The organism is Cupriavidus sp. FW305-3-2-15-C-LB2 (assembly GCF_058787575.1).
In genome coordinates this window covers 1-53,528 of sequence record NZ_JBYSZW010000055.1, presented here as the reverse complement: position 1 = coordinate 53,528, position 53,528 = coordinate 1, and the positions used below count along the sequence as shown (strand labels likewise).

The following is a 53,528-nucleotide window of genomic DNA, read 5'->3' as shown; positions in this document are numbered from 1 at the left end:
CGGCCCGTTGCCAGGCGGGTGCAGGCACGTACCCGCCTGGCGCATCTCGCCCCGAGTCCCCCTGGCAGTACCCACCCCGCAGCGCTGGGCAGCGCCCTCACGCTCGCCATTTCCCGCCACGGCCCGCCGCCCGACTGCATCTCCCGATTATTCGCAAATCGCGAACACTGTCCTCGGACTTTGCTACGTAGTCAGTGCACGGCGCCTTGCCTACTATGCACACACCCCAGGCGAACACCACTGGTGAACGAATACAGCGGTAGCAATAACTAACTTCACAGCCTATCCAGGCGCCCCCTGACCGGAGATCATCATGACGAACCCCAAGCTCGAAGTCCTGACCCCGCAAAACAGCCAGCTGATCTTTATCGACCACCAGCCGCAGATGGCCTTCGGGGTGCAGTCGATGGACCGCCAGGCCCTGAAGAACAACACCGTTGGCCTGGCCAAGGCGGCGAAGATCTTCAATATCCCGACCACCATCACCACGGTGGAAACGGAGTCGTTCTCGGGCTTCACCTACCCGGAACTGCTGGATGTGTTCCCGGACCACAAGCTGCTGGAGCGCACCTCGATGAACTCCTGGGACGACCAGAAGGTGCGTGACGCCCTCAAGGCCAACGGTCGCAAGAAGGTGGTGGTGTCCGGCCTGTGGACCGAGGTCTGCAACAACAGCTTTGCCCTTTGCGCCATGGCCGAAGGCGACTATGAGATCTACATGGTGGCCGATGCCTCCGGCGGCACCTCGAAGGAAGCCCACGACTACGCCATGCAGCGCATGGTCCAGGCCGGCGTGGTGCCGGTCACGTGGCAGCAGGTGCTGCTGGAATGGCAGCGCGACTGGGCCCACCGCGACACGTATGACGCGGTGATGAAACTGGTCAAGGAGCACTCGGGCGCCTACGGTATGGGGGTGGACTACGCCTACACCATGGTCCACAAGGCCGCGCAGCGCACCGCCACGCCGCATGAGGCACTGGCCGCCGTGCCTGCCCGCTGAGCCGGCACTGAACCAGCCGCAAGCTCACCCGATCCCTTGATTGCATCCAGGAGTCCCATCATGACCACCATTACGACGCAGGATGGCACGCAGATCTTCTACAAGGACTGGGGCAGTGGCAAGCCCGTGGTCTTCTCCCACGGCTGGCCCCTCAATGCCGATGCGTGGGACGCGCAGATGCTGTTCCTGGTGCAGCAGGGGTTCCGGGTGATCGCCCATGACCGCCGCGGCCACGGGCGATCGGACCAGCCGGCGCAGGGCAACGACATGGACACCTACGCCGACGACCTGGCCGCGCTGCTGGACGCGCTGGACCTGCGCGATGCCACGCTGGTGGGGCATTCCACCGGTGGCGGCGAGGTGGCGCACTACATCGGCCGCCATGGCACCGGCCGTGTCGCCAAGGCGGTGCTGATCGGCGCGGTGCCGCCGATCATGCTCAAGACCGCGGCCAACCCCGGCGGGCTGCCGATCGATGTGTTCGACGGCATCCGCAAGGGCGTTGCCGACAACCGCTCGCAGTTCTACCAGGACCTGGCGACGCCGTTCTTCGGCTTCAACCGGCCGGGCGCCAAGGTCTCGCAAGGCACCATCGATGCCTTCTGGGCGCAGGGCATGGCCGGCGGCATCGTGGGCCAGTACGCCTGCATCAGGGAATTCTCGGAAGTGGACTACACCGAGGACCTGAAGAAGTTCGACGTGCCCACGCTGATCCTGCATGGTGATGACGACCAGATCGTGCCCATCGACGCTGCGGCGAAGCGGTCGGTGGAACTGGTCAAGGGCGCGACCCTCAAGGTGTATCCGGGCGCTTCGCACGGTATGTGCGTGGTCAATGCCGACCAGGTCAACGCCGACCTGCTGGCCTTCCTGAAGGCCTGAGCCCGATGTCAGTCACCCGCCGGCAATTTATCGCCTCGGCCGCCGCGCTCGGCGCGGCGCCGCTCTCGGAGACCTTCGCCATGCCGCCTGGCAGCCAGCCCAGCCTCATTCTCGTCAACGGCAAGTTCGCCACGCTCGACAAGTCCAGGCCGCAGGCGGACGCCGTTGCGATCCGCGACGGGCGTTTCGTCGCCGTCGGCACGCGCCAGGACATCATGAAGCTGGCCGGCGCGCAGACGAAGGTGGTCGACCTGAATGGCCGGCGCGCCATTCCCGGGCTGATCGACAGCCATATGCATATCATCCGCGGCGGCCTGAACTACAACATGGAGCTGCGCTGGGACGGCGTGCGCTCGCTCGCCGACGCCATGCGCATGCTGAAGGAACAGGTCGCGCGCACGCCAGCGCCGCAATGGGTGCGGGTGGTGGGCGGCTTCACCGAGCACCAGTTCGCCGAGAAGCGGCTGCCCACCATCGAGGAACTGAATGCCGTGGCGCCCGACACCCCGGTCTTCATCCTGCACCTGTACGACCGCGCCATCCTGAACGGCGCCGCGCTGCGCGCGGTGGGCTACAACAAGGACACCCCGAACCCGCCCGGCGGCGAGATCGCGCGCGATGCGCGCGGCAATCCCACCGGCCTGCTGCTGGCCAGGCCCAACGCCACCATCCTCTACGCCACGCTGGCCAAGGGCCCGAAGCTGCCGCCTGAATACCAGAAGAACTCCACGCGGCATTTCATGCGCGAGGTCAACCGGCTGGGTGTCACCGGCGTGATCGACGCCGGCGGTGGCTACCAGAACTACCCGGAGGACTACAGCATCATCGAGGAACTGCACCAGGCCGGGCAGCTCACGGTGCGCCTGGCCTACAACCTGTTCACGCAGAAGCCCAAGGAAGAGCTCAGCGATTTCAAGACCTGGGCCTCCAGGGTGAAGCCTGGCCAGGGCGACGACCTCTACCGCCACAATGGCGCCGGCGAGATGCTGGTCTACACCGCTGCCGACTTCGAGGACTTCCGCGTCGAGCGCCCCGAGATGGCGCCGTCGATGGAGGCCGACCTGGAGCCGGTGATCCGCCTGCTCGCGGAGAAGCGCTGGCCGTGGAGGCTGCATGCCACCTACGACCAGACCATCTCCCGTGCGCTCGATGTCTATGAAAAGGTGGCCAAGGACGTCCCGTTCAACGGCCTGAACTGGTTCTTCGACCACGCCGAGACCATCTCCGACCGCAATATCGACCGCATCGCCGCACTCGGCGGCGGCATCGCGGTGCAACACCGGATGGCCTACCAGGGCGAGTACTTTGTCGAGCGCTACGGCGCACGCGCGGCCGAGGCGACGCCGCCGGTGAAGAAAATGCTGGAGAAGGGCGTCAAGGTCGGCGCCGGCACCGACGCCACGCGCGTGGCCTCTTACAACCCGTGGGTGTCGCTGTACTGGCTGACCACTGGCAAGACCGTGGGCGGCATGTCGATGTACCCGCAGGCCAACCTGCTCGATCGCGAGACCGCGCTGCGGCTGTGGACCGAGGCCAATACCTGGTTCTCGTCCGAAACCGGCAAGAAGGGCCAGATCAAGGCGGGCCAGCTGGCCGACCTGGCGGTGCTGTCCGCGGATTACTTCAGCGTGCCGGGCGACGAGATCCAGGACATCACCTCGGTGCTGACCATCCTCGGCGGCGAAGTGGTCTATGGCGACGGCGACTTCGGCAAGCTGTCGCCCGCCATCCCGCCGGCCATGCCGGACTGGTCGCCGGTGCGCCACGCGGGCGGCTACCAGCCGCGCCCGCAAGCCCAAAAGCTGGCCTTGAACACAGCCTGCGGCTGTGCCAGTTCATGCGGCGTGCACGGCCATGCGCATGCCAGGGCCTGGACGGCCGGCGTGCCCACCTCGGACGAGAGTACGTTCTGGGGCGCGCTGGGTTGCTCATGCTGGGCGTTCTGATGCCGCTGCGTTGCCGATACCAGGAGACCCGACCATGACTGCCCATCCCATCCGCCCCACGGCGCGCGCGGCGACCACGCCCGGCGCGCCCTCGGCCTGGCTGCGCTGGCTGGCGCTGCTGGCACTGTCCGCGCCCTACCTGCAGGGTGGACTGGTCAAGGCGGCTGACTTCGGTGCCGCCATCGCCGAGATGCAGCACTTCGGCCTGGCGCCGGCCGCGCCGCTGGCAGCGGCCGTGATCGTGCTGGAACTGGGCGCGGCCGCGCTGATGCTGAGCGGGCGGCTGCGGTGGCTGGGCGCGCTGGCGCTGGCCGTCTTCACCTTGTTGGCAACCTTTGTCGCCAACCGCTTCTGGCAGGCGCCGCCGGATGCACGCTTCGGGCAGGCCAACGCCTTCTTCGAGCATATCGCGCTGGCCGGCGGCCTTTGCCTGGTCGCCTGGGAAGACCTGCGGCAATGCCGCGCGGGCAGGGGCCAGGCATGAGCCCGGCCGCCAAGCCCGCGCCGATCCCCGGTGCCGCCGCGCCGGCCGGCGGCAGCTTCGCGCCGCTGGCGCATGGCACCTTCGCCGTGCTGTGGGCGGCGACGGTGCTGGGCAATATCGGCAGCTTCATGCGCGATGTGGCCAGCGCCTGGCTGGCGACTGACCTGTCGGGCTCGCCCGCCGCGGTCGCCATGATCCAGGCGGCCGGCACGCTGCCGGTGTTCCTGCTGGCGATTCCCGCCGGCGTGCTGTCTGACATCCTCGACCGCCGCCGCTTCCTGATCGTGATCCAGGTGGGGCTGGCAATGGTCAGCGGTTCGCTGATGCTGCTGGCATGGCAGGACGGGCTGACCATCGAGCTGCTGATCGGCCTGGCTTTCCTGGGCGGCATCGGCACCGCGATGATGGGGCCGACCTGGCAGTCGATCGTGCCGGAACTGGTGCCGGCCGGTGAGCTGAAGCCGGCGGTGGCGCTGAACTCGCTGGGCGTCAATATCGCGCGCGCCATCGGGCCGGCCGCGGGCGGCCTGTTGCTGGCCGCGTTCGGCGCGGCGGCGACCTATGGCGCGGACGTGGCCAGCTATCTGTTCGTGATTGCCGCGCTGCTGTGGTGGAAGCGCCCGGCACGCGCCGAAGACCCGCTGCGCGAGCATTTCTTCGGTGCTTTCCGCGCCGGCGTGCGTTTTGCCAGGGCGCACAGCAAGCTCCATGTGGTGCTGCTGCGCGCGGCCTGCTACTTCGCGCTGGGCAGCAGCATCTGGGCCTTGTTGCCGCTGGTGGCGCGCCAGATGCTGCACGGCGGCGCATCGCTGTACGGCATGCTGCTTGGCGCGGTCGGCGTGGGTGCGATCCTGGGCGCGCTGGTGATGCCGCGCCTGCAGAAACGGCTGGACCTGGACCAGCTGATGCTGGCCGCGGCACTGGCTACCGCCGCGGTGATGGCGGTGCTGTCGGTGGCGCCGCCGGCATGGGTCGCCATGCTGGCGCTGCTGCTGCTTGGCGCCGCGTGGATCCTGGCGCTGACCACGCTGGCCGGCACGGCCCAGGCGATCCTGCCCAACTGGGTGCGCGGCCGCGCGCTGGCGGTCTACCAGATGGTGTTCAACGGCGCCATGGCGCTGGGCAGCCTGGTGTGGGGCTTTGTCGCGCAGGGGCTGGGCACTCCGGCGGCGCTGATGATCGCCGCGGCCGCGCTGTGCGTGGCCGCCTTCGTCATGCACCGCGTCAAGCTGCCGCGTGGCGAGGAAGACCTGGGCCCGGCACGGCACTGGCCAGCGCCCGAAGCCGCCGAGGAGGTGGCGCACGACCGCGGCCCGGTGATGATCCTGATCGAATACCGCGTGCGCGTGGCCGACCGCCAAGGCTTCCTGCAAGCCATCCACAAGCTGTCCGAGGAACGGCTGCGCGATGGCGCGTTCAACTGGGGCGTGATGGAGGACCCGGCCGATGCCGAGGCCTACACCGAGTGGTTCCTGGTCGAATCCTGGGCCGAACACCTGCGCCAGCACGAGCGCGTGCCGCACGCGGACGCAGACCTGCAGCGCGAGGTCGCGCGCTTCCACACCGGCGAAGGGCCGCCGCGGGTGCGGCACCTGCTGGCAGCGGGGCGGCCTCTGGAATAAGCAAGCCATAGCGACGGCCTTCCGATCTGCCGCTGCGGAACTCCCCTCTCCCGCTTGCGGGAGCGGAGCAGGGGTGAGGGCAGGCGTGGCGACCGACACCGCCCTTCAGGCAATGCCGCCACCCTGCCACCTACGCGTCCCTCGTCCCCCAAGGACCCCCCATGCACAACCAGCTGTTTATCGACGGCCGCTTCGTCGACGCCCTTGACGGGGACACCCTCGACGTCGTCAATCCGCACGACGGCAGCCTGATCACGCGCGTGACCGCGGGCGCGCAGCTCGATATCGACCGCGCCGTGGCCGCGGCACGCCGCGCCTTTCCCGCATGGTCGCGCCTCGCCGCCGGCGAACGCGGCAGGCTGCTGGCACGGCTGGCCGACGCCATCGAGGCCGACACGGGTCTGGCCGAACTCGAAAGCGCCGACACCGGCCACCCCATCCGCGATGCGCGCGGCCTCGACGTACCGCGCACCGCCGCGTGCTTCCGTTACTTCGCGGGCATGGCCGACAAGATCGAAGGCACCGTGGTGCCGGTCGAACCCGGTTTTCTCAACTATGTGCAACGGGCCCCGGTCGGCGTGGTGGGGCAGATCGTGCCGTGGAACTTCCCGCTGATGTTCACCGGCTGGAAGCTGGGGCCGGCACTGGCGGCGGGCAATACGGTGGTGCTCAAGCCGTCGGAGCTGACGCCGCTGTCCGCGCTGCGCGTGGCGGCGCTGGCGGCTGACGTCGGTTTCCCGCCGGGCGTGATCAACGTCGTGCCCGGCTTCGGCAACGTGGCCGGGCAGCGGCTGGCCAATCATCCCGACGTGGACAAGATCGCCTTCACGGGGTCCACTGCCACCGGCCGGCGCATCGTCGAGGCCTCGCGCGGCAACCTCAAGCGCATCCAGCTAGAGTTGGGCGGCAAGGGCGCCAATATCGTCTTTGCCGATGCCGACCTGGATACCGCCGTGGCGGGCGCGGCCTGGGCCAGCTTCCACAACCAGGGCCAGGCCTGCATCGCCGGCTCGCGCCTGCTGCTGCATGAGGACATCGCCGATGCCTTCCTCGAGCGCTTCGTGGCGCTGGCGCAATCGATCCGCGTGGGCGATCCGGCCGACCCTGCCACCGAGATGGGGCCGCTGACCTCGGCCGCCCACCGCGACCGCGTGCTGGAGTCTGTGGAGATGGCACAGGCCCAGGGCGGCACCGTGCTGGCCGGAGGCAAGGCCCCTGCCGACCCCGGCCTGCGCCAGGGCTTCTATGTCGAGCCCACTGTGGTCGCTGCGCGCCCGCAGGACCGCATCGCCCAGGAAGAGGTCTTCGGCCCGGTCGTCACGGTGCTGCGCTTTGCCAGCGACGAGCAGGCGCTGGCCATCGCCAACGCCACGCAATACGGGCTGGGCAACGGGCTATGGACGCGCGACCTGGCCCGCGCGCACCGCCTCGCGCGCGATATCCGCGGCGGCATGTGCTGGGTCAACTGCTACAAGCGCGTCCATCCGGGCAGCCCCTTCGGCGGCGTGGGTGAATCCGGCTACGGGCGCGACATGGGGTTCGAGGCGATGCACGGCTACACCGAGTCGCGCTCGGTATGGATCAACGTGGATGCCGGCATTGCGCCGCACTTTGCGCGCTGAAGCCCGCGCGGCACCACCAATCATTTCAGGGAGAACGCAATGAAGCTCTATCTGGTATCACTGGCCGCCGGCATCCTGGTCGGCATCATCTATGCACTGCTGCAGGTGCGCTCGCCGGCGCCGCCGGTGGTGGCGCTGATCGGCTTGCTGGGCATGCTGATCGGCGAGCAAGTGGTGCCGCCCGTCAAGCGCCTGCTGGCGGGCGAGGCGGTCACGGTGGCCTGGTTCCGTGGCGAGTGCGTGCCGAAGATCACCGGCGCACCGTCGGCGCCGACGGCGGCACGCCCGGCTGCGGAAGCAGCACGGGACGAGCCGCAGGCGCACTAGGCATCGCGCTAGCTCAGCGCCAGCGTGCGTTGCCGCGCCAGTTCCGCCCAGCGCGCCGCTTCGGAAGCGACCAGTGCATTCATCGCCTCGCGTCCGCTGGCCACGACTTCAAAGCCATTGTCGTACAGGTACTGCGTGACGGCCGCTTCGCGCAGCGTCTGGCTGACTGCGGCGGCCAGGCGGTCGAGCTGCGCGGCCGGCGTGCCGGCCGGCGCGATCATGCCGACCCAGGAATAGGTGACCAGGCCCGGCCAGGTGTCGGCCAGCGTGGGCACCGTCGGCAGATGCGGATTGCGCGCAGAAGAGCTGACCGCGAGCGCCCGCAGCTTGCCGGCCTGCAGTTGCGCCAGCACCAGCGGCAGGCTGGCGAACATCGAATCGACATGGCCGCCCAGCAGGTCTTTCAGTGCCGGGGCGCCGCCGCGGAACGGCACGTGCAGGCCATGGGTGCCGGCGGCCTGGTGGAACCATTCGGCGGTCAGGTGGTTGGAACTGCCGACACCCACGGAGGCATAAGACACCTCGCGCCATTGTCGGCACGCCCGCACATAGTCCTGCAGCGTGCGCCACGGCGACGCGGCCGGCACCACCAGCGCCATTGGCGCGCGCACCATATACGACACGCCAGTGAGATCACGCCCGGCGCGGTAAGGCAGGTTCGGGTAGGCCAGCGGCTCGGTCGCATACGAGTCATAGACCAGGCCGATGGTGTGGCCGTTGGCCTTGCTGCGCGCCACGATGCCCGTGCCGATGGTGCCGCCGGCGCCGTCGTGGTTCTCGATCACCACGGTCTGGCCGAGCCGGCGTCCGAGGCCAACATGGACTGCGCGCGCGGTCTTGTCGACCACGCCGCCTGGCGCAAACGGCACGACCAGCACCAGCGGGCCGTTGCTGCGCGCTTGTGCGCCGGTGCGGCCGGCCAGCAGCATGGCCGCGGCGCCGCCCAGCACCACGCGACGGCGATGCAATGCACGGATCTGCATGACGGATCTGCCCCTCGTTCGCTATGATTGCCGTCGAACTGCCTTCTGATCGCGGCCGGGATGTCGCCGCGCCCCACCGTTGTGCAAGCAACCGCGGTACGTTGTCGGCCTTGCTGGCCCGGCGAGGGCCAGATGGTAGCACTGCGGTGGGTCATGATCCTCTTCGCACGGGTTTGCCATGGACCGTTTTCTCAGTATCGAAGCCTTTGTCAGGGTCGCGGACACGTTAAGCTTTGCCGAGGCCGCGCGCCAGCTCGGTGTGACCAATTCCGTCGTCAGCCACCGCGTGCAGCAGCTCGAGAAGTACATCAACGCGCCGCTGTTCCATCGCAGCACGCGGCACGTGCGCCTGTCGGAAGTGGGCGAGACCTACTACCGTCAATGCGCCGACGTGGTCGCCAACCTGGCCGACCTGACCGACCAGATGCGCGACCTGCGCGCCACCCCGGCGGGGCGCCTGCGCATCCAGGTGCTGCCCGGCTTCGCCATTGGCCACTTCGCCGATATCCTGGCCGGCTTCAGCCAGCAGTATCCGGATATCGAACTGGACGTCGTCGTCAACGACCGCGTCATCGACCCGATCGAGGAAGGCTTCGACGTGGCCTTCCAGATCTTCGCGCCCCAGAACGATTCGCTGATCGCGCGGCGCCTGTTCACGCTGCGCCGGATCTTCTGCGTGGCCCCGGAGTTCATTGAACGCTGGGGCAAGCCGGAGCGGCCGGCGGACCTGATCTGCAGCAAGGTGGCGCTGTACTCCGCCTACCCGACCCGCAACAAGTGGACCTTCTCGCGCGATGCCGAATCGGTCGAGATCGACCTGGCCCCGCGCATGCGCACCAACTCCGTCCACCTGCTGCGCGACTATGCGGTCAGCGGTGCCGCCGTGGTTTGCCTGCCCACGCTGGTCGCCAGCGAAGACCTGCTGGCCGGCCGGCTGGTCCCGGTGCTGCACGACTATGCGCTGTCATCGTTCGAGTTCGCCGCCGTGTATCCGGCCACGCAGCGGCAGGCGCTGAAGGTGCGGGTGCTGGTGGACTACCTGGCGGAAAGGCTGGAGGGCGAGCCGCCGTGGGATGTGCCGTTGATGGAGAGGGGGTGGGTGCGGTAAGGGGGAGCGATAAGCCAGTGCGACGAGGCTTCACTATCGCAGGCCGATGTAGGGGAGCATCGAGCCTTGGGACGTCCGGCGATGCCCAGAGACACGGTCGCGGCATTCATTTCCGTTGCCGAAAGATGGTTGATATAACGCCCGGAAACGACCGGGCTGCGAGCATTGCAACAAGCCCCTGCCACCCGCATCGACCGAAGCCCGCATCTGCTCGTACGAATGCACCTTCTGCGCAGACTGCGTGGATACGCTCCGCAATGTCTGCCCGAACTGCGGGGGCGGCTTCGTGCCGCGTCCGGTGCGCCCGGCACGCGACTGGAAGAACGGCAACTACCTCGGCAACGACCCGGCCAGCACCAGGGTCAAGCACCGGCCGGTGGACCTCGAGGTGCATGCCCGCTTTGCCGGGGTGATCGCCCCGGTCCCGCCCGAGCAGCGCTAGCGGTGGCCTGGGCTAGCCCTTGGATTTCGGCTTGAGCAACTCGCCAGCCTCCTTCACATTCTGCTCGGCGCGCTTGCTGATCACGGCCAGCGCTTCGGCCTGCGCCTTCTGCGCGGTTTCGGCCAGCGCGCGCATGTTCTCCAGTGCCTGGTGCAGCTGCTGCTGCACGAATTCGCTGTGCTTGGCCATGGCCTCGGCAGGATTGCCAGCGGTGCTGTACTGCTGAGCGGCCGCCTGCAGCTGCTGCATGGTCTGGGCGAAGATCTCCTGCTGCTTCTGCACCAGGGCCTGGATGCCCTCATAGGCCAGCTTGTTGGCCTCGGTCAGGGCCTCGATGTCCTTGCGGCGCGCTTCCATTACCGCGCTCATGTCCACGCCCGGCAGGCGGAACTGTTCCATCATCTTGGTGAAGTCTGCAAAGGGATTGGGAGGCGTGGCCATGCTGGGTCTCCTTCTGGAAGGACTGGCAGGGTGGCCGGCGGCGGGGATGGAGCGTGCCCTTCGGCCGGGTTCCTGTCCACTATAGCCGGTATCCGCACACTTCTGGCCGTCAATCGAGGAAGACCCTAAAGTTCCCGGACCCCATGCCGTTGGCATCCATAGCCCGCAAGTGCGTTGGCCCGACCGGGCCCGTCCGCGGACGATGAGAGCGAAGAACGCCGCGCCGGTCCCAGGCGCGGACCGGCACTTCGCCGTAACCAGTGCTAATCAGGTAGAAGACATGAAGAATCTAGGCATCGGGGTACGCCTCGGCATCGGCTTTGGGGTGGTATTGCTGCTTTCTGCGCTCATGACGGTATTCGGCATGATGCGCCTGCAACAGGTGGCTGAGCGCACGCACGCGATGATGCAGCAGCCGCTGACCAAGGAGCGGCTGGTCAGCGACTGGTACCGCCTCATGCACACCAGCGTGCGCCGCACCACGGCGGTGGCGCGCAGTGCCGACCCGTCGCTCGGCGCGTTCTTCGCGGCCGAGACCAAGGCGTCGATCGAAGGCATCGCCGCCTTGCGCGACAAGCTCCAGCCCATGCTCAGCTCGGCCGAGGAAAAGGCCGCATTCCAGAAGATCCTGAGCGTGCGCGACCCGTACAACAACGGCCGCGACAAGATCACCAAACTCAAGCAAGAGGGGCTGACCGAAGAGGCCAACCAGGTGCTGGAGAAAGAGTTCGTCCCGGCCGGCGACGCCTACCTGGGCGAGATCCAGAAGCTGCTCGACATCCAGCGCGCCAGCATCGACGCCACCGCGCGCGAGATCAACAGCATCTACGTCAACGCCCGCAACAGCCTGATCGGGCTCGGCGTGGTGGTGCTGGCGATCGGCATCGCGTTCTCGGTATGGCTGACGGCAGGCATCACGCGGCCGCTGCATCGCGCCGTGGCGGTGGCGCGCACCGTGGCGTCGGGCGACCTGACCAGCCGCATCGACGTCGACAGCCGCGATGAAACCGGACAGCTGCTGCAGGCACTGGCGGACATGAACGCCAATATCCTGCGCATCGTACGCCAGGTGCGCGCGGGCACCGAGTCGATCGTGTCCGGCACCAGCCAGATCGCGGCCGGCAACACCGACCTGTCGCAGCGCACGGAAGAACAGGCCTCGTCGCTGCAGCAGACCGCGGCCAGCATGGAAGAGCTGACCAGCATCGTGCGCCAGAACGCCGACAACGCGCGCCAGGCCAGCACGCTGGCGGTCAATGCCTCGGACATCGCCGAGAAGGGCGGCGACGCGGCGGGCAAGGTCGCCGAGACCATGGAGGAGATCAACGGCGCGTCGAGGAAGGTGGTCGACATCATCGCCGTGATTGAAGGCATCGCTTTCCAGACCAATATCCTGGCGCTCAATGCCGCGGTGGAAGCCGCGCGCGCCGGCGAACAGGGCCGCGGCTTCGCCGTGGTCGCGGGCGAGGTGCGCACGCTGGCGCAGCGCAGCGCTTCCGCAGCCAAGGAGATCAAGGCGCTGATCGGCGATTCGGTCGATCGCGTCGAGAAGGGTTCCATGCAGGTGACGCAGGCCGGCCAGACCATGGTGGAGATCGTTGCCGCTGTCAAGCGCGTGACCGACATCATGGGCGAGATCAGCGCGGCCTCGGCCGAGCAGAGCGCCGGGATCGAGCAGGTCAACCAGGCGGTGACGCAGATGGATACCGTGACGCAGCAGAACGCGGCGCTGGTGGAAGAGGCCGCTGCTGCAGCAGGCTCGCTGGAGGAGCAGGCGCAGCGGCTGAAGGAGGCGGTGTCGACGTTCAGGCTGGCGGCGTAAGCGTAGCCTGTTTGTTTTCTCCCCTCTCCCGCAAGCGGGAGAGGGGAGCACCCCCCATCACAGCAGACGCTCACCGCGCCTTCAGGAACTCCCCCACCTCCAGCAACACCAGTTCGTTGTCGTCCGCCTTGTTCGGCTCGCGGCTGCTGCTGAAGGGCAGGTTGTTGTCGTTGCCCACCACGATATGCGTGGCGTCGACCACGTCGACGTTCTCGATGGTGAAGAACGGGAACGCCAGCACGCCATCGGTCAACGGCTTGCGCGCAAGCTTGGCCGGGTCGGCAATGCGCAGCAGGTCGATATAGCCGATCTTGCGCAGCGGCCCGCCGGCGTTGGCATCGCTCAGCTCGACCTTGTACACGCGCTTGAACTTCGCCACATCGTCAAAGCAGTCCGGGCGCTTCTGCCCGGCCGGACAGGCCTTGTCCGGCGTGCCTTCGCCGTTGTCGCGCTCGATGATAAGGCCGGTGGTGGCATTGAACATGTTGAAGTCGCCGATGGCGTGGCTGGCGCCTTCCAGTACGTACTTCCAGTGGCGGCCGGTCCAGGCCTGCTGCCTGACATCAAACTCCAGCACGCGCAGGTAGGGCTTGCCGCCTTCGTTCTCGTAGCCCTTGGCGGCCTCGTCCCACAGCGCGCCTTCCAGCAGCGCGTACAGCTTGCTGCCATCGGGCGAGGACGCCATGCCCTCGAAGCCCTTGGAGCGCCGCACCTGGAACTTCACGCTGCCGTCTGGCGCACCGGGCGCGGTGACGGCGGGATGGTCGGGCGAGCGCACCACCTTGCCGTCGACCTTGGTGTCGAACACGGCCAGCACCTTGCCGTCCAGGTCCGCCTTGATCAGGAACGGGCCGAACTCGTCGCCGATCCAGATCGCGCCATCGGCGAACTGGAAGCTCTCCGTATCGAAATCCGACCCCGTCAGGTAGCGCTGCCTGGTGCCCTCGTGGACGATGCGGAACGGCACCTTCTGGTCCGGGTCGTGCAGGAAGATGGTCTTCAGGCGCTGCAGGCGGCCGCTGCCGAAGTCCACCTTGTAGTGGTTCAGGTACAGCATGAAGTCCGGCGAGTTGGCCTTGGCGCCGGCGCCGTTGTCGGTCAGCACCCAGAAGCTGCCGTCGGCCATGCGCTTGATGCCGGAATGCCCCTGTGCCGGCTGGCCGCGGAACGGCAGCGACACGCCGGTGGGGCGGCCATTGGACTTGCCTTCGACCGTGCCCGGCGTGTCCACGCGCTTCGCGGTGGTGAACTTGCCGCTGACCTGCAGGTCAGCAGGCGCGTCCTTCGGCACGGCAAGCAGGGTCTGGGCCGGCAGCATAGCGTGGCCTGCCAGCGTGGCGGGGTAGGCGGCAGGGGCCTGCGCCCACGCCTGCGCCGCGCCCAGGCAGCCCAGTGCGATGGCCGCCGGGGCCAGCAGCAAATGACGAGACATTGTGGTTTTCCTTGGCGTTGAAGAGGACAAAACCCTGCATTGTCGGCGCCGAGTTTGACAGAACTGTGATCCGTGGGGCGCACGGCCCCGGCATGTTGCGTCGCAGCGTAGATGCGATATGGGCACCGTGCCGGTGCAATCTGCGAACGATCATGCTGTGCGGGCGGGCCCAACGCGGCACCGGCATCCGGATTTCTGCCGATAGCCGCGCAAAAAGCAGTGGGTTTTCAGGCCCCTGAAAGCAAACTGAGGCAAAATTCTATTTTTCGCCTAGTATGCCGCCGCGCTGTGACCCAGCAGGCGGATGTCCTACCACCCGTTCGAGGATCTGAGAGAAGCAATGAGTACCCAGCAACCCACCATCATCTACACGCTGACCGACGAAGCTCCGCTGCTGGCGACCAGTGCGTTCCTCCCGATCATCCAGACCTTCACCAAGCCCGCCGGCATCAACGTCACCACCAGCGACATCTCGGTGGCGGGCCGTATCCTGGGCGAGTTCCCCGAATTCCTGACCGAAGCGCAGCGCGTGCCGGACAACCTGGCCGAGCTGGGCAAGCTGACCCAGCTGCCGGACACCAACATCATCAAGCTGCCGAACATCAGCGCCTCGGTGCACCAGCTGGTCAGCGCCATCCGCGAACTGCAGGGCAAGGGCTACAAGGTGCCGGACTATCCGGAAGATCCGAAGAACGACGAAGAAAAGGCAATCCAGAAGCGCTATTCCAAGTGCCTGGGCTCGGCCGTGAACCCGGTCCTGCGCGAAGGCAACTCCGACCGCCGCGCACCGGCAGCGGTCAAGAACTTCGCGCGCAAGCACCCGCACAGCATGGGCGAGTGGAGCATGGCCTCGCGCACGCACGTGGCGCACATGAAGCATGGCGACTTCTACCACGGCGAAAAGTCCATGACCCTGGACCGCGCGCGTGACGTCAAGATGGAGCTGGTCACCAAGAGCGGCAAGACCATCGTGCTCAAGCCCAAGGTCTCGCTGCTGGATGGCGAGATCATCGACAGCATGTTCATGAGCAAGAAGGCGCTGTGCGACTTCTATGAAGAGCAGTTCGAAGACGCGCGCAAGACCGGCGTGATGCTGTCGCTGCACGTCAAGGCGACCATGATGAAGGTGTCGCACCCGATCGTGTTCGGCCACGCCGTCAAGATCTTCTACAAGGAAGCCTTCGCCAAGCACGGCGCGCTGTTCGACGAACTGGGCGTGAACGTCAACAACGGCCTGGTCAACCTGTACGAGAAGATCGAGGCGCTGCCCAGCTCCAAGCGCGAAGAGATCATCCGCGACCTGCACGCCTGCCACGAGCATCGCCCGGAACTGGCGATGGTGGATTCGGCCAAGGGCATTTCCAACCTGCACGCGCCCAACGACGTGATCGTGGATGCCTCGATGCCGGCCATGATCCGCATCGGCGGCAAGATGTGGGGTGCCGACGGCCGTCCGAAGGACACCAAGGCCGTGATCCCGGAAAGCACTTTTGCCCGCATCTACCAGGAGATCATCAACTTCTGCAAGACCAACGGCAACTTCGACCCGACCACCATGGGCACCGTGCCCAACGTGGGCCTGATGGCGCAGAAGGCCGAAGAATACGGCTCGCACGACAAGACCTTTGAGATCGCCGAAGACGGCGTCGCCAACATCGTCGACCTGGCCACCGGTGAAGTGCTGCTGACGCAGGACGTCGAGCAGGGCGACATCTGGCGCATGTGCCAGGTCAAGGACGCGCCGATCCGCGACTGGGTCAAGCTGGCCGTGACGCGCGCGCGCAACTCGGGCATGCCGGCGGTGTTCTGGCTGGACCCGTACCGTCCGCACGAAGCCGAGCTGATCAAGAAGGTCGAGACCTACCTGAAGGACTACGACACCAATGGCCTGGACATCCAGATCATGTCGCAGGTGCGCGCCATGCGCTACACGCTGGAGCGCGTGATCCGCGGCCTGGACACCATCTCGGTGACCGGCAACATCCTGCGCGACTACCTGACCGACCTGTTCCCGATCATGGAACTGGGCACCAGCGCCAAGATGCTGTCGATCGTTCCGCTGATGGCCGGTGGCGGCATGTATGAGACCGGCGCCGGCGGTTCGGCTCCGAAGCATGTCAAGCAACTGGTGGAAGAAAACCACCTGCGCTGGGATTCGCTGGGCGAGTTCCTGGCGCTGGCGGTGTCGCTGGAAGACGTTGGCATCAAGACCGGCAATGCCAAGGCCAAGATCCTGGCCAGGACGCTGGATGCTGCCACCGGCAAGCTGCTGGACAACAACAAGAGCCCGTCGCCCAAGACCGGCCAGCTGGACAACCGCGGCAGCCAGTTCTACCTGGCGATGTACTGGGCGCAGGAACTGGCCGCCCAGTCGGAGGACGCCGAACTGGCCGCGAAGTTCGCGCCGCTGGCCAAGACGCTGACCGACAACGAGCAGAAGATCGTTGGCGAACTCGGCGCCGTGCAGGGCCAGCCGGTGGATATCGGCGGCTACTACATGCCGGAAGCCGACAAGCTCAGCGCCGCAATGCGCCCGAGCCAGACGCTGAACGCCGCGCTGTCGACCGTGACGGCCTGACCGGACTGGCCCGCTCGGCGGGCCGGCAGGTGTCGCAACCCCGGGTCCTGGCCCGGGGTTTTTCTTTTGCGCCGCGGAAGGCGTTATGGCTGCTGCGCTTCCATATGGATGTCCCACCCCTGTTCCGGGCCGCTCTTCTGGTCCCGGTAGGTCCAGAGCGCGCCGCAGTCCTGGCAGACGAAGCTGCTGATGGTGACGGCGGCGGAGCCGGCGGGCTTGATGCGTCGGGTGTCGGTGATGCGCAGTGCCGCGTGCCCGGGGGCGCCGCGCACGTGGCGTTCAATGGCCTGGCAGGCAGTGCAGAGTGTCATCCGTGTCTGTTCCGTTCGATCGGCCACTGTAGCATGCCGGCGCCTTCAGGGCCGGAAGTGGGAGGGGTACATGCCGCATACACAGGATTTCGCCCGGCGAGACCCTCAACCCGCACTTTCCCCGTGATTTGGGCCCGATCCGGTGAAGTTCGTTGACACGCCTGGGTGGGGCCTGTATAAGGATGAGTGCAGGATCTTTCAAGCAGCAACCTAGAAGTCCAGGTGCTTGCCCACACGGCGCCACTTTTTCTCCTTGTGTCTTCCTTGATCGTCATGCCTTGCCGGCGCTTTTGCCGGTGAGAAAAAACTTATTGAGGAATCCAACATGGAAACCGGTACCGTCAAGTGGTTCAACGATTCGAAGGGTTTTGGCTTCATTACGCCTGATGCAGGCGGCAACGACCTGTTCGCGCACTTCTCCGAAATCCAGGGCAACGGCTTCAAGTCGCTGCAAGAAGGCCAGAAGGTGCGTTACGTCGCTGGCGTCGGCCAAAAGGGCCCGGCCGCGACCAAGATCGAGCCGATCTGAATCGCACCGACCTGAGTTGAGCTGAGCGCCGAGGCGCCAGTCCAATGAAAAAAGCTCCGCCAACGCGGAGCTTTTTTATTTCCGTTGCCGCAATTCCCCGCAACCGTGAAATAAAGCCACTGCTGGCGCGGCAACAAGCGTAGAGTGGGGGCAGGATCACCAAACGGCGGAGGCTGCCATGGATATCTATCCGGCTGCAACTTACAAGGGCTACGACCTCTATCCCCTTGTGTACAAGCACGCCGCCGAGCGCGTGTGGCCCGAGCCGCGGCCGGACCGTTCCTTCGATGCTGCCGTGGTGATCTGCCTGGAAGGCGAGTCGCCCGAAGGCATGCAGGCGCGCACGTTCCGCCTGGACGCCGCACCGTGGGATAACGTCGGTGGCGCGCGACGCGGTGCGTTGCGCTATGCCGAGGCCATCATCAATGGCGCGGTGCCGGGGGTGTCGGTAATAGCGGCCGGCGCGCCGATGGCATCCTGAAGCTCCGACGACGGGCCCTGGCGCCGTGGTGCATTTGCGCCGCTGACGCCCGCGCCGGGCCATGGCTCATGCCGTGCGCGTGATCCAATGAGTTCAGCAATCCTTCCCATCAGCGCGGCACGATGCCGCATGGAGATGTCGTGAGCGACAGCAGTCCCAGCCGCAGTCCCGGCAACACTGTTCCCGGCAGTACGCCCTTTGCCAGCTACAAGGGTTTCGATCTGTATCCCCTGGTTTATCGCCATCGGCCTGAGCAGGCCTGGCCGCGCACCAAGCCCGACAACAGCTTCCTCGCGTCGATCGTGATTTGCCGCGAGGGCTATCGCCCTGGCAGCGACCATGCGCGCGTGTACCCCATGAGCGAGTCGCGCTGGGAGAACATCGGCTCGGCGCGCCGCGGCGCGCTGCAGTTCGGCGAAGACATCATCAATGGCCTGGTCGCCGGCGAATCCGTGACGTCGATCTAGGTATCCGGTTCCGTAGCGCGGCCTGGTCACAGGCCAAGTTGCGGAGCGGGGAAACAGGCGCGGCGCTATCCGTCAGACTGCAAGGAGTCCGTTCATGGACATGCGTTCGGGGTCATCAGGTTTTCTGTGCACGTTGCCCGGTGAGGGCAAAGGCATCACCTATCACGTTGCGGTCTGCTTTATCGATGCGGAGCGCCCCACCGGGGTGTTGTTTACCAGCTTCGTGGGTATGGGGCGGCGGTCGTTCGGCGTGCTGGCCGAGCCAGGGGCCCTGCAGGGCCAGCTTGCCGCCAGCGGCGAGGCGCTGTGCCGCCTGGCCATCGGCCAGGTGGTGCGCGACCAGCTGCACGACAAGGCGCGCGAGGGCGATGCGGTGCTGGACCTCGCCGCCGCGCCATGGGACGGCGAACTGAGGCCGGTCGGCGCGGGGCTCAGGACGGCCCGGCCGCATGTGCGCGTGCTTGGCTGAGGCCGCACGCAGTCGTCAAGCCAGGTCAGTCAGATCTGGAATACCGGGTCGCCGTGGCGCTCCAGCAGCGCTTCGATCAGCGCCATGTCGGTAATCTCGGGAGTACGGTCTTCAACCGCGCGCGACGGCCCGCAATAGGTGGCCGTTACGTGGCGCCTGACGGTCAGCACGCCGGAAGCGGGCGGTGCGACTTCAACCGCCTGCCACGGTGCATGCCGGTAACTGCCTGCCTGCCAGCCTTCGGGCGTCAGGTGCACGGCTTCCCATTCTTCGATGACGGACATGATCGGTTCTCCTTGATTGAGGGATGAATCGTTAGCGGGACGGCACGCGCCGGCGCGGCGCATGCCATGACGACGGCCTACGACTTGTGCCGGTAGTTGATGCGCCCCTTGGTGAGGTCATAGGGCGACATCTCCAGCGTGACGCGGTCGCCCGCCAGCACGCGGATGCGGTTCTTCTTCAGCCGCCCGGACGAATACGCCCAGACTTCGAAGCCGTTTTCCAGGATCACGCGGAAACGGTTGTCGGGCAGGACTTCCGACACCTTGCCGCCGAATTCGACCAGTTCTTCTTTTGCCAAGGAGGCTCCTTGCTGTAGCCGCGCCGCTTGTGCGCGAGCTGTTGTGACGGCCAACTGGACACCAACTGGCCGATGGGATGGGGCTTACGGTGCCTGGCTTACTGCTGGCGCAGGCGTGCTGCGGCGCGTTCGCCGGCACGGCGGGCGGACTGCCTGGCGCGGGCTTCAGAGCGGTGCGTGTCGTGGCGCATTGCCACGTTGGCGACGATGCGTTCGGCGCCATTGCGGTATTCCGCAATCATGTAGGTCGCGAACCAGAGGCCGGGTTCCTGCTGGATGGGATAGACGGAAACGGTGTAAGGGGTAGGGTTGACTCGATTCAATGTGATGCCTGTTCTGAGGCACGGCCGCAGGGGCGCGGAGCATCGTTCCGATGCAGGCGTCGCGCGGTGGCGGCCGTTCGCCGTTGCTGTAGGCCAGCGTCGGGCCCGCGCGGCTGCGCAGGCGTTGCATCTGGCGTGAAGTGGACCATGCCTGCGCAGGCCGATGCGCCAGGTACAGGAGCGATCGTTGCGGAGCGGACGTGCCGCTGGTCGGATAGGGTGGTGGGCCGTTCTGCATCGGCTGGCCCAAAGACGCATCGGGTGTACGCCCGATAAGCCGCCGCTAATGCTTTTGTGGGATTGTTTGCGGCTGGCGCACAGAGGTCGGGCGTTGCCGATCCGTGCATAGGATCCTGGATGATACCACTTCCGGGCCAATCCTGCCCGCGTGACGGGCAGTACCCCTGGCGCGGCCGCCTTGCGATGCCTAGAGTTCGCTGATCTGCGCGAAGCGCTGCGACAGGAAGTCGATCAGTTCACGCACCGAAGGCAGCAGCCCGCGCCGTGACGGGAACACGGCGTGGATCACGCCGCCCCTGACCGACCAGTCCGGCAGGACTTTTACCAGCCGGCCATCGTGCAGCTGGTCGGTCATCATCATGACCGGCAGCTGCACGATGCCGGCACCGGCCACGGCCGCGGTGCGCAGCATGATCATGTCGTCGGTGACCAGGCGGGGCTTGTGGTGCAGCTCGGCGCTGGCGCCATCGGGGCCGTATAGCGACCAGGTGTGCGAGGGGCGCGGCGGCCCCAGGTCCAGCGTTGGCAGCGCGTTGAGGTCCGCGGGTGCCAGCAGCGGCCCATGGCCGGCCAGCAGCGTCGGGCTGGCCACGAAGCACCAGGCGCGCTCGGCCAGCACGCGCATCACCAGGTCGCTGTCTTCCAGTGGCGGCACGCGCACGCGGATGGCCAGGTCGATCCCCTCCGCCACCACATCCACGCGCCGGTTGGTGGCTTCCAGGTGCACGATGACCTTGGGGTTGGCCGCCATGAAATCCGCAATCATGTCGCCCACCCGTGCGTGCAGCAGCGCCACCGGGCAGCTCATGCGCACCAGGCCGCTGGGTTCGGCGCGGGTTTGCTCGATCGCGCTCTCGGCCGCTTCGGCCTCGACCAGCATGGCCTTGCAATGGGCGTAGTACGTCTGCCCCAGTTCTGTCACGGAGAAGCGCCGCGTCGAGCGCTGGATCAGGCGCACGCCCAGGCGTTCTTCCAGCATCGCCACGCGCCGGCTCAGCTTGGACTTGGGTATGCCGAGCACGCGCCCGGCGGGCGCAAAGCCCTGGTGATCGACTACCTGCGCGAAGTAATACAGGTCATTCAGGTCGGGATGCAAGCGGGCGGCTCCTGTCGTCCTGCCAGTAGGACGCTGAGGGCAGATTTTCCATCCTAGCGATGCGATTTGCCAAGACCTATGCTTTGGCCACACGGTCGGCTTGGGGATTGCCCGGAGTCGCCGGTTTCGCCAACCGCATAGGAGAAAGCCAAATGACCACACCCGCGAATTTCAACGGCAAGCGTCCGGTATTGGATCCCGCCGATACGGCCATGCTGCTGATCGACCACCAGAGTGGCCTGTTCCAGACCGTTGGCGACATGCCGATGCCTGAGCTGCGCGCCCGTGCGGCCGCGCTGGCCAAGATGGCGACGCTGTGCAAGCTGCCCGTGATCACGACGGCATCCGTGCCGCAAGGCCCGAACGGCCCGCTGATCCCGGAAATCCACGAAAACGCCCCCCATGCCAAATACGTCGCGCGCAAGGGCGAGATCAACGCCTGGGACAACCCCGACTTCGTCGCCGCGGTGCGTGAGACCGGCAAGAAGACCCTGATCATCGCCGGCACCATCACCAGCGTGTGCATGGCATTCCCGTCGATCAGCGCGGTGGCTGACGGCTACAAGGTGTTCGCGGTGATCGATGCGTCGGGCACGTATTCCAAGATGGCGCAGGAAATCACCCTGGCGCGCGTCGTCCAGGCCGGCGTGGTGCCGATGGATACCGCCGCCGTGGCCTCGGAGCTGCAGCAGAGCTGGAACCGTCCGGACGCGCAGGAATGGGCCGAGGTCTACACGCAGATCTTCCCGGCCTACCGCCTGCTGATTGAAAGCTATCTCAAGGCGCAGGACGTCGAGAAGAAGCACGAGGTGCTGGACTCCCAGCGCTGACGCCTTGCCGGTAACGCACGGCATACCCAGGGGTACGCACGCGTGGCTCAAGCCAAGCGTACGTACCTTTTTTTGTTGACAGGAGCACACCATGAGCAAGCCCTACAAGCGCCTTGACAAGAGCCAGGCCGCAGTCCTGATGGTCGATCACCAGGCCGGCCTGCTGTCGCTCGTGCGGGATATCGAGCCCGACAAGTTCAAGAACAATGTGCTGGCACTGGCCGACCTGGCCAAGTACTTCAAGCTGCCGACCGTGCTGACCACCAGCTTCGAGGATGGTCCCAACGGACCGCTGGTGCCTGAGCTCAAGGCCATGTTCCCTGACGCGCCGTTCATTCCGCGCCCGGGCCAGATCAACGCCTGGGATAACGAGGACTTTGTTGCCGCGGTGCGTGCCACCGGCAAGAAGCAGCTGCTGATCGCCGGCGTGGTCACCGAAGTGTGCGTGGCCTTCCCGGCGTTGTCGGCGATCGAAGAGGGTTTCGAAGTCTTTGTCGTGACCGATGCCTCGGGCACCTTCAATGAAATCACGCGCGATTCGGCCTGGCAGCGGATGTCGGATGCTGGCGCGCAACTGATGACGTGGTTCGGTGTGGCTTGCGAACTGCACCGCGACTGGCGCAACGACATCGAGGGTCTGGGCACGCTGTTCTCGAACCATATTCCGGATTACCGGAATTTGATTACGGCGTACACGACGGTGAAGGGCAGCAAGTAAGCTACGTCCTTCAGCGCTGCCGGTTCGCTCCCTCTCCCGCAAGCGGGAGAGGGAGCGAACAACTGGCGGTTGACTTCTCTCAGGCCTCCTTCACAGTTCCTCGCACCGGCGCCGCAGCGACTTCCGCCTGCGCCGACGCCGACCTCCGGTGGTTGATCATCGACACCGCCCCCACTGCAATCACCGCCGGAATCGCCATCGCCATGAAGTTCTGCTGCAACGGCAACGACATCCCAACCAGCACGCCGATCACGATCGGTGCCAGGATGGCGCCGCTGCGTCCCACGCCGGACGCCCAGCCGATGCCGGTGCCGCGCACCGCCATCGGATAGAACTGGCCCGCATAGGCATAGGTGACGATCTGCGTGCCGATGGTGGAAGCACCTGCCAGGCCCACCACGACGAACAGCGCTGCGCTGGGCATCGGGTAGCCCAGCAGCGTGATCGACACTGCCGCCAGCGTGTACATGCCGATCAGCACATGCTTGATCGGCAAGCGGTCGGCCAGCCAGCCGCCGCCGATGGCGCCGAGCATGGCGCCGAAGTTCAGCACCAGCACGAAAGTCAGCGCCGAGCCCAGGCTGTAGCCTGCGCCGGCCATCAGCTTGGTCAGCCACGAGCTGAGCGCGTACACCATGAACAGGCACATGAAGAACGCCACCCAGAACATCACCGTGCTGAAGCCGCGGCCGTCCTGGAACAGGCGGCGGATCGGCGCGCTGCCGGCCTTGTCGTCCGCAGCCAGCGTAAGGACGTCGCCGGCTTGCGCGCGATGCGACGGCACCAGGCGCGATACCACGGATTGCAGAGCGTCGGTCTGGCCGGTGCGGAGCAGGTAGGGCATCGACTCCGGCAGCGAGCGCAGCACCAGCGGGACCAGCAGCACCGGCAGGCCGGCGGCGAGGAACACCGACTGCCAGCCATAGCTTTCGATCAGTCCCTTGCCCAGCAGCGCGGCCAGCATGCCGCCCACCGAATAACCGCTGAACATCAGCGTCACCAGCGTGCCGCGCAGCTTGCGCGGCGAGTACTCGGTCATCTGCGCCACCACGTTGGGCATCACGCCGCCGATGCCCAGGCCCGCCAGGAAGCGCGTGACGCTGAACGTCACCGGGTCGCTGGTAAAGCCCGCCGCCGCGGTGAAGACACTGAACAGCACGATGCAGATGGCGATGGCGCGCCTGCGGCCGATGCGGTCGGCCACGGTGCCGAGGAAGATCGCGCCGAACATCATGCCGAACAGCGCCGAGCTGACCATGAAGCCGGCGCTGGTTGCGGTCACGCCCATCTCTTTCATGATCGACGGCAGGGCGATGCCGGCCACGGCCAGGTCGTAGCCGTCGAAGATGATGATCAGCGCGCACCAGAACAGGATGAGCGCATGGAAGCGGTTGAAGCGGGCCTCGTCGGCCAGCTTGTGGACATCGATCTGACGCATGGTTTGTCTCCGGTATGGTGGTATGACGGGCGGGCGGCGTTGCCGCTCACGCCGCCGCGACGGCGCGCTCTGCGGCGGCCTTCAGTTCGCGTTCGCGCAGCATGAAGCGCTGGATCTTGCCGGTGGCGGTCTTGGGCAGCGTATCGACGAACTCGATCGCGCGCGGGTACTTGTAGGCGGCCAGCCGCTCCTTGACGAAGGCCTTCAGTTCGCCGTCGCCAAGCTGCGCGCCCGCCTTCAGCACCACGAAGGCCTTGGTCTTGACCAGTCCTTCATGGTCGGGTACGCCGATCACCGCGGCCTCCAGCACTGCCGGGTGCTGCACCAGCGTGGCCTCGACCTCGAACGGCGAAACGTAGATGCCGCTGACCTTGAGCATGTCGTCGCTGCGCCCGGCGTAGCTGTAGGTGCCATCCGGGTTGTGCACGTATTTGTCGCCGCTCTTGGTCCAGCCGCCGCGGAAGGTCTCGCGCGACTTCTCGCGGTTGGCCCAGTACATCAGCGCGGCGCTGGGGCCCTGGATATAGAGGTCGCCGATCTCGCCGTCGGGCACCGGGCGTCCTTCTTCGTCGCGCAGCTCGATGGCGTAGCCCGGCACCGGCCAGCCGGTGGTGCCGTAGCGCACCTGGCCGGGGCGGTTGGACAGGAAGATATGCAGCATCTCGGTGGAGCCGATGCCGTCGATGATCTCGCAGCCGAAATGCGCGGTGAAGCGCTGGCCGATATCGGCGGGCAGGGCCTCGCCGGCGGACGAGCACAGCCGCAGCGCGACCTCGGCGCGCTGCGGCAGCGCCGGCGAGGCGAGCATGCCGGCGTATCCTGTCGGCGCACCGAAGAACACCGTTGGCCGGTGTTGCAGCCAGCGGCGGAAGGTGGCCTCGGGTGTGGGCCGCTCGGCCATCAGCACCACGGTGGCGCCCACGCTGAGCGGGAAGCTGAGGCCGTTGCCCAGCCCGTAGGCGAAATACAGCTTGGCCGCAGAGAAGCAGACGTCCTGCTCCTGCAAGCCGAGCACCGGGCCTGCATAGAGCGCCGCGGTCCAGTACGGGTTGCCGTGGCTGTGCACCACGCCCTTGGGCTGGCCGGTCGAGCCGGACGAGTAGAGCCAGAAGCCGGGATCGTCGCAACTGGTGGCGGCAGGCGCCTGCAACGGCGTTTGCGCGGCAAGCAGCGCATCCAGCGCCGTCATGCCATCGGGCAGAGGCTCATGCGCACGGGACACGAACATTTGCCTGACTTCATGCCCCGGACGGGCCAGCGCCTCCTGCAGCACGGGCAGCAGCGCGGCCGACACCAGCACAGCCTGCGCGCGGCTGTGCTGCAGCATATAGCTGTAGTCGTCGGCGGTCAGCAGCGTGTTGACGGCCACCGGGACGATGCCGGCGTACATCGCGCCCAGGAAGCAGACCGGCCAGTCGCTGCAGTCGTGCATCAGCAGCAGCACGCGTTCCTCGCGGCGGATGCCGGCGCCGAGCAGCGCCGCGGCCAGGCGCCGCACCTGCTGCGCCAGTTCGCCGTAGGTGAGCTGGCCGTCGTCATCGATATAGGCGACCTTGCCGGCGCGCCCGGCATTGCAGCCGAGCAGGTGCCCGGCAAAGTTGAAGGACGTGCCGGGTGGCCGGACGGGTGGTTCTGCGGGTGTGGCGGTCATGGGTGTCTCCCCGTTGCTGGTGTACGGTGTGCCGCGCGCCGCCATGCGGACGTGGCGGCGCGGTGAAGCGGGTTGGCTTGAACGGTCAGGCGAGTTCGTCGAGCACCGCGGTACTGGCCTGAATGGCGCTGCGCCGGTGATAGAAGTGCAGGGCGCGCAGTCCGCCCAGTTCCTCGCCGCCGCCGGCGCGGCCGGGGCCGCCATGCAGCGATTGCGGCATGACGTTGCCGTGGCCGGTGTGCAGCTGCGCCACGTCGGGCGAGATCACATGCACGCGGCCATGGCTGTCGGCCAGCTCGACGGCGGCCGCACCGAGCGCGGCCGCGTCGCTGCCATAGAGCGATGCCACCAGCGAGCCCTGTCCACGGCGCACGAGTGCCAGTGCGTGGGCGGTATCCCGATAGGGCAGCAGCGTGGCCACCGGGCCGAACACTTCGGTGTCGTGCACCGCGGCGGCGGCGTCCGCATCGGCCACGCCCAGCAGCGTCGGGCCGATGCAGCAGGCCACGGCCGGATCGGCATCGACCAGCGCCTGCTGCGTGCCGTCATGCAGCACCTGTGCGTGCTTGCGCAGGGTTGCCAGCCCGTCTTGCACGGCGTTGAACTGCGCACGGCTGACCAGCGCACCCATGCGCACCGTATCGTTGCGCGGGTTGCCCACGGTCACTTTCGACAGCCGTGCGCCGATCGCCTCGGCGGCCAGGCCATACAGCGCTTCAGGCACGAACACGCGCCGGATCGCGGTGCATTTCTGGCCGGACTTGACCGTCATCTCGCGCACGACTTCCTTCGCCAGCAGGTCGAAGGCGGCGGTATCGGGGCCGTCCTGCGGCAGCAGCACGGCGGAATTGATGCTGTCCGCTTCGATATTCACGCGAACAGAGCGTTGCGCGATGGCGGGATGCGAGCGGATCACCGCGGCCGTATCGGCCGAACCGGTGAACGACACCACGTCAAAGGGCTGCAACTGGTCCAGCAGGCCGGCCGAGCTGCCGCACACCACCGACAACGCGCCGGCCGGCAGCGCCCCGGCCTCGACCACGTCGCGCACCATGCGCTGGGTCAGCCAGGCGGTGGCGGTAGCGGGTTTGACGATCACCGGCACGCCGGCCAGCAATGCCGGCGCCGCCTTCTCCCACAATCCCCAGCTCGGGAAGTTGAAGGCATTGATAAACAGCGCCACGCCGCGCGTCGGTACCAGCACGTGCTGCGACTGGAACAACGGGTCCTTGCCCAGCCGCACGGCCTCGCCATCCGGCAGGTAGTGCCGGTCGCCGAGCGTATCGCCCAGCCTGGCGTAGGTGCCCAGCGTGAAGATGCCGCCGTCGATGTCGACCGCGGAGTCGTTCCTGACGGTGCCGCTGTTGGCCGTGGCGATGTCGTAATAGGCATCGCGATTGGCCTGCAGCACCTTGACGATGTCAGCCAGCAACGCGGCACGCTGGCGATAGGTCAGCGCGCGCAGGGCCGCGCCGCCCTGTTCGCGGGCAAAGGCGAAGCCGGCAGCGAGGTCCAGCCCGGTGGCGTCAACGCGCACCAGTTCGTCGCCCAGCACCGGATCGAACAAGGGCGTGCCGGCACCGCTGCCGGCCTGCCACTTGCCGCCGAGGTAGTTGGATAGCAATTCAGTCATCGGGAATCTCAGCGCGTGAAGTCGATGCGGCCTTCCGGCAGCAGGTAGAGCACCAGCGCGCGGCCGTTGCTGACGGTGGGGCGGTGGGCGCTGCCCGGCGGGCATACCAGCCAGCCGGCGGGGCGGCCGTCGAACTGCGCGTCGCCCTCGAGCGGCATGATCAGGTCGATCTCGCCGTTGGGATGGGTGTGATGCGGGCCGGCAATGTCCTGCATCTCGACCACGTCGACGGAAAAGCCGTGCAGGTCGTCGGCCGGCTTGAAGATGCGGCCGTAGCGGATGCCGCCGCCTTCGCGGTCGCACAGCCAGCCTTCGGCCACGCCGGCCTGGCAGGCGTCCTTAAGTTGCTGGTAGGTGGGGCTGCCGGCGCCGTGCTCGGCATTGAGCCAGGCATCGAGTGCGGCATCCAGCGGACGGCCTGCCAGTTGCGCGGTGAACTGCGCGATCTGGCTGCGGAATTCTGTGGGGGACATAGTGGGGGGCTCCGTCTGGTTCGCCAGTTGCCATCACTGGCTTCATGCATTATTGTGCATGTATGAAAAATAGAGCCGCGCCGAAATCATGTCAAGCACTATATTGCATGAATCTGGGTTAACCCCGGAAGTCGACCTGCATCATGATTCAGATGCACGTGCTGCCAACGGCACTGACAAGAACCCGTTTCTGGTCGCGCTGGGCGAGCGTGTGCGCGAGTTGCGCGCCTGCCGCGGCCTGACCCGAAAGGCCGCCGCGCAGGCCGCCGGCGTGTCGGAGCGGCACCTGGCCAACCTGGAATACGGCAGCGGCAACGCTTCCATCCTGGTGCTGCAGCACATTGCCGATGCGCTGCAGTGCTCGCTGGCCGGGCTGCTGGGCGACATCACCACGTCGTCGCCTGAATGGATCCTGTTGCGCGAACTGCTGGAGCACCGCGACGAAGCCACGCTGCGGCGCGTGCGCATTGCCGTGGGCGAGATGCTCGGCACGGGTGGCGAGAATGCCGGCCAGGCTGCGCGCAGCCCGCGTGTGGCGCTGATCGGGCTGCGCGGCGCCGGCAAGAGCACGCTGGGCGGGATGCTGGCCGAAGACCTCGACTTCCCCTTTATTGAGCTGAGCCGCGAGATCGAGAAGTTTGCCGGCTGCAGCATCTCGGAGATCCAGGGCCTGTATGGCATGAACGCCTATCGCCGCTACGAGCGGCGCGCGCTGGAAGAAGCCATCCAGATCTATCCCGAGGCCGTGATCGCCACGCCCGGCGGCCTGGTCTCTGATCCGGCCACCTTCAACCTGTTGCTGGCCCACTGCACCACAGTCTGGCTGCAGGCGGAACCGGAAGACCATATGGAGCGGGTGCGCGAGCAGGGCGACTTCCGCCCGATGGCGGCCAGCAAGGAGGCGATGGAGGACCTGCGCCATATCCTGGCCGGGCGCGCGGCCTTCTATTCCAAGGCGGAGTTCTCGCTGGACACCAGCGCTCAGCCGCTGGAACCCACATTTGCCGCGCTGCGCGAGCTGGTACGCCAGGCCTTGCGCATGCCGTTGTGACGGCAGGGGCGCAATAACCCGGCATCAGGAACGGTGACCCGCACCTCTTGAAGGATCTGCACAATAGTGCTTGCATGAAATCTGATTGATGAACTATAGTTCGTGTTACCAGATTCCTGTTCATGCACGATAGTGCAGTTTCGCAGAGGAGACACCGCCGTGACCACCGCCCCCCGCGTCGATTACCAGACCGCCCCCGCCCAATACAAACACCTGAAGCTGACGTTCGACGGCCCCGTCGCCACGCTGGCGGTGGACATCGACGAGAACGCCGGCCTGCGCCCCGGCTACAAGCTCAAGCTCAACAGCTATGACCTCGGCGTCGACATCGAACTGAACGACGCGCTCAACCGCGTCCGCTTTGAGCACCCGGAAGTGCGCACCGTGGTCGTCACCAGCGGCAAGGACAAGGTGTTCTGCTCCGGCGCCAATATCTTCATGCTGGGCGTCAGCAGCCATGCGTGGAAGGTCAACTTCTGCAAGTTCACCAACGAGACCCGCAACGGCATCGAGGACTCGTCGCAGCACAGCGGCCTGAAGTTCCTGGCCGCGGTCAACGGCGCGTGCGCCGGCGGCGGCTATGAACTGGCGCTGGCCTGCGACGAGATCCTGCTGGTGGACGACCGCTCGTCGGCCGTGAGCCTGCCGGAAGTGCCGCTGCTGGGCGTGCTGCCGGGCACCGGCGGCCTGACCCGCGTGACCGACAAGCGCCATGTGCGCCATGACCTCGCCGATATCTTCTGCACCACCACCGAAGGGGTGCGCGGCCAGCGTGCCAAGGACTGGCGCCTGGTCGACGATATCGCCAAGCCCGCCGTGTTCGCGCAGAAGGTGCAGGAGCGCGCGCTGGCGCTGGCAGCGCAGAGCGATCGTCCGGCCGATGCGCAGGGCGTGGCGCTCGAGCCGATCGAGCGGACGATCGAAGCGGATGCGCTGCGCTATATGCATGTGACGGTCGAGATCGATCGCGCCGGCCGTACCGCGACCTTTACCGTGAAGGCACCCGTCGGTGCGCAACCGCAAAGCATCGAGGAGATCGTCGCCGCCGGCGCCGCCTGGTACCCGCTGCAACTGGCACGCGAACTGGAAGACGCGATCCTGTCGATGCGCACCAATGAACTGGACATCGGCACCTGGCTGATCAAGACCAGCGGCGACGCCGCCGCGGTGCTGGCCACCGACGCCGCGCTGCTGGCGCACAAGGACCACTGGCTGGTGCGCGAGACCATCGGCCTGCTGCGCCGCACGCTGAGCCGCCTGGATGTGTCGTCGCGCAGCCTGTTCGCGCTGATCGAGCCGCAATCGTGCTTTGCCGGCACCTTCCTGGAACTGGCGCTGGCCTGCGACCGCAGCTACCACCTGGCGCTGCCGGACGACGAGGAGCGCGCGCCGAAGATCACCGTGGCGGAAGTCAATTTCGGCCTGTACCCGATGGCTACCGGCCAGAGCCGGCTGGGCCGCCGCTTCTACGACGAGCAGCCCGCGCTGGACGCGGTGCGCGCCAAGGCCGGCCAGCCGCTGGATGCCGATGCCGCGTATGCGCTGGGCCTGGTCACCGCCAACCCCGACGACATCGACTGGACCGACGAAGTGCGCATCGCGCTGGAAGAGCGCGTGGCGATGTCGCCCGATGCGCTCACCGGTATGGAAGCCAACCTGCGCTTCAACGGCCAGGAAAACATGTTCACCCGCATCTTTGGCCGCCTGACCGCATGGCAGAACTGGATCTTCCAGCGCCCCAACGCGGTGGGCGACAAGGGCGCGCTCAAGGTCTACGGCAAGGGCGACAAGGCCGCCTTCGACTGGAACCGCGTCTGATCCAGCCTTACACGACAACCGAATCGTCCCCTGAAGGAGACCACAATGTCCGGCATCAACTACAGCGACAAGATCCCCAACAACGTCAACCTGAGCGAAGACCGCACCCTGCAGCGTGCGCTCGAGCAATGGCAGCCCAACTACCTGAGCTGGTGGAACGACATGGGGCCGGAAGGCTCGCACAGCCATGACATTTATCTGCGCACCGCGATCAGCGTCGATCCGCAGGGCTGGGCCCACTTCGGCCACGTCAAGATGCCGGACTACCGCTGGGGCATCTTCCTGAACCCGGCCGAGGCCAACCGCAAGATCCATTTCGGCGACCACAAGGGCGAAGACGCCTGGCAGGACGTGCCCGGCGAATACCGCGCCAACCTGCGCCGCATCATCGTGACGCAGGGCGATACCGAACCGGCGTCGGTCGAGCAGCAGCGCCACCTGGGCCTCACCGCCCCCAGCATGTACGACCTGCGCAACCTGTTCCAGGTCAACGTGGAAGAGGGCCGCCACCTGTGGGCGATGGTCTACCTGCTGCACAAGTACTTCGGCCGCGACGGCCGCGAGGAGGGCGAGGCCCTGCTGGAGCGCCGCAGCGGCCAGCAGGACAATCCCCGCATCCTGCAGGCGTTCAACGAACAGACCCCGGACTGGCTGTCGTTCTTCATGTTCACCTACTTCACCGACCGCGACGGCAAGTTCCAGCTGTGCGCGCTCGCGGAAAGCGCCTTCGATCCGCTGGCGCGCACCACCAAGTTCATGCTGACCGAAGAAGCGCACCACATGTTCGTGGGCGAGTCCGGCGTGTCGCGCGTGATCCAGCGCACCTGCCAGGTGATGAACGAACTCAAGACCGACGATCCCGCCAAGCTGCGCGCGGCCGGCGTGATCGACCTGCCGACGCTGCAGCGCTACCTGAACTTCCACTACAGCGTCACCATCGACCTGTTCGGCGCCGATGAGTCGAGCAACGCCGCCACCTTCTACAGCACCGGCCTCAAGGGCCGCTACGAAGAAGGCAAGCGCATGGACGACCACGTGCTCAAGGGTCAGACCTACCGCATTCTGCAGGCGCAGAGCGGCCAGCTGACCGAGAAGGAAGTGCCGATGCTCAACGCGCTCAACGAAGTGCTGCGCGACGACTACATCAAGGACAGCATGGGCGGTGTGGAGCGCTGGAACAAGGTCATCGAGAAGGCCGGCATCCCGTTCCGCCTGAAGGTCCCGCACAAGGCCTTCCACCGCAATATCGGCGCGCTGGCCGGCGTGAAGGTGTCGCCGGACGGCCGCGTGATCTCCGACGCCGAATGGCGCGACTTCCGCGACCAGTGGTTGCCCAGTGAAGGCGACCGCGCCTTTGTCGCCAGCCTGATGGGCCGCGTGGTCGAGCCGGGCAAGTTCGCCAACTGGATCGCGCCGCCGGTGATGGGTATCAACCGCCAGCCGGTGGATTTCGAGTACGTGCGGTTCAACTGAGCCACGGCCTTACCCTTTGCTCCCTGTTTGCTCCCCTCTCCCGCTTGCGGGAGAGGGGCCGGGGGAGAGGGCAGGCGCGTCCATGAAGCGCCGCTGCAACAACGACCCTCACCCCGAACGCCCCTGATCCTGTGGAGACCGCCATGGACATGGCAGAAATTCAAGTCATCAAGCAGCACCTGATCGATCCCGAGATCTGCATCCGCTGCAACACCTGCGAAGCCACCTGCCCGGTGGGCGCGATCACGCACGACTCGCGCAACTACGTGGTCGATGCCGACAAGTGCAACCTGTGCATGGCCTGCATTTCCCCGTGCCCGACCGGCTCGATCGACAACTGGCGCGCCATGCCGAAGCTGCGCGCCTACAGCATCGAAGAGCAACTCAGCTGGGACACGCTGCCGGAAGAGCTGACGCCCGAGCAACTGGCCGACCTGGCGCCCGGCGCCGAGCTGCAGACCGCCGCGCCGGAGATTCCCGCCGCGTCGCCGCTGGCCGGCACCGGCGAAGACGCCGTCAACAGCGCCCGCTACGGCGCCACCGTGCCGCCGTGGTCCGCCGCGCATGCCTACACCAACCTGTATGGCGCCAAGTCCCCCAACAAGACCATCACCGCTACCGTGACCGGCAATGTACGCGTGACCGAAGTGGGGCGCGAGTACGACACGCACCACATCGTGCTGGACTTTGGCGCGACCCCGTTCCCGGTGCTGGAAGGCCAGTCCATCGGCATCGTGCCGCCGGGCACCGACGCCGGCGGCCGCCCGCACCATGCCCGCCAGTACTCGATCGCCAGCCCGCGCAACGGCGAGCGTCCCGGTTACAACAACCTGTCGCTGACCATCAAGCGCGTGCTGCAGGACCATGACGGCAACCCGGTGCGCGGCGTGGCCTCCAACTACATGTGCGACCTGAAGGTTGGCGACAAGGTGGAGGTGATCGGCCCGTTCGGCGCCAGCTTCCTGATGCCGAACCACCCGCGCTCCAACATCGTGATGATCTGCACCGGCACCGGCAGCGCGCCGATGCGGGCCATGACCGAATGGCGCCGGCGCTTGCGCAAGGCCGGCAAGTTCGACGGCGGCAAGCTGATGCTGTTTTTCGGGGCGCGCACGCAGGAGGAGCTGCCGTATTTCGGCCCGCTGCAGAACCTGCCCAAGGATTTCATCGACATCAACCTGGCGTTCTCGCGCACGGCGGGGCAGCCGAAGCGCTACGTGCAGGACCTGATGCGCGAGCGCGCGGCGGACCTGGCAGCGTTGCTGGCGGGTCCCGATACCTGCTTCTATGTGTGCGGGCTAAAGAGCATGGAAGAGGGCGTGGTGCTGGCGCTCAGGGACGTCGCGCAGCAGGCGGGGCTGCAATGGGAGGCGCTGGCTGAAGGGTTGAAGCGGGAAGGGCGGCTGCATCTGGAAACGTACTAGATGCAGCCGCGGGCGCGAACCCCTCAATCCGTATCCTGCTGCGCCTTGTGTTTCGATGCCATCTTGTCCTGCTGCGCCGGCGGCACGTTGTCGTAGTGGCTGAACTGGATGGTATAGCTGCCGTGGCCGCCGGTGATGCTGTTCAGCCGTGACTGGTAGTCGTTGAGCTCGGACAGCGGCACCTGGCCGGCCACCACCACGGCGTTGCCGACCGCGGTGCGCGTGCCGTGGACCTGGCCGCGCTTGGTTGAGAGGTCGCCGATGATGTCGCCCATGGCTGTGCCCGGCGCCGTCACCTCGATGTCGACGATCGGTTCCAGCACGCTGGGCCTGGCCTTGAGCACCGCGTCGATAAAGGCCTTGCGCCCGGCGGTCGCGAACGCGACTTCCTTGGAATCGACCGGATGGCTCTTGCCGTCATACACGGTCACGCGCACGTCCTGCATCGGGAAGCCCGCCAGCGGGCCGCTGTCCAGCACCTGGCGGATGCCTTTTTCCACGGCGGGAATGAACTGGCCGGGAATCGCGCCGCCCTTGACCGCATCGACAAAGTCGAAGCCCTCGCCGCGCGCCAGCGGCTCCACGCGCAGCATCACTTCACCGAACTGCCCGGCGCCGCCGGTCTGCTTCTTGTGCCGGTGATGGCCCTCGGCCTTGCCGCCGATGGTTTCGCGATAGGCAATCTTGGGCGGGCGCGTCACCACCTCCAGCTTGTATTGCTCGGTCAGCCGCTCCAGCGCGCAGCGCAGATGGAATTCGCCCAGGCCGAACACCACGGTCTCATTGGTGCCAACCGGATGCTCGACGCGCAGGCACGGGTCTTCCGCGCTGAGCTTGTGCAGCACTTCGGCCAGGCGCTGCTCGTTGCCGCGCCGCGCCGGTTCGATCGCCAGCCCGTAGATGGGAGTTGGGAACTCCAGCGGCGTCAGGTGGATATTGCCGTCCTCGGTGGCGTCGTGCAGCACGGCATCGAAGCCCAGTTCGTCGACCTTGGCCACCGCGCAGATATCGCCCGGGCCGGCCCGCGGGATCTCCTGGGTCTCCTTGCCCTGCAGCCGCAGCAGGTGCGCCACCTTGAACGGCTGGCGCCCGTCGCCGATATAGAGCTGGCTGTCGCGCGTGACCGTGCCCTGGTGGATGCGGAACACCGCCAGCTTGCCGACATAGGGGTCGATCACCACCTTGAAGACATGGGCCAGCACGTGCTTGTCAGGCACGGGCTCGGCGCGCACGGCCTTGCGGTGTTCGCTGCCATCGCCCGTATCGCGATAGAACAGCGGCGGATTGCCTTCAGTCGGGTTGGGCAGCAGTTGCACGAACACGTCGAGCAGTTCCGTGATGCCGGCGCCGGTGGCGGCCGAGGTAAAGCAGATCGGCACCAGGTGGCCTTCGCGAAGCGCGCGCTCGAATGGCGCGTGCAGCTGCTCCGGCGTGATCGCCTCGCCTTGTTCCAGGTACAGCTCCATCAGTTCGGGATCGATCTCGATCACCTGGTCGATCAGCGCATCGTGGGCGGCGGGAACAGATAAAAAATCCGACTCGCCGGCCGGATTGAAGAAGCAGTCCACCACCTGGCTGCCGTTGCCGGCAGGCAGGTTGATCGGCAGGCATTCCTTGCCAAAGGCCTCCTGGATGTCCGCAAGCAGCGCGGGCAGGTCGACCTTGTCGCCGTCGATGCCGTTGACGATGATCATCCGGCACAGCTGGCGCGCCTGCGCCCACGCCATCGCGCGGCGCGTGGTCATCTCGATGCCGGTCTGGGCATTGATGACGATGGCGGCGGTTTCCACCGCCGCCAGCGCGCTGATGGCGAGGCCGGAGAAGTCGGGATAACCGGGGGTGTCAAGCAGGTAGATGCGGGTGTCGCGGTAGTGCAGGTGGGCGGCGGCGGTGGTGAGCGAGCGTTTGTACTTGCGCTCGAGCGGGTCGCTGTCGCACACCGTGGAACCGCGTTCGACGCTGCCGGGCGTGTGCAGGGCACCGCCCTTGTGCAACAGCGCTTCGACCAGCGAGGTCTTGCCGCACCCCGCGTGCCCTAGCAAGGCGACGGTGCGGATGGCATCGGGACTATCGTGCATGGTGGCTCTCGTCCGGCAATGGCTGTCCGGGAATTATTGGCGAAATTCGCCGGAAGCGACATACGCGGATGCCCGACTCGGTGCATTGCCTGACGCAAGATGGCCCGCAAGTGGCGAGGCCGGCGCTCGGTCGGCCTCGTTTCGCGTGTCGCACGGCATGCCCGCATTGCAGCAAACCGTGCGCTGGTGCGCTGCAGCAAGATCAGCGGCGCACGTCGTCGTGGTCGGTCGACACCGCCAGCGCCTGCCACGCGGCCAGTTCGCTTTCCACCTTGCGGTTCTTCTCGGTGATGCGGTAGACCGTGTCCGAGCCCAGCGGCAGCCGCACTGGCGGGGTTTCGCTGTCGGCCAGGGTCAGCAGGGCTGCCGCCAGCTTGGCCGGGTCGCCGGGCTGCTGGTGGTTGGCCGAAGCCATGTGCTCGCGCATTGCCCCGACCGTATCGGCATATGCGGCGATCTCGGTGCGCACGCGCACCAGCGAGCTGGCATCGAGGAAGTCGGTGCGGAAGAAGCCCGGCTCGACCACGGTGGCGCGGATGCCCAGCGGCGACAGTTCCGCATCGAGCGCTTCGGTCAGGCCCTCCACCGCGAACTTGGTGGCGCCATAGACGCCCCAGCCGGGATACGCGGCGTAGCCACCGATCGACGAAATGTTGAGGATGCGGCCGCTGCGCTGACGGCGCATCTGCGGCAGCACCGCACGCGTCACGGTCAGCACGCCGAACACGTTGGTGGCGAACTGCTGCTCGACTTCCTCTGCGGAGGCCTCTTCGACCGCGCCGAGCAGGCCGTAGCCGGCGTTGTTGACCAGCACGTCGATGCGGCCGAAGCGGGCCACGGCGGCCTCGGCGGCGGCGATGGCCTGCGCTTCGTTGGTGACGTCCAGCGCCACGCCCACCAGGTTATCGTGCTCGCCCAGTGCGGCGGTGATGGTTTCCGGGCGGCGCGCGGTGGCGACGACCCGGTCGCCGCGTGCCAGCGCGGCACGGGTCAGTTCCAGGCCGAAGCCGCGCGAAGCGCCGGTGATGAACCAGACCTTGCTGGCAGCGTTGATGGCGTTGATGGCGGTGTTGGTGGTGTTGGCGGACATGGTGAATCTCCTTTCAGGGTGCTCGGTTTGACTGCGATGTCTGATGGCGGGGGCCACGGAGACAAATTTAGGCCGGCAACGCCCACAACACTAGGCGGTGCAATCGCGTTTCAATGACAACTATTAGTTTGGAATGGAAGTCCGGCGCGTCGATTGAGAAAGCCTCAACCGTATGGCAGACTCCCCGGCATGGACAAACTGCCCCCACTGAACGCGTTGCGCGCCTTCGAGGCCGCCGCCCGGCACCTCAGCATCACCACGGCCGCCGAGGAGCTGCACGTCACCCCCGGCGCCGTCAGCCGCCAGATCCGCGCGCTGGAGGACGGGCTGGGCGTGCAGCTGCTGCATCGCGGCCACCGCCAGATCTCGCTCACGCGCACCGGCGAGGACTACTACCGCGCCGTGACCAGGGCGATGGACGACCTGCGCGAGGCCACGCGGCGATTGAGCAAGCGCGCCAAGCGCAAGCAGCTGAAGGTGCGCGCCTACACCACCTTTGCCATGCGCTGGCTGATCCCGCGGCTGTCGAGCTTCCATGCCGCCAATCCCGGCATCGAGGTGCTGCTGACGGCGTCGCTCGATCCGGTCGACTTCCGCAAGGAAGACATCGACGGCGCGATCAGGCTGGGTGACGGCAAGTGGAGCGGCGTGAATACCTACCGGCTGGTGTCGAACATCCTGGTGCCGGTATGCAGCCCGGGGCTGCTGGAGGGCGGGCCGAAGGTGAAGAAGCCCGCCGACCTGCAGCACCAGACCCTGCTGCACTCGATCGCGCGGCCCGACGATTGGGCCCACTGGCTCAAGGCCGCGCGCGCCGACAAGGAGGTCGATGCGCGCAGCGGCATGACCTTCCAGAGCTCGGCCATGGCCTATGCGGCCGCGGCAGAAGGGCAGGGCTTCGCGATCGCGCAGCGCTTCCTGGTGGCGGCGGATCTCGACGCCGGCCGGCTGGTGGCGCCATTCCGCCAGACTGTGGACATGGGCGACTTCACCTACTACCTGCTGACGCCTGCCGATCGCAAGGAGAGCCCGAGCATGGCAGTGTTCCGGCAATGGCTGCTGGCGCAGTTTGACGCTCAGGGTTGAGCGCGCTCACGATGCCGCCGCGACCACGTGTCGCTTTTCCTCGATATCGCCGCAGTGGATAGCGCCCCGAGACGACAGCGCGGCGATTTCGTCGCGGCTGTAGCCAAGCTCGCCCAGCACCGCCTGCGTATGCTGTCCGCAAGCTGGTGCCGGCCGCGATGGCAACGCGTTCTCCTGAGCGCTGTTGATCGGGAATCCCGGCATGCGGATCTCGCCCAGCGTGTCGTGCCGGACGCGCTGCACCATGCGGTTGGCGGCCACCTGCGGATGCGCCATGACGTCCTCGTAGGTCGCCACGGGGGCGCACAGAATGTCGGCGTCCTGGAGCAACGCCAGCCATGTGTCGGTCGCGCGGGTGACGAAGGCACTGGTCAGCACCTCCACCATTGCCGCGCGATTGACCACGCGCAGCGGTGAAGTCGCAAAGCGCGGATCGTCGGCCAGTTCGGGCCGGCCCAGCACATCGCACAACCGGCGCCAGCGCTCGGGCATATAGGCGGCCACCATGACCCAGCCATCGGCGGTGCGGAAGGCCTGGTTGGGCGCTGAGTAGGGCGCCGCGCTGCCCACACGTTCCGGCAGTTGCCCGTCGGCGCAGTAGCTGGTGATGGACGACTGCTGCAGCGCCAGCGCCGCATTGAGCAGGTTGACGTCGAGATGGCCGCCCAGGCCGTCGCGGGCCCGCTGCGCGAGCTTCGCCAACACGCCCACGGAGGCCACGTAGCCGGTCATCACGTCGACGACCGGCGCCTGCACCTTGCACGGCTCGCCGTCGGGCAGGCCGGTCAGGCTCATCAGGCCGGAATCCGCCTGCATGATGCCGTCGACGCCGGCGCGGCTCGCATATGGTCCCTCCTGCCCGTAGGCGGAGATCGAGCAGTAGATCAGCGCGGGGTGTTCGTCCGCCAATTGCGCATGGCCAAGGCCGAGGCGTTCCATCACGCCGGGCCGCATGCTTTCCACCACGATGTCGGCACCCACGATCAGGCGGCGGGCCACGGCCACGCCGTCGGCGGACTTCAGGTCGATCGCCACGCCCAGCTTGTTGCGGTTGAAGCCGTGAAACAGCGCGCTGTCGTCGCCGAGCCAGCCGGGCCCCAGCCCGCGGCCCATCTCACCGCCCGGCGGTTCCACCTTGATGACCCTCGCGCCCATGTCGGCCAGCAGCATGGTGCAGGTCGGCCCGGCGCCGATCTGCGTGAAATCGATGACGGTCAGGCCGTCCAGTGCGTCGCGCAACATGTCATGCCTCCGGTAGGGTGCGGGATCGTTTGAACGTGCCTTGCGCGGTCGCCACCAGCACGCCGGCATCGGTGGTCAGCTCCGCCGAGGCGAAGTACAGGCTCTTGCCGGCGCGGGTGAGTTGCGCCGTGGCGCGCAGCCGGCCCGTGCTGGCCTTGCTGAGATAGCTGATCGTCAGCATGACGGTGACCGCGTGGCCGAGCGTGCCGTCCGGGCCGGCGGGCAACCCGGCGTAGCCGCAGGCGGCGTCGAGCAGCGTGGCGGTGACGCCGCCCTGCACGCTGCCCTGCCGGTTCAGGTGGCGTGGCTCGAGGTCGAGCTCGAAGGTGCAGCGGCTGTCGCCGACGCTGGCCAGGCGGATGCCGAGGTAGTCCAGCAGCGGGTTGTCGGTTGACGGCACCGTGGCGGGATGCATGTTCATAAGGCCACCTTGATGCCGTTGTCCTGGATCAGCCGCTGCCAGCGCGCCATTTCCTTGCCGATATAGGTCTTCAGCTCGGCCGGCGACGACGCCTGCGGCTCGAAGCCTTGCTTTGCCATCTGCTCGGCGATGTCAGGCGATTTCAGCGCGGCCACCAGTGCGGCGTTGAGCTTGTCGACCACTGGCTTCGGCGTCTGCGCCGGCGCCAGCAGGCTGTACCACAGCTCGGCGTCGTAGCCGGCGATGCCTGCTTCCGCAAAGGTCGGCAGGTCGGGCATCAGCGCGGTCCGCTTCTTGCCGGCGATGCCCAGCGCGCGCAGTTTGCCGGCGCGCACATACTGGATCGCCGAAGCAAAGGTCGCGAACGAGATCTGCACTTGCCCGCCCATCAGGTCGGTGATCGACGGCCCGGTGCCGCGATAGGGCACGTGCAGCAGTTCGGTCTTGTTGAGCCTGGCAAAGACTTCACCGGCCAGGTGCTGGGGCGTGCCGTTGCCCGGGCTGCTATAGCTGAGCTTGCCGGGATTGGCGCGGGTGTACTGGATAAAATCCTGCAGCGTGCGGAACGGCTGGTCGGGGTTGGCGACCAGCATGATCGGCACTGACGCGATCCGCCCCACTGGCTCGAAGTCGCGTTCGATGCTGAACGGAATCTTCGTGCCGAGAAACGGGTTCATCGTCACCTGGCTGGATGCGATCACCAGCGTATAGCCGTCCGGCGCCGCGTGGGCGACATAGTCGGCGCCGAGATTGCCGCCCGCGCCGGGCTTGTTCTCGATCACGACGGTCTGGCCCAGCAGCTTGCCCATCTTCGGCGCGATCAGCCGCGCGAGGATATCGTTGCCGCCGCCGGGGGCGAACGGCACCACCAGCGTAATCGGTTTTTGCCTGGGGAAGGGCGCCTGCGCCGCGGCGCCCAGCGCCGTGGCTGCCAGCATGCCGGCCAGCGCCACGCGTGCGAATCGGGTAATGCGGGTCATGGTCTGTCTCCTGTCTGTCTGTTTGCGAACGCTTAGCGCCCGGTGTAGCGGGGCTCGCGCTTCTCGGCGAAGGCCTGCCGGCCTTCGGTGCGGTCCGCGGTATCGCGCAGCACGCCCCAGTAGAGTTCGGTCAGTTGCTGGGCGTCGGCTTCGCTGAGGTGGCTGGTCTGGCGCGACAGCTTCTTGACGGCCTGCACCGCCAGCGGCGCATTGGCGGCGATGCGGGTCGCGATCGCCAGCGCACGGTCGAGCAGCGTGGCAGGCGCCACCGTCTCGGTGACCAGCCCGATGCGCGCGGCCTGCGCCGCGTCGATTCGCTCGCCGGTCAGCACCATCTGCATCGCATGCGCCGCCGGCACGGCCTTCAGCAGGCGATGCAGGCCCGAGACAGCGGGGATTGACCCGACCGCGGCTTCGGGCAGGCCGAAGCTCGCTTGTTCTGACGCGATCCGCGCATCGCATTGCAGCGCTATCTCAAGCCCCGCTCCAAGGCAATGGCCGTTGACCGCCGCGATCAGCGGCTTGAACAGGCCCAGGTCGGTCAGGTCCATCAGCCGGATATAGAGCCCCAGGTCGGCGGCCTGCTCCGGCGCGCGGAACAGTGCTTCCGGATAGGTCGCGGGCGAGCTGCGCGTGCCTTTCAGGTCGGCGCCCGCGCAGAAGGCGCGCGTGCCGGCGCCGGTCAGCACCGCCACGCGCAGGTCGTCGCGGTCGCGCACTTCGATGAGGTGCGCGCGCAGTTCGCGCAGCGCGGCCACGTCCAGCGCATTGAGGGCATCGGGCCGGTCGATCGTTAGCACGGCGACCGCGCCTTCGGTGTGGAGTCGTACAGTCATGGCTTGCCTCCTTACACGCTTGGCGACGACAGGCTGCGGCCGCCACAGACATAGAGCACCTGCCCGGTCACGTAGGACGACTGCGGGTCGAGGAAGAAGCTGACCGCGTTGGCGATATCGTCGGCGGTGCCGATGCGCTGCACCGGGACCGACTTCTGCAGCCGGGCCTGCACGTCGGGCGCGAAGCCGCGGAACAGCGGGGTATCGACGATGCCCGGCGCCACTGCATTGACGGTGATGCCCTTGCTCGCAAACTCGATCGCCAGCGAGCGCGTCAGGCTGACTACGCCGCCCTTGGCCGCGGAGTAGTTAGCCTGTCCGAATCCGCCCAGCCACGCCCGCGACGAGATATTGACCACGCGCCCGTAGCCGCGCTCGACCATGCCGGGCAGCGCCGCGCGGCAGCACAGGAACTGCGAGCGCAGGTTGGTATCGATGACCAGGTCCCAGTCGTCGTCGGTCATCTTCAGGAAGCGCATGTCGCGCACGGCGCCGGCGTTGTTGACCAGGTAGTCGACGCGGCCAGTGCGCGCCTGGATTTGCGCGAAGGCATCGTTGACCGCGGCCGAGTCGGTCAGGTCGGCACTGGCGCCAAAGGCGTTGAAGCCCTCGGCAACCAGCGCACCGACGGCGGTATCGAGCGCGGCGGCGTCGCGGTCGAGCAGGGCCACGGCCAGCCCCTGGCGGGCCAGTTGCGTGGCGATGCCCAGGCCGATGCCGCGCGCTGCGCCGGTGACCACCGCCACATGGGAAGGATCGAAGCGTTGCGTGCCCATCTCAGACTCCCAGCAGGTGGACGGAAGAAGCGGCGTGGTCCACGCCCGCGATGCCGCCGCCGGTGCATTGCGTCAGGCCGATGCGGGTATCCGCCACCTGGCGTTCGCCGGCGCGGCCTTGCAGCTGCCACAGGATCTCGACCATCTGCGCCACGCCGGTGGCGCCCAGCGGATGCCCCTTGGCCAGCAGGCCGCCGCTCGGGTTGACCGGCACGCGCCCGCCCAGGCGCGTCGCGCCGGACTTGAGCAGCGCCACGGCATCGCCACGCGGCGCCAGGCCGAGGGCTTCGTAGTAGAGCAGTTCGGCGATGGTGAAGGCGTCGTGCAGTTCGACCACGTCGACGTCCTGCGGGCCGAGCCCGGCCTGTTCGTAAGCCTGGCGCGCGGCGCGCGCGGTGATCTCGGCATCGAGGATATCGTCGTCGGCCTCCTCGCGCATGCCCGACACCACTACAGACGACAGCACCTTCACCGGCCGCGCCTGCGCCGGCCGGCGCGTGCTCAGCACCACCGACGCCGCGCCATCGACCTGCGACGGGCAGCACTGCAGCAGCGTCAGCGGGTCGGCGATCATGCGCGAGGCCAGCACTTCCTCGACCGTGGTGGTCTTGCGCTGCTGGGCATACGGGTTCAGCGAGCCGTGGTAGCGGTTCTTCACGGCCACTTCAGCGAGGTCGGACGGATTGGCGTCGCGCTCGTGCAGGAAACGCGTGCCGCGCATCGCATACACCGCGGGCAGTACCATGCCGGACTTCGCATAGAGGTCGGTCTTGTGGTCATTGCGCTGCAGCGGGATGGTGCCGCCGCCGAGCGCGGTCAGCTGCTCGATGCCGAAGACCAGCACCGTGTCGTATTGCCCGGCCAGCAGCGCGTGCCGTGCCAGGTGCACGCCGGTGGCGCCGCTGGCGCAGGCGTTCTCGACGTTGTAGACCGGGATGCCCTTGAGCCCCAGATCGCGCACGATCAGCTGGCCGAGGATCATGCCGCCCAGGACGTTGGCGCAGTAGACCGCCTGGATGCGGCCGGCCGGCACGTCGGCATCGGCCAGCGCCTTCAGGATTGCCTGTTGCGCCAGCTCCGGCGCCAGCACGCCGGGGTGCCGGCCAAACGGCGTCATCGCGCCGCCATGGATGTAGATGTCCTGCATCTTGCTTACCTCTCCTTCTCTCGATCGATCAGACCGTGACGGCCTCGAAGACATAGCCCAGCTCGGCGTCATGCCGCTGCGCGTAGCGTTCGCCGATGACCGGACGCGCCGCGCCCTGCAGGCGGCCGAAGATTCGCACCGGCCCGACGAAATCGACATAACCCAGCGCATACGGAGCCAGTCCGCTCTTGGGCGCGGGATGGATCACGGTGAAGCTGTAGAGCACGCCCGTGCCGGTGATGGCGACGGTCTCGTGGCCGTCCGCCAGCGGAGAGTCGGCGGGCAGCGCCGGGAAGATCCACTCGCCGGTGGCGCGGTCACGCGAGGCGAGCAGGTGGGGGACGGGTTCCGCGCTCCAGAGCGGATAGGGCTGGTCTGACATGGCTGTCTCCTGTGGGTTGGCCTTGGCGTAATATTTGTCGTCGGCGGCCTGCGCGACAAACGATATTTCCGGCGCTTTCGCTTGAGAAAAAGTCAAACGAAAAGGCGAGGCAGGGCGTCTGGAAAAGCGCTTTGTCCGGGGATTGGAGTCAGCCGTTCAGGGCTCGTCCTGCCGCGTTGCGTCGACTTCGGACCGGGCGATCACACCCACGCCGATGCGCCATTCAAGGCCGTGCCGCGCAGGCGCGGATTGCCTTCGACCGCACGGGCACCCTCGGTGTACGGATCGAACTTTCGCCCCGGCGTGGCCGAGACCCCGCTGCGGTCGAGCCCGGCGACGAGCGCAGTGGCGCCACTGTCATGCGCGCCTTCGGAGAAGGTGTCGAAGCGGCCCTGCCGCTGGCCGTCGGTGAACACGTCATGCGTGCGCGCTGCCACGCTGGCGGGCGCGCTGTTGCCGGCTTGCGCGGCATTGGCGTTCTGGAGGGAGACGGCGGCCACCAGCGAGATGGCGGCGGGAACAAGGGTGCGTGCGAGTTGGGCAATCATGATGTCGCTCCTGGAGACTGGTCATCAAAGAAAGAGGCGGACGGTGGCTGCTGCGCGTTTCCCGGTGTGGTTCCGGGGATGGCGCTGTGCAGCCGCCGTTGAGACCAATTTAGGCGTGGAGCGAACGTCGCACTAGAGAGTGGAATGGCGTTTCAATAGCAACTTCTGGTTGTCTGTGCTGCGGGGTAGCAGGCTCAGGTCACGACCCCGACCAGCCGTGACAGCGACTGCTCCGCGCCCCGGCCCGCCTCCACCACGAAGTCGATGAAGCGCCGGACCCGCACCGGCATCTGGCTGCGATGCGGGTAGTACATGTACATGCCGACATTGCTGCTGCTGTACCCCGGCAGGATCGCCTTCAGCCGCCCGCTCACGAGGTCGGCGTGGATCATGTAGGCGGGCAGCTGGCCGATGCCCATGCCGGCGCGCACCGCTTCGACCTCGGTTTCCACGTCATTGAAGCTCGCCACGGCAGGCACCTCCTGGTAGATCAGGTCGCCGTCCACCTGCAGCTCCCACGGCACCATGCGCCCGGTCGCGGGGCGGCGGAAGCCGGTGCACTGGTGCTGCGGCAAGTCGTCGAGGGTGGCCGGCTCGCCGTGCCGCGCCAGGTAATCCGGCGCCGCGCAGATGACCAGCGGCAGGTCGCACAGCCGCCGCGCCACCAGGTTCTGGCCGGGGCTGGTGCCGACGCGGAAGCCGACGTCGATCTTGGCTTCGACCAGGTCGGTGAAGAGGTCGCTCAGCACTACATCGAAGGTGATGCCGGGGTATTGTTCGCGAAAGCCCCGCACCAGCGGGACCAGCACGCGGCTGCCGAGCGACGGCGGAGCGGTCAGGCGGATCAGACCGTCGTTGTCGCTCTTGCTGCTGCGGACCTGCTCGAGCGCTTCGTCGAGCTGGCGCATGCCCGGCGCGGCCAGCTCGAACAGGCGTGCGCCTTCTTCCGTCAGGCTGAGCTTGCGCGTGGTCCGGTGCAGCAGGCGCACGCCGAGATGATCCTCCAGCGTGCGCACGGCCTTGCTGGCGGCCTGCGGGGTGACGCCAGCTTCCACCGCGGCGCGGTGGAAGCTGCCGGCGCGTACCACGCCGAGGAAGAGGGTGAGGACACGGGCCTTGTCCATGACTGGCAACGGATGGTGGAGAATGCCGCCATCATAGTGCCGATTTGGGGACAACCGGCGGGCGTGGGCCGCCACAGACCCCGTGCCTGTGAATTGCGGATAGAGCGAACAGAGCGGATTGAGCGGGCAGAGGCGTCTACTTCAGCTCGCAATGCATGCACAGCCCTGGCGGTATGCCTGCAATCCTGAGCGTGTGCGACGCGCGGACTTCAGCGGGAAGGTTCTCCGCGGAGACCAGCTGGAAGCCATAGCGGGCGAAATGACTCGGGCAATTGCTGGTCGCCAGTACGGCGCGACGCACGCCTTGCGCGCGCGCCCGCATCAATACCGCGGAGACCAGGTGAGTCGCCACCCCGAGCTGGCGATATTCGGGAAGGACGGCCACAGACCGGATGACGACGAGATCGTCGTATCGTTCGGCGCCGGCGCATCCAACGATGCGGCCTTCCAGCACGGCAACATGGAAAGTCTCCAGATGCGCTTCGATTTCGTGCTCGTCCAAGCCGCATTGCGCGAGAACCTTCGAAATTGCCGGCAGATCTTGCGTGCCCGCAGAACGAATGCGTAGATCTTTGATCATGATGAAGCCTGTCGCCGGCGGTCCTTGACGCGTGGGCGGATACGGAGTGTTTTGGTGTTGGGGGGGGAAAAGTACCTTATCAATCCCCGGCAGCCTAGGTTTTCGTACACTAGAAAACCCTAGGTCTTCGGGTAAGCCCTTAGAGAAATACATTTCAAAATCGCGTCGAGCCTGCGGATCCCCGCCGACGCCGTCAGTTTGGGCGGCGTCGGCGGCATGTCTCGCACTTGCCGGACTAGTGCTCGACCAGGTGCTCGATGCGGATCGGAAGCTCCCGCACGCGCTTTCCCGTTGCGTGAAACACGGCGTTGGCCACGGCCGGCGCCACGCCCACCAGCGCGATTTCACCTAACCCCTTGACGCCCAGTTCGTTCACATGGGGATCGACCTCGTCGACAAAATGCGCTTCCAGCCCGTGGATATCCAGGTTGACGGGCACGAGGTAATCCGCCATGTGCGCATTCACCGGCCGGCCGTCCCGCGGATCCAGCGCGGTTCGCTCCATCAGCGCCATGCCGATGCCGCCGACCATCCCGCCCGTGCATTGGCTGGCTGCGAGCCGCGGATTCACGATACGACCCGCGCCATAGGCGCCGACCACGCGCCGGACACGGATCGTGCCGACATCGGGATCGATGGCGACTTCGACGAACACGGCACCGAAGGCATGCATGGAAAACCGGCTGCGCACCTCGCCATCCGGGCCTGCCGTGGCGCTCGCTTCGATGGTGCCGTCCGTGCGATCCGCGCGCGCCTGGCGCTGGTCCAGCGCGGCAATGCAGGCCGCGCGCACGGCCGAGCCGACGGACGCGAGGGTCATCGAGCCCCCGTGCGGCGGGGTAGGTGGGAAATCCGAGCGGCCAAGGCTGAAGCGCACGCTGTCCATCGGCAGGCCCAGCGTCTCGGCGGCAATCTGCGTGATCGAGGTGTAGGTGCCGGGCCCCATGTCGCTGGCGGCGGCTTCGACTTCGGCCGTTCCGTCGGCAAGCAGGCGCACGCGGGCGCTGGCCTGGCCGTGGAAGACCGGGTAGCTGGCACAGGCCATCCCCCAGCCGATATGCAGGCGGCCGTCCCGCATCGAGCCGGGCGAGAGCGTGCGGCGGGACCAGCCGAACGCGTCGGCGCCGCGTTCGTAGCAGGCAAGCATGGAGCGACTGGAGAACGGCAGTTGCATGCCCTCGTCGAGCCCGGGTTCATTGCGCCGCCGCAGTTCCAGCGGATCCATCTCGAGGGCGTAGGCCAGCTCGTCCATCGCGCATTCCAGCGCAAAGACGCCGGTGGCCTCGCCCGGACCCCGCATAAAGGTCGGCGTGCCGATGTCCAGCGGCACCAGCCGGTAGCGAGTGCGCACATTGGGACAGCGATAGAGGAACGGCGTCACCGCAGTGAGTGCCTCGGTGAACTGCTCATGGCGGCTGGTTTCGCCGGTGCCTTCGTGCACGATGCCGGTCAGCCTGCCGTCGGGCGTTGCCGACAGCGCAATGCGCTGCACGGTGCGCGGCCGGTGCCCCGTCTGATGGAACATCTGTCGCCGCGACAGCACCAGCTTGACGGGCTTGCCCACTTCGCGCGCGGCGACTGCCGCCAGCGTGACATGCGGCCAGGTGCGCAGGCTGGTGCCGAAGGCGCCGCCGATAAACGGGCAGATGACGTGGACGTTCTCAGCCGGGATGCCGAGGATCGCCGCGATCTCGGCCTGCTCGTTGATCACGAACTGGCTCTTGCTCCAGAGCGTCAGCTGGTCGCCTTGCCAGGCGGCAACGGTGGCGTTCGGTTCGATCGGGAAGTGATTTTCTCGCGCGGCATCGTAGGTGGCGTCGATGCTGACGGCAGCCGCCGCCAGCGCGGCCTCGGGGTCGCCGCGGACCCGGTCCGCCGAATGGGGGCCTGGTTCGCGTCCCGCCTCCGGCACCACGGCTTCGGCGCGCTGGTCGAGCGGGTCGGAGACCGGTGATTCCTCGGCATAGCGAATCAGCAGCAGGCAGGCCGCATGCTCGGCCTGGTCCAGCGTCTGCGCCACGACCACGGCAACCGGCTGGCCATAGAAGCGGACGTGATCGTCCTGCAGGACATGCAGACGTTCGCCGTGTTCCGGATCGATAAAGCCCTTGTGTGGGGCGTACGCCAGTTTCGGCGCGTTTTCGTGCGTCAGTACCGCCAGTACCCCTGGCAGTCGGCGCGCGGCTTCGGCGTCGAGTGCGATCACGCGACCGAGTCCGATCGAAGCGCCCACGATCACCGCGTAGGCCTGTCCTGGCTGGTTGAAGTCGGCGGCATACCGCGCGCTGCCGGTCACCTTGGCGCGCCCGTCGACGCGGGCATGCGGCTGGCCGATATGGTTTGCGTTCATCTGCCTTCTCCTGCGAGTTCGAGGGCCCGTACCACCGTTCGTTGCAGCAGCGCGACCTTGTAGTGGTTACCTGGCAGCGGGGTGGCGCCTGCAATCGTGGTAAGCGCTGCCGCCTCGAAGCTCGCGCGCGTGGGCGGCCTGCCTTGCAGCGCGAGTTCGGCCGCGCGCATGCGCCATGGCCGGGTGCCCACGCCACCGCATGCGAGGCGAGCGGCCTGGATCACGCCATCCCTGACCTCGAAGGCTGCCGCGGCAGATACCAGGGCAAACTCATACGAGGCCCGGTCCCGCACTTTCAGATAGCGCGCAGTCCGTGCATAGGCGAGCGGTGGAACTCGCACCTCGGCAATGAGTTCGCCGGCCTGCAAGGTGTGTTCGAGATGCGGCGTGGTTCCGGGCAGGCGGTAAAGGTCTTCCACGCGGAAATGGCGCGCGCCGTGCGGACCCCGTACGTGGACCACCGCGTCCAGCGCGACCAGGGCAACCGCAAGGTCGGACGGATGCGTTGCGGAGCAATGGTCGCTGGCGCCCAGGATGGCATTGCCCGCGTGCAACCCGTCGATGGCCGCGCAGCCGCTGTCCGGGGTGCGCTTGTTGCAGGCGGCATCGAGCATGCGGAAGTAAGGACAGCGCACGCGCTGGAGCAGGTTGCCGCCGATGCTGGCCATGTTTCGCAACTGGGGAGAGGCGCCCTCGACCAGCGACTCGGCGATCACCGGGTGGAGCCGGCAAACGTCGGGATGCGCGGCGACATCGGACATGCGGGCCAGCGCGCCGATGACCAGCTCGTCGCCCTCCATGCGGATATGGTTCAGCGGCAGCGCGTTGATGTCTACCAGTTGCGTGGGCTGTTCCACGTGCTCGCGCATCAGGTCCACCAGCGTGGTGCCGCCGGCGATGAAGCGGGCCCCGGCCGCGGCCGCCGCCAGCGCTTCAGCTTCCGAGCCGGCTTTCTGCAGTGTGAACGGGATCATGGCAGCATCCTCCCGCCGACCTCGGCGATCGCCGCGACGACCCCCGGGTAAGCCCCGCAACGGCAGATATTGCCGCTCATCCAGAAGCGCACATCGTCGGCGGAGGTGGCATGACCCTCATTGATGCAGGCGACGCCGGACATGATCTGGCCTGCCGTACAGAATCCGCATTGGAAGCCATCGTGCGCGATAAACGCGGCCTGTAGCGGATGCAGCTCGCCGTCGGCCGACGACAGGCCTTCGATCGTGCTCACGTGGGCGTCGTTGTACATGGCGGCCAAAGCCAGGCAGGCGTTGATCCGGCGCCCGTCCACCAGCACCGTGCAGGCCCCGCACGCGCCCTGGTTGCAGCCCTTCTTCGTGCCCGTGAGGTCCAGGCGCTCGCGCAGTACGTCAAGCAGGGATTCGCGCGGATCGATATCGAGGCGATGCAGCGTGCCGTTGACCGTCAGGCACAGCGGCATGCGGGTTGAGCCGTAGCTATCGCCAGGCTGTGGTTGGCTTGCGTCGGAACGAACAGAACTGGACATAGTCGACATTCCTCTTTGCATAGCCCGGATGATTCGGGCGGTTGGGGACAGGGACTTCGCCCGGGCCTGCGCCAGCTTCGGCAGCGAACTGCCGGAACGACTGGGGGCGCATTCTGCAAGTCTCTGCAGGTTCGGCCTGACACTGGCCTGCCTCGGGACCGGAAGGTGTGTGGCTGCCTCGGACTGGTGGGACAGTCGTTGAAACGCTACAGGCACCGGCGGTCATCGCAATAGAACGTGGTTGCGCTGCGGTGGACGATTCTTGCGCTGACTCGTTGGATGATAGGTATGAAAAGGAGGACCAGCCGGCATGGCTTGCGTCAGGTCCCGCGGATTGTGCGGGCCGCTTTACTTCAACCGGATAAATTCATATGCTTTCATGCGCAGCGGGGACCTGGCCCTTGCCCCGACGCTACCGTCGTGGGCCCTTGCGGGGTATGTGCCTATGCGATCGCCGACGAGACATGGCGTGATCGATGCGGAGTTGCCGGTTCGTCCCGATGTCAGCAGCAGCGGACGCCCGTGGGCTGGCATCACCGTGCAGATCCATCACTGGCGCTCGGCCGGATCGGTGTCCTCTCCGGAGCTGGACCACGACATGCTTGCGATGCGACTCGCGGGACACGCCAGGCTTGAGCAGCGGCGACTGGGCCAGGTGCATCGCGGCATCGTCGTTCCCGGCAATATCAGCCTGCACCCGCGGCTGGTCGAATCCAGCTGGAGTTGGGACAGGCCCGGTTCCATCGTCATTGCGAGGATTCCGCAAAGCCTGCTGGCCGAAGCCGCTGATGCCACGATCCGCCAGCCACGCGCCGCGCACAGGCTCCGCAATTGCTTCGGGCAGCGCGACGGCTTCGCCGAGACCATTACCTTTACGCTGGCGCGAGAGATCCAGGCGGTCGCGCATCCGGCGCAAATGCTGATCGCCGAGTCCCTTTCCTGCGCGCTGTCGGCGCATCTAGTGCATCGCTTCAATGTCAGTGACCCGGGCGCCTCGTCACTTCCCGGCGGGCTCCATCCGCAGGCCCTCAGCAGGGTCCTGGACTATATCCACGGTACACCGGAGGTGGTGAAGCTGCAGGCGCTGGCGGATATGGCCAATGTCAGCCGCTTTCATTTTGCGCGCATGTTCAAGCGCAGCATCGGCGAAACGCCGATGGCGTATGTCGAGCGCGTTCGCTTGCTGCGCGCGCGCGAGATGATCCGCTCGGGAGACTATCCGTTGGCATTGGTTGCCACGCTTGTCGGTTTCGCCGACCAGTCTCATTTTGGACGGCGGTTCAAGCGGCATTTCGGATGTACGCCGGGTGAATTTGCCGGGCATAAGGATGCCAGTCAGGGAGCCGCTCTTTAGGCTGTCATGGGGCGGCGGTGGCCATGGCCGGTCCGGCGCCCGTCACCTGCCTCGGGGATTTCATCCATTCCGACGACGCCTTGAACACTTCGCCATGTGAACAATGTCCCACCCCCCAAGGAGACAATCACATGACAAAGCATCCATTCGACCTGAGCGGCAAAGTGGCACTGGTGACCGGCGGCAACGGCGGCATCGGCCTGGGCATTGCCGAAGGGCTGGCCGCGGCCGGCGCCGATATCGCGATCTGGGGCACGAATGCCGACAAGAACGCTGCCGCTGCCGACCGCCTGGCCCAGCATGGGCGCAAGGTGCATACCGAGCTTTGCGACGTCGGCGACGAGCAGGCGGTCGATGCTGCAATGCGGCGCACGGTGGCGGCGCTGGGGCGCATTGACGGCTGCTTTGCCAATGCCGGCGTGGGCAGCGGCAGCAAGGGGCCGTTCGACCAGATGCCGACCGAGGCCTGGCGCAGGACCATGCGCGTCAACCTGGACGGTGCCTTCTTCACGCTGCGCGCCGTGGTGCGGCAGATGCTCGTGCAGGGCGAGGGCGGGGTGCTGTGCAGCACGGCCTCGGTCGCGGCGATTGAAGGCGCGCCGCGCTCCGAGCACTATGCGGCCACCAAGGGCGGCGTGATCTCGATGATGCGGGGGCTGGCGGTGGAGTACGCGCGCAAGGGCATCCGCGCGCACTCGATCCTGCCGGGCTGGATCAGGACCGAGATGACCAGCGTGGCCCAGGGTAACGATGCCTTCCAGGAAATGGTGCACAAGCGCGTGCCGATGCGCCGCTGGGGTGAGGGTAGTGACTTCGCCGGGATTGCGGTGTACCTGATGAGCGCGGCGTCGGCCTACCACACGGGCGATACCTTTGTGATCGACGGGGGCTACACGCTGTTCTGAGGCGGGCCAGAAGCGTGGGCGCGCCAGGCGGCACGCCCACGCGCGAGTTACAGCACGTCGTCCTTCAGGTGATACCAGTGGTACAGCACCCGCTGCCCCATCCTCCGGAACGGCGCGAACATCTGCGATTCCACCATCTCCCGCACATTCGGGAACGGCAGCGGCGAACGGAAGATCGGCAGTTCTGGCAGCGCGGCAGCCTTGCCAGCAATCAACGCCGCCAGCCGCTTGCCAGCCTGCGCGGAGTACATCACGCCATTGCCGCCGTACCCCATTGCGTAATAGATCGACTGCGCCGGATCCGGCTGCGTGATACGCGGCATCATGTCGTGGCTGACATCGACCCAGCCCCACCACGAGTAATCGACCTGGATCCCCTGCAGCGCCGGGAACTTGCGGTGCATGTCGCCGATCAGCTTCTGCTTGTACTGCTCCTGCGGCGCGTCGTTGCCGGTGATGGCGCTGCGGCTGCCGATCTGCAGGCGGCCGTCTGGCATCAGGCGGTAGTAGTGGCGCAGGATGCGGGTGTCGGTGATGACCTGCGTGGTGCGGAAGTTGCACGCGGCCAGTTCGCTGGCCGTGAGCGGGCGCGTGACGATGGAGTTCGACAGGATCGGGAACAGCCGGTTCTTGAGCTCGCGGTGCAGCGTCTGCGAGGTATAGCCGCCGGTGGCCACACCCACCGCACGGGCGCGCACGATGCCGCCGGGGGTGCGCAGGTAATGCACGCCGTTACGCGTTTCCCAGCCGGTCACCGGGCTGGACGGATGCACCCTGGCGCCCAGCTCGCGCGCGCGGCGCAGGTAGCCGAAGGCGAGCTTGCCGGCGTGGATGCCGATGCCTTCGGGCTCATGCATGGCGCCCGCGGCTTCCTTGTCGTCGACATACTCGCGCCGCACGGTGTCGGCGTCCATGATCCGTGCGTCGTACTTGAAGACTTCGCGCAGGAGCTTGGCTTCCTTCTCCAGCGCCGGCATCACCTTGGCGCGGTGCGCGATATACAGGTGGCCGCCGGGCTGCGGGTCGCAGTTGATGTCTTTGATCAGGCCCTTGAAGGTCTCCATGCCGTCGCAGACTTCCTCATGCAGGCGCAGCGCGGTATCCAGGCCGTAGCGCTGGATCCACTGCGAGCGCTTGAGCCGCCCGGACGCGCATTGCGCCTGGCCGCCGTTGCGCGTGCTGCAGCCCCAGCTGACGCGGTTGGCTTCGAGCACGGTGGCCTTGATGCCGTATTCCTGTGCCAGGAAGATGGCGCAGGTCAGGCCGGTGAAGCCCGAGCCGATGATCGCCACATCCACGTCGATGTCGTGCGTGATCGGGCCGTCGTCGGCGGGCGGCTCGCCCGCGGTGCCGATCCAGTAGGTGGGCGCGTACTCGCGGCCGTGGCCGGGATTGGGGGTGTGCAGCGGGTCGTAGGCGGGGTCGTAC

51 protein-coding genes and 1 pseudogene are annotated in these 53,528 nt (G+C 66.9%); 24 read left to right on the top strand and 28 right to left on the bottom strand.

From position 1 onward, the window contains the following. The first annotated feature begins 313 nt into the window (after nucleotides 1-313). The 7 genes from AC3WRR_RS29715 (at nucleotide 314) to AC3WRR_RS29685 (ending at nucleotide 7,883) form a co-directional block, all read left to right on the top strand. Nucleotides 314-1,000, top strand: a complete 687-nt coding sequence (locus AC3WRR_RS29715; RefSeq protein WP_010812814.1) for a hydrolase — start codon at nucleotides 314-316, stop codon at nucleotides 998-1,000. Between the two features lie 60 nt (nucleotides 1,001-1,060). Beyond that, nucleotides 1,061-1,882 carry an alpha/beta fold hydrolase gene (locus tag AC3WRR_RS29710; RefSeq protein ID WP_010812815.1) on the top strand — a complete coding sequence of 274 codons (822 nt, stop codon included), beginning with the start codon at nucleotides 1,061-1,063 and terminating at the stop codon, nucleotides 1,880-1,882. A 5-nt stretch (nucleotides 1,883-1,887) separates the two neighbouring features. Further along, the gene (locus AC3WRR_RS29705; protein WP_011617553.1) at nucleotides 1,888-3,828 is read left to right on the top strand and encodes an amidohydrolase; all 1,941 of its coding nucleotides are present in this window, start codon (nucleotides 1,888-1,890) and stop codon (nucleotides 3,826-3,828) included. 34 nt (nucleotides 3,829-3,862) lie between these two features. Beyond that, nucleotides 3,863-4,312, top strand: a complete 450-nt coding sequence (locus AC3WRR_RS29700; RefSeq protein WP_439669250.1) for a DoxX family protein — start codon at nucleotides 3,863-3,865, stop codon at nucleotides 4,310-4,312. Further along, nucleotides 4,309-5,934 carry an MFS transporter gene (locus AC3WRR_RS29695; RefSeq protein WP_010812818.1) on the top strand — a complete coding sequence of 542 codons (1,626 nt, stop codon included), beginning with the start codon at nucleotides 4,309-4,311 and terminating at the stop codon, nucleotides 5,932-5,934. Before AC3WRR_RS29700 ends, AC3WRR_RS29695 begins: the two co-directional genes overlap by 4 nt. A 161-nt stretch (nucleotides 5,935-6,095) precedes the next feature. Next, on the top strand, nucleotides 6,096-7,556 hold the full coding sequence (locus AC3WRR_RS29690) for an aldehyde dehydrogenase family protein (RefSeq protein WP_439669249.1): 1,461 nt from the start codon (nucleotides 6,096-6,098) through the stop codon (nucleotides 7,554-7,556). A gap of 39 nt (nucleotides 7,557-7,595) precedes the next feature. Beyond that, a complete protein-coding gene (locus AC3WRR_RS29685) occupies nucleotides 7,596-7,883 on the top strand; it encodes a XapX domain-containing protein (protein ID WP_010812820.1) in 288 nt (95 codons plus the stop codon). An 8-nt stretch (nucleotides 7,884-7,891) separates the two neighbouring features. Here the strand turns inward: AC3WRR_RS29685 and AC3WRR_RS29680 are convergent, their stop codons facing one another. Continuing rightward, nucleotides 7,892-8,866 carry a tripartite tricarboxylate transporter substrate-binding protein gene (locus AC3WRR_RS29680; protein WP_492298833.1) on the bottom strand — a complete coding sequence of 325 codons (975 nt, stop codon included), beginning with the start codon at nucleotides 8,864-8,866 and terminating at the stop codon, nucleotides 7,892-7,894. Between the two features lie 178 nt (nucleotides 8,867-9,044). Here AC3WRR_RS29680 and AC3WRR_RS29675 point away from each other — a divergent pair, with 178 nt between their 5' ends. Both AC3WRR_RS29675 and AC3WRR_RS29670 read left to right on the top strand, forming a co-directional pair. After that, entirely contained in the window at nucleotides 9,045-9,974 is a 930-nt protein-coding gene (locus tag AC3WRR_RS29675) for a LysR family transcriptional regulator (RefSeq protein WP_492298831.1), read from the top strand. 148 nt (nucleotides 9,975-10,122) lie between these two features. Beyond that, a pseudogene (locus tag AC3WRR_RS29670) lies at nucleotides 10,123-10,416 on the top strand (DUF1272 domain-containing protein); the annotation flags it as partial. A gap of 12 nt (nucleotides 10,417-10,428) precedes the next feature. Here the strand turns inward: AC3WRR_RS29670 and AC3WRR_RS29665 are convergent. Beyond that, the gene (locus tag AC3WRR_RS29665; protein WP_010812825.1) at nucleotides 10,429-10,857 is read right to left on the bottom strand and encodes a phasin family protein; all 429 of its coding nucleotides are present in this window, start codon (nucleotides 10,855-10,857) and stop codon (nucleotides 10,429-10,431) included. A 280-nt stretch (nucleotides 10,858-11,137) separates the two neighbouring features. Between AC3WRR_RS29665 and AC3WRR_RS29660 the strand changes: the two genes are divergently transcribed. Further along, nucleotides 11,138-12,679, top strand: a complete 1,542-nt coding sequence (locus AC3WRR_RS29660; protein WP_011617550.1) for a methyl-accepting chemotaxis protein — start codon at nucleotides 11,138-11,140, stop codon at nucleotides 12,677-12,679. Nucleotides 12,680-12,749: 70 nt separating this feature from the next. On the opposite strand, the gene AC3WRR_RS29655 is transcribed toward AC3WRR_RS29660, so the two are convergent. Continuing rightward, entirely contained in the window at nucleotides 12,750-14,111 is a 1,362-nt protein-coding gene (locus tag AC3WRR_RS29655; RefSeq protein ID WP_492298829.1) for an esterase-like activity of phytase family protein, read from the bottom strand. Between the two features lie 340 nt (nucleotides 14,112-14,451). Between AC3WRR_RS29655 and AC3WRR_RS29650 the strand changes: the two genes are divergently transcribed. Further along, on the top strand, nucleotides 14,452-16,689 hold the full coding sequence (locus AC3WRR_RS29650) for an NADP-dependent isocitrate dehydrogenase (protein ID WP_010812828.1): 2,238 nt from the start codon (nucleotides 14,452-14,454) through the stop codon (nucleotides 16,687-16,689). 83 nt (nucleotides 16,690-16,772) lie between these two features. Here the strand turns inward: AC3WRR_RS29650 and AC3WRR_RS29645 are convergent, their stop codons facing one another. After that, nucleotides 16,773-17,000 (bottom strand): hypothetical protein, encoded by a 228-nt coding sequence (locus tag AC3WRR_RS29645; protein ID WP_010812829.1) that lies wholly within the window; start codon nucleotides 16,998-17,000, stop codon nucleotides 16,773-16,775. Between the two features lie 325 nt (nucleotides 17,001-17,325). On the opposite strand from AC3WRR_RS29645, the gene AC3WRR_RS29640 reads away from it, so the two are divergent. The 4 genes from AC3WRR_RS29640 to AC3WRR_RS29625 all read left to right on the top strand — a co-directional run bounded on the left by AC3WRR_RS29640 (nucleotide 17,326) and on the right by AC3WRR_RS29625 (nucleotide 18,946). Continuing rightward, nucleotides 17,326-17,529, top strand: coding sequence for a cold-shock protein (locus AC3WRR_RS29640; protein WP_010812830.1), 204 nt, complete (start codon nucleotides 17,326-17,328; stop codon nucleotides 17,527-17,529). A gap of 178 nt (nucleotides 17,530-17,707) precedes the next feature. Beyond that, nucleotides 17,708-18,010: a hypothetical protein gene (locus AC3WRR_RS29635; protein ID WP_010812831.1), complete on the top strand. Its 303-nt coding sequence runs from the start codon at nucleotides 17,708-17,710 to the stop codon at nucleotides 18,008-18,010. Nucleotides 18,011-18,150: 140 nt separating this feature from the next. Further along, nucleotides 18,151-18,477 (top strand): hypothetical protein, encoded by a 327-nt coding sequence (locus tag AC3WRR_RS29630; protein WP_010812832.1) that lies wholly within the window; start codon nucleotides 18,151-18,153, stop codon nucleotides 18,475-18,477. 94 nt (nucleotides 18,478-18,571) lie between these two features. Further along, nucleotides 18,572-18,946, top strand: coding sequence for a hypothetical protein (locus tag AC3WRR_RS29625; protein WP_454749697.1), 375 nt, complete (start codon nucleotides 18,572-18,574; stop codon nucleotides 18,944-18,946). Nucleotides 18,947-18,975: 29 nt separating this feature from the next. Here AC3WRR_RS29625 and AC3WRR_RS29620 read toward each other — a convergent pair whose 3' ends face one another. The 4 genes from AC3WRR_RS29620 to AC3WRR_RS29605 form a co-directional block, all read right to left on the bottom strand. Next, nucleotides 18,976-19,230, bottom strand: a complete 255-nt coding sequence (locus tag AC3WRR_RS29620; protein WP_010812834.1) for a hypothetical protein — start codon at nucleotides 19,228-19,230, stop codon at nucleotides 18,976-18,978. Nucleotides 19,231-19,307: 77 nt separating this feature from the next. Continuing rightward, nucleotides 19,308-19,529, bottom strand: coding sequence for a translation initiation factor IF-1 (gene infA, locus AC3WRR_RS29615; protein WP_008646230.1), 222 nt, complete (start codon nucleotides 19,527-19,529; stop codon nucleotides 19,308-19,310). 98 nt (nucleotides 19,530-19,627) lie between these two features. Further along, nucleotides 19,628-19,852 (bottom strand): hypothetical protein, encoded by a 225-nt coding sequence (locus AC3WRR_RS29610; RefSeq protein ID WP_037023361.1) that lies wholly within the window; start codon nucleotides 19,850-19,852, stop codon nucleotides 19,628-19,630. Between the two features lie 427 nt (nucleotides 19,853-20,279). Beyond that, nucleotides 20,280-21,188, bottom strand: coding sequence for a LysR family transcriptional regulator (locus AC3WRR_RS29605; RefSeq protein ID WP_454749696.1), 909 nt, complete (start codon nucleotides 21,186-21,188; stop codon nucleotides 20,280-20,282). 152 nt (nucleotides 21,189-21,340) lie between these two features. On the opposite strand from AC3WRR_RS29605, the gene AC3WRR_RS29600 reads away from it, so the two are divergent. Both AC3WRR_RS29600 and ycaC read left to right on the top strand, forming a co-directional pair. Continuing rightward, nucleotides 21,341-22,018 carry an isochorismatase family protein gene (locus AC3WRR_RS29600; protein WP_010812837.1) on the top strand — a complete coding sequence of 226 codons (678 nt, stop codon included), beginning with the start codon at nucleotides 21,341-21,343 and terminating at the stop codon, nucleotides 22,016-22,018. A gap of 91 nt (nucleotides 22,019-22,109) precedes the next feature. Further along, on the top strand, nucleotides 22,110-22,736 hold the full coding sequence (gene ycaC / locus AC3WRR_RS29595; protein ID WP_010812838.1) for an isochorismate family cysteine hydrolase YcaC: 627 nt from the start codon (nucleotides 22,110-22,112) through the stop codon (nucleotides 22,734-22,736). Nucleotides 22,737-22,815: 79 nt separating this feature from the next. On the opposite strand, the gene AC3WRR_RS29590 is transcribed toward ycaC, so the two are convergent. The 4 genes from AC3WRR_RS29590 to AC3WRR_RS29575 all read right to left on the bottom strand — a co-directional run bounded on the left by AC3WRR_RS29590 (nucleotide 22,816) and on the right by AC3WRR_RS29575 (nucleotide 27,931). Then, entirely contained in the window at nucleotides 22,816-24,174 is a 1,359-nt protein-coding gene (locus tag AC3WRR_RS29590) for an MFS transporter (RefSeq protein WP_492298826.1), read from the bottom strand. A 46-nt stretch (nucleotides 24,175-24,220) separates the two neighbouring features. After that, the gene (locus AC3WRR_RS29585) at nucleotides 24,221-25,825 is read right to left on the bottom strand and encodes a benzoate-CoA ligase family protein (RefSeq protein ID WP_492298825.1); all 1,605 of its coding nucleotides are present in this window, start codon (nucleotides 25,823-25,825) and stop codon (nucleotides 24,221-24,223) included. Nucleotides 25,826-25,910: 85 nt separating this feature from the next. Then, complete coding sequence (locus AC3WRR_RS29580; RefSeq protein ID WP_011617544.1) at nucleotides 25,911-27,458, bottom strand: 3,4-dehydroadipyl-CoA semialdehyde dehydrogenase; 1,548 nt, start codon at nucleotides 27,456-27,458, stop codon at nucleotides 25,911-25,913. Between the two features lie 8 nt (nucleotides 27,459-27,466). Continuing rightward, complete coding sequence (locus tag AC3WRR_RS29575) at nucleotides 27,467-27,931, bottom strand: DUF4863 family protein (protein ID WP_010812842.1); 465 nt, start codon at nucleotides 27,929-27,931, stop codon at nucleotides 27,467-27,469. An 88-nt stretch (nucleotides 27,932-28,019) separates the two neighbouring features. Here AC3WRR_RS29575 and AC3WRR_RS29570 point away from each other — a divergent pair, with 88 nt between their 5' ends. From AC3WRR_RS29570 to boxA, 4 genes are all read left to right on the top strand, one after another. Beyond that, nucleotides 28,020-28,982 (top strand): helix-turn-helix transcriptional regulator, encoded by a 963-nt coding sequence (locus AC3WRR_RS29570; RefSeq protein WP_011617543.1) that lies wholly within the window; start codon nucleotides 28,020-28,022, stop codon nucleotides 28,980-28,982. 159 nt (nucleotides 28,983-29,141) lie between these two features. Then, the gene (boxC, locus tag AC3WRR_RS29565) at nucleotides 29,142-30,800 is read left to right on the top strand and encodes a 2,3-epoxybenzoyl-CoA dihydrolase (protein WP_010812844.1); all 1,659 of its coding nucleotides are present in this window, start codon (nucleotides 29,142-29,144) and stop codon (nucleotides 30,798-30,800) included. A gap of 45 nt (nucleotides 30,801-30,845) precedes the next feature. Then, a complete protein-coding gene (gene boxB, locus AC3WRR_RS29560) occupies nucleotides 30,846-32,273 on the top strand; it encodes a benzoyl-CoA 2,3-epoxidase subunit BoxB (protein ID WP_492298823.1) in 1,428 nt (475 codons plus the stop codon). 143 nt (nucleotides 32,274-32,416) lie between these two features. Continuing rightward, entirely contained in the window at nucleotides 32,417-33,697 is a 1,281-nt protein-coding gene (gene boxA / locus AC3WRR_RS29555; protein ID WP_492298821.1) for a benzoyl-CoA 2,3-epoxidase subunit BoxA, read from the top strand. A gap of 23 nt (nucleotides 33,698-33,720) precedes the next feature. On the opposite strand, the gene fusA is transcribed toward boxA, so the two are convergent. Together fusA and AC3WRR_RS29545 are read right to left on the bottom strand one after the other, a co-directional pair. Then, nucleotides 33,721-35,775, bottom strand: coding sequence for an elongation factor G (gene fusA / locus AC3WRR_RS29550; protein WP_010812847.1), 2,055 nt, complete (start codon nucleotides 35,773-35,775; stop codon nucleotides 33,721-33,723). A gap of 202 nt (nucleotides 35,776-35,977) precedes the next feature. Next, nucleotides 35,978-36,865, bottom strand: a complete 888-nt coding sequence (locus AC3WRR_RS29545; RefSeq protein ID WP_492298819.1) for an oxidoreductase — start codon at nucleotides 36,863-36,865, stop codon at nucleotides 35,978-35,980. Nucleotides 36,866-37,054: 189 nt separating this feature from the next. On the opposite strand from AC3WRR_RS29545, the gene gcvA reads away from it, so the two are divergent. Continuing rightward, nucleotides 37,055-37,951, top strand: a complete 897-nt coding sequence (gene gcvA, locus AC3WRR_RS29540) for a transcriptional regulator GcvA (protein WP_454749694.1) — start codon at nucleotides 37,055-37,057, stop codon at nucleotides 37,949-37,951. Between the two features lie 6 nt (nucleotides 37,952-37,957). On the opposite strand, the gene AC3WRR_RS29535 is transcribed toward gcvA, so the two are convergent. The 13 genes from AC3WRR_RS29535 to AC3WRR_RS29475 form a co-directional block, all read right to left on the bottom strand. Next, nucleotides 37,958-39,193 (bottom strand): CaiB/BaiF CoA transferase family protein, encoded by a 1,236-nt coding sequence (locus AC3WRR_RS29535; RefSeq protein WP_492298817.1) that lies wholly within the window; start codon nucleotides 39,191-39,193, stop codon nucleotides 37,958-37,960. 1 nt (nucleotide 39,194) lies between these two features. Further along, a complete protein-coding gene (locus tag AC3WRR_RS29530) occupies nucleotides 39,195-39,614 on the bottom strand; it encodes a PaaI family thioesterase (protein WP_492298815.1) in 420 nt (139 codons plus the stop codon). Continuing rightward, the gene (locus AC3WRR_RS29525) at nucleotides 39,611-40,594 is read right to left on the bottom strand and encodes a tripartite tricarboxylate transporter substrate binding protein (protein ID WP_010812852.1); all 984 of its coding nucleotides are present in this window, start codon (nucleotides 40,592-40,594) and stop codon (nucleotides 39,611-39,613) included. The genes AC3WRR_RS29530 and AC3WRR_RS29525 overlap by 4 nt, the downstream gene beginning before the upstream one ends. Before the next feature lie 32 nt (nucleotides 40,595-40,626). Next, the gene (locus tag AC3WRR_RS29520; protein WP_010812853.1) at nucleotides 40,627-41,430 is read right to left on the bottom strand and encodes an enoyl-CoA hydratase/isomerase family protein; all 804 of its coding nucleotides are present in this window, start codon (nucleotides 41,428-41,430) and stop codon (nucleotides 40,627-40,629) included. A gap of 11 nt (nucleotides 41,431-41,441) precedes the next feature. Further along, nucleotides 41,442-42,206 carry an SDR family oxidoreductase gene (locus AC3WRR_RS29515; protein ID WP_010812854.1) on the bottom strand — a complete coding sequence of 255 codons (765 nt, stop codon included), beginning with the start codon at nucleotides 42,204-42,206 and terminating at the stop codon, nucleotides 41,442-41,444. Nucleotide 42,207: 1 nt separating this feature from the next. Continuing rightward, entirely contained in the window at nucleotides 42,208-43,353 is a 1,146-nt protein-coding gene (locus tag AC3WRR_RS29510; protein WP_010812855.1) for a thiolase family protein, read from the bottom strand. A 28-nt stretch (nucleotides 43,354-43,381) separates the two neighbouring features. After that, nucleotides 43,382-43,735 (bottom strand): Zn-ribbon domain-containing OB-fold protein, encoded by a 354-nt coding sequence (locus AC3WRR_RS29505; RefSeq protein ID WP_010812856.1) that lies wholly within the window; start codon nucleotides 43,733-43,735, stop codon nucleotides 43,382-43,384. Nucleotides 43,736-43,935: 200 nt separating this feature from the next. Continuing rightward, on the bottom strand, nucleotides 43,936-44,283 hold the full coding sequence (locus AC3WRR_RS29500) for a hypothetical protein (protein ID WP_058696519.1): 348 nt from the start codon (nucleotides 44,281-44,283) through the stop codon (nucleotides 43,936-43,938). A 194-nt stretch (nucleotides 44,284-44,477) separates the two neighbouring features. Further along, nucleotides 44,478-45,407: a LysR family transcriptional regulator gene (locus tag AC3WRR_RS29495; RefSeq protein ID WP_010812858.1), complete on the bottom strand. Its 930-nt coding sequence runs from the start codon at nucleotides 45,405-45,407 to the stop codon at nucleotides 44,478-44,480. Between the two features lie 136 nt (nucleotides 45,408-45,543). Next, nucleotides 45,544-45,987 (bottom strand): GNAT family N-acetyltransferase, encoded by a 444-nt coding sequence (locus AC3WRR_RS29490; protein WP_010812859.1) that lies wholly within the window; start codon nucleotides 45,985-45,987, stop codon nucleotides 45,544-45,546. Nucleotides 45,988-46,222: 235 nt separating this feature from the next. Beyond that, on the bottom strand, nucleotides 46,223-48,337 hold the full coding sequence (locus tag AC3WRR_RS29485) for a xanthine dehydrogenase family protein molybdopterin-binding subunit (RefSeq protein ID WP_492298813.1): 2,115 nt from the start codon (nucleotides 48,335-48,337) through the stop codon (nucleotides 46,223-46,225). Continuing rightward, nucleotides 48,334-49,311 carry an FAD binding domain-containing protein gene (locus AC3WRR_RS29480; protein ID WP_492298811.1) on the bottom strand — a complete coding sequence of 326 codons (978 nt, stop codon included), beginning with the start codon at nucleotides 49,309-49,311 and terminating at the stop codon, nucleotides 48,334-48,336. Before AC3WRR_RS29480 ends, AC3WRR_RS29485 begins: the two co-directional genes overlap by 4 nt. After that, the gene (locus AC3WRR_RS29475; protein WP_011617534.1) at nucleotides 49,308-49,841 is read right to left on the bottom strand and encodes a (2Fe-2S)-binding protein; all 534 of its coding nucleotides are present in this window, start codon (nucleotides 49,839-49,841) and stop codon (nucleotides 49,308-49,310) included. The genes AC3WRR_RS29480 and AC3WRR_RS29475 overlap by 4 nt, the downstream gene beginning before the upstream one ends. Before the next feature lie 469 nt (nucleotides 49,842-50,310). On the opposite strand from AC3WRR_RS29475, the gene AC3WRR_RS29470 reads away from it, so the two are divergent. Continuing rightward, nucleotides 50,311-51,195 carry a helix-turn-helix transcriptional regulator gene (locus AC3WRR_RS29470; RefSeq protein ID WP_492298809.1) on the top strand — a complete coding sequence of 295 codons (885 nt, stop codon included), beginning with the start codon at nucleotides 50,311-50,313 and terminating at the stop codon, nucleotides 51,193-51,195. A gap of 131 nt (nucleotides 51,196-51,326) precedes the next feature. Beyond that, nucleotides 51,327-52,100: an SDR family NAD(P)-dependent oxidoreductase gene (locus AC3WRR_RS29465; RefSeq protein ID WP_492298807.1), complete on the top strand. Its 774-nt coding sequence runs from the start codon at nucleotides 51,327-51,329 to the stop codon at nucleotides 52,098-52,100. A gap of 47 nt (nucleotides 52,101-52,147) precedes the next feature. On the opposite strand, the gene AC3WRR_RS29460 is transcribed toward AC3WRR_RS29465, so the two are convergent. Then, nucleotides 52,148-53,528: NAD(P)/FAD-dependent oxidoreductase (locus tag AC3WRR_RS29460; protein WP_492298805.1), on the bottom strand; the 1,381-nt coding region annotated here is incomplete at its 5' end.

Excerpts from the sequence above, each read along its gene's own strand:
- AC3WRR_RS29715 (WP_010812814.1), top strand. The coding sequence starts at position 314 with ATGACGAACCCCAAGCTCGAAGTCCTGACCCCGCAAAACAGCCAGCTG.
- AC3WRR_RS29710 (WP_010812815.1), top strand. The coding sequence starts at position 1,061 with ATGACCACCATTACGACGCAGGATGGCACGCAGATCTTCTACAAGGAC.
- AC3WRR_RS29705 (WP_011617553.1), top strand. The coding sequence starts at position 1,888 with ATGTCAGTCACCCGCCGGCAATTTATCGCCTCGGCCGCCGCGCTCGGC.
- AC3WRR_RS29700 (WP_439669250.1), top strand. The coding sequence starts at position 3,863 with ATGACTGCCCATCCCATCCGCCCCACGGCGCGCGCGGCGACCACGCCC.
- AC3WRR_RS29695 (WP_010812818.1), top strand. The coding sequence starts at position 4,309 with ATGAGCCCGGCCGCCAAGCCCGCGCCGATCCCCGGTGCCGCCGCGCCG.
- AC3WRR_RS29690 (WP_439669249.1), top strand. The coding sequence starts at position 6,096 with ATGCACAACCAGCTGTTTATCGACGGCCGCTTCGTCGACGCCCTTGAC.
- AC3WRR_RS29685 (WP_010812820.1), top strand. The coding sequence starts at position 7,596 with ATGAAGCTCTATCTGGTATCACTGGCCGCCGGCATCCTGGTCGGCATC.
- AC3WRR_RS29680 (WP_492298833.1), bottom strand. The coding sequence starts at position 8,866 with ATGCAGATCCGTGCATTGCATCGCCGTCGCGTGGTGCTGGGCGGCGCC.
- AC3WRR_RS29675 (WP_492298831.1), top strand. The coding sequence starts at position 9,045 with ATGGACCGTTTTCTCAGTATCGAAGCCTTTGTCAGGGTCGCGGACACG.
- AC3WRR_RS29665 (WP_010812825.1), bottom strand. The coding sequence starts at position 10,857 with ATGGCCACGCCTCCCAATCCCTTTGCAGACTTCACCAAGATGATGGAA.
- AC3WRR_RS29660 (WP_011617550.1), top strand. The coding sequence starts at position 11,138 with ATGAAGAATCTAGGCATCGGGGTACGCCTCGGCATCGGCTTTGGGGTG.
- AC3WRR_RS29655 (WP_492298829.1), bottom strand. The coding sequence starts at position 14,111 with ATGTCTCGTCATTTGCTGCTGGCCCCGGCGGCCATCGCACTGGGCTGC.
- AC3WRR_RS29650 (WP_010812828.1), top strand. The coding sequence starts at position 14,452 with ATGAGTACCCAGCAACCCACCATCATCTACACGCTGACCGACGAAGCT.
- AC3WRR_RS29645 (WP_010812829.1), bottom strand. The coding sequence starts at position 17,000 with ATGACACTCTGCACTGCCTGCCAGGCCATTGAACGCCACGTGCGCGGC.
- AC3WRR_RS29640 (WP_010812830.1), top strand. The coding sequence starts at position 17,326 with ATGGAAACCGGTACCGTCAAGTGGTTCAACGATTCGAAGGGTTTTGGC.
- AC3WRR_RS29635 (WP_010812831.1), top strand. The coding sequence starts at position 17,708 with ATGGATATCTATCCGGCTGCAACTTACAAGGGCTACGACCTCTATCCC.
- AC3WRR_RS29625 (WP_454749697.1), top strand. The coding sequence starts at position 18,572 with ATGGACATGCGTTCGGGGTCATCAGGTTTTCTGTGCACGTTGCCCGGT.
- AC3WRR_RS29620 (WP_010812834.1), bottom strand. The coding sequence starts at position 19,230 with ATGTCCGTCATCGAAGAATGGGAAGCCGTGCACCTGACGCCCGAAGGC.
- AC3WRR_RS29600 (WP_010812837.1), top strand. The coding sequence starts at position 21,341 with ATGACCACACCCGCGAATTTCAACGGCAAGCGTCCGGTATTGGATCCC.
- ycaC (WP_010812838.1), top strand. The coding sequence starts at position 22,110 with ATGAGCAAGCCCTACAAGCGCCTTGACAAGAGCCAGGCCGCAGTCCTG.
- AC3WRR_RS29590 (WP_492298826.1), bottom strand. The coding sequence starts at position 24,174 with ATGCGTCAGATCGATGTCCACAAGCTGGCCGACGAGGCCCGCTTCAAC.
- AC3WRR_RS29585 (WP_492298825.1), bottom strand. The coding sequence starts at position 25,825 with ATGACCGCCACACCCGCAGAACCACCCGTCCGGCCACCCGGCACGTCC.
- AC3WRR_RS29580 (WP_011617544.1), bottom strand. The coding sequence starts at position 27,458 with ATGACTGAATTGCTATCCAACTACCTCGGCGGCAAGTGGCAGGCCGGC.
- AC3WRR_RS29575 (WP_010812842.1), bottom strand. The coding sequence starts at position 27,931 with ATGTCCCCCACAGAATTCCGCAGCCAGATCGCGCAGTTCACCGCGCAA.
- AC3WRR_RS29570 (WP_011617543.1), top strand. The coding sequence starts at position 28,020 with ATGTCAAGCACTATATTGCATGAATCTGGGTTAACCCCGGAAGTCGAC.
- boxB (WP_492298823.1), top strand. The coding sequence starts at position 30,846 with ATGTCCGGCATCAACTACAGCGACAAGATCCCCAACAACGTCAACCTG.
- boxA (WP_492298821.1), top strand. The coding sequence starts at position 32,417 with ATGGACATGGCAGAAATTCAAGTCATCAAGCAGCACCTGATCGATCCC.
- fusA (WP_010812847.1), bottom strand. The coding sequence starts at position 35,775 with ATGCACGATAGTCCCGATGCCATCCGCACCGTCGCCTTGCTAGGGCAC.
- AC3WRR_RS29545 (WP_492298819.1), bottom strand. The coding sequence starts at position 36,865 with ATGTCCGCCAACACCACCAACACCGCCATCAACGCCATCAACGCTGCC.
- gcvA (WP_454749694.1), top strand. The coding sequence starts at position 37,055 with ATGGACAAACTGCCCCCACTGAACGCGTTGCGCGCCTTCGAGGCCGCC.
- AC3WRR_RS29535 (WP_492298817.1), bottom strand. The coding sequence starts at position 39,193 with ATGTTGCGCGACGCACTGGACGGCCTGACCGTCATCGATTTCACGCAG.
- AC3WRR_RS29530 (WP_492298815.1), bottom strand. The coding sequence starts at position 39,614 with ATGAACATGCATCCCGCCACGGTGCCGTCAACCGACAACCCGCTGCTG.
- AC3WRR_RS29525 (WP_010812852.1), bottom strand. The coding sequence starts at position 40,594 with ATGACCCGCATTACCCGATTCGCACGCGTGGCGCTGGCCGGCATGCTG.
- AC3WRR_RS29520 (WP_010812853.1), bottom strand. The coding sequence starts at position 41,430 with ATGACTGTACGACTCCACACCGAAGGCGCGGTCGCCGTGCTAACGATC.
- AC3WRR_RS29515 (WP_010812854.1), bottom strand. The coding sequence starts at position 42,206 with ATGGGCACGCAACGCTTCGATCCTTCCCATGTGGCGGTGGTCACCGGC.
- AC3WRR_RS29510 (WP_010812855.1), bottom strand. The coding sequence starts at position 43,353 with ATGCAGGACATCTACATCCATGGCGGCGCGATGACGCCGTTTGGCCGG.
- AC3WRR_RS29505 (WP_010812856.1), bottom strand. The coding sequence starts at position 43,735 with ATGTCAGACCAGCCCTATCCGCTCTGGAGCGCGGAACCCGTCCCCCAC.
- AC3WRR_RS29500 (WP_058696519.1), bottom strand. The coding sequence starts at position 44,283 with ATGATTGCCCAACTCGCACGCACCCTTGTTCCCGCCGCCATCTCGCTG.
- AC3WRR_RS29495 (WP_010812858.1), bottom strand. The coding sequence starts at position 45,407 with ATGGACAAGGCCCGTGTCCTCACCCTCTTCCTCGGCGTGGTACGCGCC.
- AC3WRR_RS29490 (WP_010812859.1), bottom strand. The coding sequence starts at position 45,987 with ATGATCAAAGATCTACGCATTCGTTCTGCGGGCACGCAAGATCTGCCG.
- AC3WRR_RS29485 (WP_492298813.1), bottom strand. The coding sequence starts at position 48,337 with ATGAACGCAAACCATATCGGCCAGCCGCATGCCCGCGTCGACGGGCGC.
- AC3WRR_RS29480 (WP_492298811.1), bottom strand. The coding sequence starts at position 49,311 with ATGATCCCGTTCACACTGCAGAAAGCCGGCTCGGAAGCTGAAGCGCTG.
- AC3WRR_RS29475 (WP_011617534.1), bottom strand. The coding sequence starts at position 49,841 with ATGTCCAGTTCTGTTCGTTCCGACGCAAGCCAACCACAGCCTGGCGAT.
- AC3WRR_RS29465 (WP_492298807.1), top strand. The coding sequence starts at position 51,327 with ATGACAAAGCATCCATTCGACCTGAGCGGCAAAGTGGCACTGGTGACC.